At 68.8% G+C, this 41,974-nt stretch carries 44 protein-coding genes and 2 pseudogenes; 21 read left to right on the top strand and 25 right to left on the bottom strand.

All coding sequences use genetic code 11. The features are described 5' to 3' along the window. The 4 genes from ON23_RS33190 to ON23_RS33205 all read right to left on the bottom strand — a co-directional run. On the bottom strand, nucleotides 1-838 hold an 838-nt coding region (locus ON23_RS33190), incomplete at its 3' end, for a zinc-binding dehydrogenase (RefSeq protein ID WP_039783470.1). A 5-nt stretch (nucleotides 839-843) separates the two neighbouring features. Further along, the gene (locus ON23_RS33195; protein ID WP_051043701.1) at nucleotides 844-1,662 is read right to left on the bottom strand and encodes an enoyl-CoA hydratase-related protein; all 819 of its coding nucleotides are present in this window, start codon (nucleotides 1,660-1,662) and stop codon (nucleotides 844-846) included. Continuing rightward, nucleotides 1,659-2,645, bottom strand: coding sequence for a phosphotransferase family protein (locus ON23_RS33200; RefSeq protein ID WP_051043704.1), 987 nt, complete (start codon nucleotides 2,643-2,645; stop codon nucleotides 1,659-1,661). Before ON23_RS33200 ends, ON23_RS33195 begins: the two co-directional genes overlap by 4 nt. Before the next feature lie 26 nt (nucleotides 2,646-2,671). Beyond that, nucleotides 2,672-3,973 (bottom strand): acyl-CoA dehydrogenase family protein, encoded by a 1,302-nt coding sequence (locus ON23_RS33205; RefSeq protein ID WP_039783413.1) that lies wholly within the window; start codon nucleotides 3,971-3,973, stop codon nucleotides 2,672-2,674. 106 nt (nucleotides 3,974-4,079) lie between these two features. Between ON23_RS33205 and ON23_RS33210 the strand changes: the two genes are divergently transcribed. Genes ON23_RS33210 through ON23_RS33220 form a run of 3 tightly spaced genes read left to right on the top strand, consistent with a single transcriptional unit; the run spans nucleotide 4,080 to nucleotide 6,003 of the window. Beyond that, nucleotides 4,080-4,556 (top strand): VOC family protein, encoded by a 477-nt coding sequence (locus ON23_RS33210; RefSeq protein ID WP_039783416.1) that lies wholly within the window; start codon nucleotides 4,080-4,082, stop codon nucleotides 4,554-4,556. After that, entirely contained in the window at nucleotides 4,553-5,386 is an 834-nt protein-coding gene (locus tag ON23_RS33215) for an SDR family oxidoreductase (protein ID WP_039783418.1), read from the top strand. Before ON23_RS33210 ends, ON23_RS33215 begins: the two co-directional genes overlap by 4 nt. Beyond that, entirely contained in the window at nucleotides 5,383-6,003 is a 621-nt protein-coding gene (locus ON23_RS33220; RefSeq protein WP_039783420.1) for a TetR/AcrR family transcriptional regulator, read from the top strand. Before ON23_RS33215 ends, ON23_RS33220 begins: the two co-directional genes overlap by 4 nt. Nucleotides 6,004-6,020: 17 nt before the next feature. Here the strand turns inward: ON23_RS33220 and ON23_RS33225 are convergent, their stop codons facing one another. After that, a complete protein-coding gene (locus ON23_RS33225) occupies nucleotides 6,021-6,812 on the bottom strand; it encodes an acyl-CoA thioesterase domain-containing protein (RefSeq protein WP_244969565.1) in 792 nt (263 codons plus the stop codon). Between the two features lie 136 nt (nucleotides 6,813-6,948). Between ON23_RS33225 and ON23_RS33230 the strand changes: the two genes are divergently transcribed. Together ON23_RS33230 and ON23_RS36590 are read left to right on the top strand one after the other, a co-directional pair. Continuing rightward, nucleotides 6,949-7,533 carry a TetR family transcriptional regulator gene (locus ON23_RS33230; protein WP_039783425.1) on the top strand — a complete coding sequence of 195 codons (585 nt, stop codon included), beginning with the start codon at nucleotides 6,949-6,951 and terminating at the stop codon, nucleotides 7,531-7,533. A 78-nt stretch (nucleotides 7,534-7,611) separates the two neighbouring features. Continuing rightward, a complete protein-coding gene (locus ON23_RS36590) occupies nucleotides 7,612-7,758 on the top strand; it encodes a DUF1059 domain-containing protein (protein ID WP_063820473.1) in 147 nt (48 codons plus the stop codon). Here ON23_RS36590 and ON23_RS33235 read toward each other — a convergent pair. Continuing rightward, nucleotides 7,752-8,615 carry an SDR family NAD(P)-dependent oxidoreductase gene (locus tag ON23_RS33235; RefSeq protein ID WP_051043702.1) on the bottom strand — a complete coding sequence of 288 codons (864 nt, stop codon included), beginning with the start codon at nucleotides 8,613-8,615 and terminating at the stop codon, nucleotides 7,752-7,754. The genes ON23_RS36590 and ON23_RS33235 overlap by 7 nt on opposite strands. A gap of 2 nt (nucleotides 8,616-8,617) precedes the next feature. Continuing rightward, a complete protein-coding gene (locus tag ON23_RS33240) occupies nucleotides 8,618-9,523 on the bottom strand; it encodes an LLM class F420-dependent oxidoreductase (RefSeq protein WP_218001142.1) in 906 nt (301 codons plus the stop codon). Between the two features lie 73 nt (nucleotides 9,524-9,596). On the opposite strand from ON23_RS33240, the gene ON23_RS33245 reads away from it, so the two are divergent. Then, the gene (locus tag ON23_RS33245; RefSeq protein WP_083904398.1) at nucleotides 9,597-11,153 is read left to right on the top strand and encodes an acyl-CoA synthetase; all 1,557 of its coding nucleotides are present in this window, start codon (nucleotides 9,597-9,599) and stop codon (nucleotides 11,151-11,153) included. On the opposite strand, the gene ON23_RS33250 is transcribed toward ON23_RS33245, so the two are convergent. Further along, entirely contained in the window at nucleotides 11,146-11,943 is a 798-nt protein-coding gene (locus ON23_RS33250) for an enoyl-CoA hydratase (protein ID WP_039783428.1), read from the bottom strand. The genes ON23_RS33245 and ON23_RS33250 overlap by 8 nt on opposite strands. A gap of 37 nt (nucleotides 11,944-11,980) precedes the next feature. On the opposite strand from ON23_RS33250, the gene ON23_RS33255 reads away from it, so the two are divergent. Further along, on the top strand, nucleotides 11,981-13,018 hold the full coding sequence (locus ON23_RS33255) for a TIGR03617 family F420-dependent LLM class oxidoreductase (protein WP_210743201.1): 1,038 nt from the start codon (nucleotides 11,981-11,983) through the stop codon (nucleotides 13,016-13,018). 4 nt (nucleotides 13,019-13,022) lie between these two features. Here ON23_RS33255 and ON23_RS33260 read toward each other — a convergent pair whose 3' ends face one another. Beyond that, nucleotides 13,023-13,466: a MarR family winged helix-turn-helix transcriptional regulator gene (locus ON23_RS33260; RefSeq protein WP_039783430.1), complete on the bottom strand. Its 444-nt coding sequence runs from the start codon at nucleotides 13,464-13,466 to the stop codon at nucleotides 13,023-13,025. 127 nt (nucleotides 13,467-13,593) lie between these two features. Here ON23_RS33260 and ON23_RS33265 point away from each other — a divergent pair, with 127 nt between their 5' ends. Next, nucleotides 13,594-15,033, top strand: a complete 1,440-nt coding sequence (locus ON23_RS33265; protein ID WP_086007044.1) for an MFS transporter — start codon at nucleotides 13,594-13,596, stop codon at nucleotides 15,031-15,033. Between the two features lie 18 nt (nucleotides 15,034-15,051). On the opposite strand, the gene ON23_RS33270 is transcribed toward ON23_RS33265, so the two are convergent. After that, the gene (locus ON23_RS33270; RefSeq protein WP_082857473.1) at nucleotides 15,052-15,810 is read right to left on the bottom strand and encodes an SDR family NAD(P)-dependent oxidoreductase; all 759 of its coding nucleotides are present in this window, start codon (nucleotides 15,808-15,810) and stop codon (nucleotides 15,052-15,054) included. Between the two features lie 94 nt (nucleotides 15,811-15,904). Here ON23_RS33270 and ON23_RS33275 point away from each other — a divergent pair, with 94 nt between their 5' ends. Beyond that, on the top strand, nucleotides 15,905-16,459 hold the full coding sequence (locus tag ON23_RS33275) for a TetR family transcriptional regulator (protein WP_039783433.1): 555 nt from the start codon (nucleotides 15,905-15,907) through the stop codon (nucleotides 16,457-16,459). Nucleotides 16,460-16,547: 88 nt separating this feature from the next. Here the strand turns inward: ON23_RS33275 and ON23_RS33280 are convergent, their stop codons facing one another. The 10 genes from ON23_RS33280 to ON23_RS33325 are packed head-to-tail and all read right to left on the bottom strand — an operon-like array spanning nucleotide 16,548 to nucleotide 25,487. Continuing rightward, complete coding sequence (locus tag ON23_RS33280; protein ID WP_051043703.1) at nucleotides 16,548-17,381, bottom strand: NAD(P)-dependent oxidoreductase; 834 nt, start codon at nucleotides 17,379-17,381, stop codon at nucleotides 16,548-16,550. 5 nt (nucleotides 17,382-17,386) lie between these two features. Then, entirely contained in the window at nucleotides 17,387-18,205 is an 819-nt protein-coding gene (locus ON23_RS33285; RefSeq protein ID WP_039783435.1) for an NAD(P)-dependent oxidoreductase, read from the bottom strand. A gap of 29 nt (nucleotides 18,206-18,234) precedes the next feature. After that, a complete protein-coding gene (locus tag ON23_RS33290; protein WP_039783437.1) occupies nucleotides 18,235-18,756 on the bottom strand; it encodes a DoxX family protein in 522 nt (173 codons plus the stop codon). Nucleotides 18,757-18,764: 8 nt separating this feature from the next. Beyond that, on the bottom strand, nucleotides 18,765-19,778 hold the full coding sequence (locus ON23_RS33295; protein ID WP_083904399.1) for an alpha/beta hydrolase: 1,014 nt from the start codon (nucleotides 19,776-19,778) through the stop codon (nucleotides 18,765-18,767). Then, nucleotides 19,775-21,436 (bottom strand): thiolase C-terminal domain-containing protein, encoded by a 1,662-nt coding sequence (locus ON23_RS33300; protein WP_039783440.1) that lies wholly within the window; start codon nucleotides 21,434-21,436, stop codon nucleotides 19,775-19,777. The genes ON23_RS33295 and ON23_RS33300 overlap by 4 nt, the downstream gene beginning before the upstream one ends. A gap of 46 nt (nucleotides 21,437-21,482) precedes the next feature. Continuing rightward, entirely contained in the window at nucleotides 21,483-22,859 is a 1,377-nt protein-coding gene (locus ON23_RS33305; protein ID WP_039783443.1) for a cytochrome P450, read from the bottom strand. 10 nt (nucleotides 22,860-22,869) lie between these two features. After that, nucleotides 22,870-23,061: a ferredoxin gene (locus tag ON23_RS33310; protein ID WP_030517538.1), complete on the bottom strand. Its 192-nt coding sequence runs from the start codon at nucleotides 23,059-23,061 to the stop codon at nucleotides 22,870-22,872. 11 nt (nucleotides 23,062-23,072) lie between these two features. Further along, on the bottom strand, nucleotides 23,073-23,933 hold the full coding sequence (locus ON23_RS33315; protein ID WP_039783446.1) for a mycofactocin-coupled SDR family oxidoreductase: 861 nt from the start codon (nucleotides 23,931-23,933) through the stop codon (nucleotides 23,073-23,075). Nucleotides 23,934-23,979: 46 nt separating this feature from the next. Beyond that, nucleotides 23,980-24,684, bottom strand: a complete 705-nt coding sequence (locus ON23_RS33320; protein ID WP_039783487.1) for an SDR family NAD(P)-dependent oxidoreductase — start codon at nucleotides 24,682-24,684, stop codon at nucleotides 23,980-23,982. After that, entirely contained in the window at nucleotides 24,681-25,487 is an 807-nt protein-coding gene (locus ON23_RS33325) for a TauD/TfdA dioxygenase family protein (RefSeq protein WP_039783448.1), read from the bottom strand. Before ON23_RS33325 ends, ON23_RS33320 begins: the two co-directional genes overlap by 4 nt. Before the next feature lie 202 nt (nucleotides 25,488-25,689). Here ON23_RS33325 and ON23_RS33330 point away from each other — a divergent pair. The 8 genes and pseudogenes from ON23_RS33330 (at nucleotide 25,690) to ON23_RS39030 (ending at nucleotide 32,989) form a co-directional block, all read left to right on the top strand. Further along, nucleotides 25,690-27,169, top strand: a pseudogene (locus tag ON23_RS33330) (aldehyde dehydrogenase family protein). Next, entirely contained in the window at nucleotides 27,169-28,383 is a 1,215-nt protein-coding gene (locus ON23_RS33335; protein WP_039783451.1) for a CaiB/BaiF CoA transferase family protein, read from the top strand. Before ON23_RS33330 ends, ON23_RS33335 begins: the two are co-directional and overlap by 1 nt. A gap of 22 nt (nucleotides 28,384-28,405) precedes the next feature. Beyond that, complete coding sequence (locus tag ON23_RS33340; protein ID WP_039783453.1) at nucleotides 28,406-29,593, top strand: Zn-ribbon domain-containing OB-fold protein; 1,188 nt, start codon at nucleotides 28,406-28,408, stop codon at nucleotides 29,591-29,593. Between the two features lie 67 nt (nucleotides 29,594-29,660). Continuing rightward, on the top strand, nucleotides 29,661-30,821 hold the full coding sequence (locus tag ON23_RS33345; RefSeq protein WP_039783454.1) for a thiolase C-terminal domain-containing protein: 1,161 nt from the start codon (nucleotides 29,661-29,663) through the stop codon (nucleotides 30,819-30,821). Nucleotide 30,822: 1 nt separating this feature from the next. After that, entirely contained in the window at nucleotides 30,823-31,206 is a 384-nt protein-coding gene (locus ON23_RS33350) for a hypothetical protein (protein WP_039783455.1), read from the top strand. An 86-nt stretch (nucleotides 31,207-31,292) separates the two neighbouring features. Further along, complete coding sequence (locus tag ON23_RS33355; RefSeq protein WP_039783456.1) at nucleotides 31,293-32,237, top strand: alpha/beta hydrolase; 945 nt, start codon at nucleotides 31,293-31,295, stop codon at nucleotides 32,235-32,237. Nucleotides 32,238-32,339: 102 nt separating this feature from the next. After that, the gene (locus ON23_RS38315; protein WP_157170363.1) at nucleotides 32,340-32,495 is read left to right on the top strand and encodes a hypothetical protein; all 156 of its coding nucleotides are present in this window, start codon (nucleotides 32,340-32,342) and stop codon (nucleotides 32,493-32,495) included. Between the two features lie 17 nt (nucleotides 32,496-32,512). After that, the gene (locus tag ON23_RS39030; RefSeq protein ID WP_063821391.1) at nucleotides 32,513-32,989 is read left to right on the top strand and encodes a hypothetical protein; all 477 of its coding nucleotides are present in this window, start codon (nucleotides 32,513-32,515) and stop codon (nucleotides 32,987-32,989) included. Between the two features lie 253 nt (nucleotides 32,990-33,242). Here ON23_RS39030 and ON23_RS33365 read toward each other — a convergent pair whose 3' ends face one another. The 3 genes and pseudogenes from ON23_RS33365 to ON23_RS33370 all read right to left on the bottom strand — a co-directional run bounded on the left by ON23_RS33365 (nucleotide 33,243) and on the right by ON23_RS33370 (nucleotide 34,970). Next, entirely contained in the window at nucleotides 33,243-34,121 is an 879-nt protein-coding gene (locus ON23_RS33365) for a hypothetical protein (RefSeq protein WP_223273377.1), read from the bottom strand. Between the two features lie 99 nt (nucleotides 34,122-34,220). Further along, nucleotides 34,221-34,400: pseudogene (locus ON23_RS39925) on the bottom strand (helix-turn-helix domain-containing protein); the annotation flags it as partial. Between the two features lie 9 nt (nucleotides 34,401-34,409). Beyond that, nucleotides 34,410-34,970 (bottom strand): CGNR zinc finger domain-containing protein, encoded by a 561-nt coding sequence (locus ON23_RS33370; protein WP_039783460.1) that lies wholly within the window; start codon nucleotides 34,968-34,970, stop codon nucleotides 34,410-34,412. A gap of 102 nt (nucleotides 34,971-35,072) precedes the next feature. Between ON23_RS33370 and ON23_RS33375 the strand changes: the two genes are divergently transcribed. From ON23_RS33375 to ON23_RS33385, 3 genes are all read left to right on the top strand, one after another. Further along, the gene (locus ON23_RS33375) at nucleotides 35,073-36,263 is read left to right on the top strand and encodes an epoxide hydrolase family protein (RefSeq protein ID WP_373282271.1); all 1,191 of its coding nucleotides are present in this window, start codon (nucleotides 35,073-35,075) and stop codon (nucleotides 36,261-36,263) included. A gap of 518 nt (nucleotides 36,264-36,781) precedes the next feature. Beyond that, entirely contained in the window at nucleotides 36,782-37,687 is a 906-nt protein-coding gene (locus tag ON23_RS33380; protein ID WP_039783461.1) for a hypothetical protein, read from the top strand. Between the two features lie 70 nt (nucleotides 37,688-37,757). After that, nucleotides 37,758-39,689 (top strand): M3 family metallopeptidase, encoded by a 1,932-nt coding sequence (locus ON23_RS33385; protein WP_039783462.1) that lies wholly within the window; start codon nucleotides 37,758-37,760, stop codon nucleotides 39,687-39,689. Between the two features lie 52 nt (nucleotides 39,690-39,741). Here the strand turns inward: ON23_RS33385 and ON23_RS33390 are convergent, their stop codons facing one another. Together ON23_RS33390 and ON23_RS33395 are read right to left on the bottom strand one after the other, a co-directional pair. After that, the gene (locus ON23_RS33390) at nucleotides 39,742-40,353 is read right to left on the bottom strand and encodes an NUDIX hydrolase (protein WP_039783464.1); all 612 of its coding nucleotides are present in this window, start codon (nucleotides 40,351-40,353) and stop codon (nucleotides 39,742-39,744) included. Between the two features lie 71 nt (nucleotides 40,354-40,424). Beyond that, a complete protein-coding gene (locus ON23_RS33395) occupies nucleotides 40,425-41,354 on the bottom strand; it encodes an NmrA/HSCARG family protein (RefSeq protein WP_039783466.1) in 930 nt (309 codons plus the stop codon). 93 nt (nucleotides 41,355-41,447) lie between these two features. Here ON23_RS33395 and ON23_RS33400 point away from each other — a divergent pair. After that, nucleotides 41,448-41,974 (top strand): TetR/AcrR family transcriptional regulator (locus ON23_RS33400; protein ID WP_039783468.1); only part of this gene is annotated, 527 nt, incomplete at its 3' end.

Raw genomic sequence — 41,974 nt, forward strand, 5'->3', positions numbered from 1 at the left:
GGGCGAGTTCACGCTCGTTGCGGTCGAATTCGGCCCGGTCGAGATCCTGGAACTGGAAGCCCAGTACGTGAATTCCCTTGACCAGCACCAGATTCAGCGGGATGCGGGGAACCGTGCCCGAGGCGTAGCCGACGGTGACGAAACGGCCGCCGCGGCGCAACGACCGCAGCGCCGGCTCGCTGAGCGCACCGCCGACCGGGTCGACCACCGCATCGGCGCCGTCGGGCAGCGCGGCACGGAGGGCATCGCGCAGACCGCCGTCGCGGTGGTCGATCAGACGCGTGGCCCCCAGGGCGGCCGCGACCTCGAGTTTGGCGGGGGAGGAGGCCACCGCGGTCACCGACAGCCCGAGCCGCGCACCGAGTGCCACCGCCGCCGACCCGACGCCGCCCCCGGCGCCGAGCACGAGCAACTCGGCGCCCGCCGACACCCGCGCCACCGACCGAATGCAGTGGTACGCAGTGCGATACGTGACACCGAAGGCCGCCGCGGCGGCCGCGTCGACGCCGTCCGGAATCGGCGCCAGCTTGGTGGCGGGGACCACGACCTGTTCGGCGAACGCGCCGTAGAGGCCGGTGCCGCGGACCCGGTCACCGATCGCGACCTCCCCGCAGCCGGGCCCGAGCGCGACGACCTCGCCGGCGAATTCGCTCCCGGGCACGAACGGCGGGGGCACGCTGATCTGATACTCGTTCGCGACGAGCAGCACATCGGGATAGTTGACCGCCGCGGCCCGCACCCGCACCCGGACCTGGCCCGCCCCCGGTTCCGGGACGGGCCGGTTCTCGACGCGCACCACCTCCGGCGGACCGTAGCGTGGGCACACTGCGACCCGCATCGCGGTCACCGGCCCTGCCATCGAGGTGTGCGCCGTTCCAGGAACGCCTGCGCCCCCTCGGCGGCATCGGCGCTGCGGAAAACCTCACGCTGCCACTGCTTCAGCCGGCGCGTGGCCTCGGCGTCGTCGGTGACGGCCAGGCGGGCCAACTCCTTCGAGGCGGCCAGGCCCAAGGGGGCGTTGGCGGCGACGGTGGTGGCGAGGGCGACGGCGGTGTCGAGCACCCGATCCGGTTCGGCCACCACATTGACCAGCCCGATCCGGTGAGCGCGGTAGGCGTCGACCAGGCCACCGGTGAGCAGCATCTCCAGGGCGATGCCCAGCGGGATCCGGGTGCCGACCGCGGTGCCGCCGCCCGCGGCGAACAGCCCGCGCTTGACCTCGGGGAACCCGAACGAGGCCGCGGCCGAGGCCACGATGATGTCGCACGCGAGCAGCAGTTCCAGTCCGCCGCCGACGGCGGTGGCATTGGCCGCGCCGATGATCGGCATCGCGGTCCGCCCGGCGGACAGTCGCGCGTAGGCGTCCAGGGCCGCGCGCTGTTCGTCCGAATCCGGTTGCGCGCCCGCGTTGTCGGCGAATTCGCGCAGATCCATCCCGGCGCAGAAGGCACGCTCACCGGTCCCGGTGAGTACCAGGGCGCGGATGTCCGGATCGGCCTCGGCCGCCAGCAGCGCCTCGCCGATCCCGCGAAGTACCCTGCCGTTGAGCGCGTTTCGCGCCTGCGGGCGATTGATCCGCACGACCAGGACCGCGTGGCGGCGTTCGACGACCACCTGGCCGGTCTCGGGGGCGGTGGTCTCGGATGTAGTACTCGTACTCATCGGTACTCCGTGCTCTCGGCGAGGTCGGCCGCCTCGCGCATCAACTTCGGCACGATCGGGCCGAAGGACTGCAATTTGACATCGTCTCCGGCGCGCTGGAATCCGCGTTCCAGCACGATGGCCAGCTTCCATTTCGCCAGGATCAGGTAGTAGTCCAGGTCGTCGACCTGCCGGCCGGACACGGCCGCGTAATGCGCGACCAGCCGGTCCCGCGACGGCATGCCGCGCAGATCCACATAACTCACCCCGGCGGCCTCCGGGGCGGAGGTGTCGTCCGGCCAGCTCTGCACCATCCAGGCGAGATCCAGTTTCGGGTCGCCGACCGTTCCCATCTCCCAGTCGACCAGCGCCGCCAGCCGGGCGGGCGCGCCGTGTTCGAACATGACGTTGGCGAACTGGTAGTCACCGTGCATGAGGCCGGGGATGTAGTCGAGGGGCCGGTGCGCGCGCAGCCATGCGGTGGCCTCGGCCATCCCGTCGAGGTCGCGGCCGCGGTGGCGGGCGAAGAAATCGGTCCAGCGCTGGACCTGCCGTTCGTGGAATCCGCCGGGCCGGCCCAGATCCTGTAACCCCTTGGCGCGCCAGTCGACTCGCGACAGCAGCGCGATACCTTCGGCGAGCTGGTAGGCCAGGCCGGCCCGGGCGTCGAGATCGGTGTCGAACGGCGCCGGCCAGCGTTTGCTGTCCATCGGCGACCAGCCGTCCACATAGCCCATCAGATAGAAGGTGCGGCCCAGGACGGAATGGTCGGTGCAGACCGCGACGGCGGGCGTATGCGGGACATCGGTGCCCTCCAGAGCCGCGGTGATCCGCCACTCCCGCGCGATCCCGGCGTCGCGCTCGGGAGGCGCGCCGGCCGGCGGAATACGCAGGACACAGCGGTATTCGCCGCGGCTGATCAGATAGATCTCGTTCTGGGTGCCGCCGGAGAGGAACCGGGCCTGCGCCGGTTCGCCGCGGCCGGGCAGGTCGCGGGCGTCCATCCACTCCGCGAGGCGGGCGGTGTCGATCACTGGTTACCTACTTCGTGTTCGAGATGATCGGCGAATTTCGCCCGGGCGGCGTCGAGTTTCTTCGGGATCCACTGGCTGGGCCACAGATCCTCGCTCGGGCGGTGGTCGCGCAGGACCTGTTTGGCGACGGTGCCCTTGTGCACCTCGGTCGGCCCGTCGGCCAGGCCCAGCACGCCGGCGCCGTGGATCATCGTGAAGAAGGGCATCTCGTTGGTGACCCCGAGCGCACCGTGCACCTGCATGGCGCGCCAGGCGATGTCGTGCAGCACGGTCGGCATCACGACCTTCACCGCGGCGATGTCCTTGCGCACCTTGCGATAGTCGTTGTATTTGTCGATCTCCCAGGCGGTGTAGAGCACGAACAGCCGGAACTGCTGCAGCTGGGCGTAGGAATCGGCGATATAGCCCTGCACGAACTGCTTGTCCGACAACCGGCTGCCCGCGGTTTCGCGGCTCAGCGCCCGCTCGCACATCATGTCCAGCGCGCTGCGAGCCAGTCCGATGGTGCGCATGGCGTGATGGATGCGGCCACCGCCGAGCCGGGTCTGCGCGATGGCGAAGGCCTGTCCGGCGCCGCCGAGCAGCGCCGAATCCGGAACGCGCACATTGTCGTAGTGGATCAGCGCGTGCGCGCCGCCGTCGAGGGGTTCACCGTAGAGTCCGACAGTGCGTTCGATGTGCACGCCGGGGGTGTCGGTCGGCACCAGGAACATCGACATGCCTTGATAGGCACTGACATTCGGATCGGTCACCACCATGACGATGAGGAAGGCCGCGGTGGCCGCGTTGGAGGAGAAGAATTTCCAGCCGTTGATGATCCAGTCGTCGCCGTCGCGCACCGCGGAGGTGGTGAACCGGGTCGGGTCGGCGCCGGCCTGCGGTTCGGTCATCGAATAGCTGGAGAACAGCTCTCCCGCGAGCAGCGGCCGCAGATAGCGCCGTTTCTGCTCCTCGGTACCGAAATGCGCGATGATCTCGGCGTTGCCGGTATCGGGCGCCTGGCATCCGAAGATCACCGGCGCCCACGACGATCGCCCCAGGATCTCGTTCAGCAGCGCCAGTTTCAGCTGTCCGTAGCCCTGTCCGCCGAGCTCGGGGCCCAGATGCGTGGCCCACAACCCCTGGTCGCGCACCTGCTGTTTGAGCGGATCGAGCACGGCGCGGCGGGCCGGGTCCGGTGGCACGAACTGCTCGTGCGGCCAGATCAGGTCGAGCGGTTCGACCTCCTCGCGGACGAACGCATCGGCCCAGTCCAGCTTGCGCTGGAACTGTGGATCGGTCTCGAAGTCCCACGCCATTGCGCCTCCTCGCCTTCGGTGGAAATATAATTCTCATGACGAAGAATAGCATTCTTGATCGAGCGGATGGGATTCCGGCTGCGGGGGTTCCGGCGAGGGGCGGCGCATGAGGGCCACCGACCAGTTCCACATCGGTATCGTCGCCGCGGATATGGCGGCCACGACCGCGGCGCTGTCGCGGGTGCTGGGCTACGAGTGGGGAATCGAGACGGGCGGACCGCTCACGGTGGCGTCGCCGTCCGGCGAGCAGGCCGTCGACATCCGCTGTGTCTACTCCACGACCGTCCCGCGGGTGGAGGTGATCCGGGCGGTGGCGGGCACGCTGTGGGAACCGGTGTCCGGCAGCGGCATTCACCACCTCGGCTACTGGTCCGACGACGTGGCCGCCGATATCGCGGAACTCGAGGACGCCGGGTACGTGGTGGAGGCGGTGCGGCCGGGGCCCGGCGGTGTGCCGCTGTTCGCCTTCCTGAACGGACCGACGGGATTCCGCATCGAATTGCTGAGTCGCGCAGCCGAATCCGCTCTCGCCCGCTGCTGGGCGCCGGGCAACCAACGACGCGACGAAGGTGATCGCCGATGACCACGGTAGGACTGGTGACCGGCGCGGGACGCGGGATGGGATCCGAATGCGCCCGCGCCCTGGCCGATCGAGTCGATGTACTGGTGCTCGCCGATCGCGACGAGGCCGGGGCGACCGCGGCCGCCGAGCAGCTGAGGTCCGAGGGCGCCCGGGCCGAGTCCTTCGTGGTCGACGTCGCCGATCGCGAACGTGTTTCGGAACTGGCGACATACCTCGCCGAACAGGGCGAATTGCGGGCGGTCGCACATGCGGCGGGGATCTCGCCCACGATGGCGGACTGGCGTCGCATCTTCGTCGTCGACCTGATCGGAACCGCCCACCTGCTCGACGCGGTGCGGCCACTGGCCGTCGCGGGCACCGCGACGGTGGTGTTCGCGTCGATGGCGCCGCTGCTGGACCCGAATCCACCGGATCCCGCCGCCCTCGCCGTGCTCGATGATCCATTGCACGAGGATTTCCTCGACCGTATCCGCGACGCCGTGGGCCCGGCGCTGGAGCATCCGGGCATCGCCTACGGGTGGGCCAAACGCGGTGTGCAGCGCCTGGTCTGGCGGGAGGCGGTGCGGTTGGGCCCTGCGGGAGCGCGGATCTGCTCGGTTTCGCCCGGCATCATCGACACCCCGCAGGGCCGCCAGGAAGCGGCCGAGCACGCCACCATGCGCCGGCTGGTCGAGCGCACGCCGCTGCGCCGCGAAGGGCGTCCGGCAGAGGTCGCGGCCGTGGTGGCGTTCGCGCTCTCCGACGCGGCGAGCTTCCTCAACGGCACCGATCTGGTCGTCGACGGCGGCGTGACGGCGGCGCTGCGGGCCGGGCCGGACAGCCGGCGATGAACGACGACGTCGCGGCCCGGATCGCGCAGCGGGCCCTGGCCGAACGCGGCGCCGCCTACACCGTGGAGGTCCGGCGGCTGCTGGATGCCGGGCTGGCGGTGATGCGGCGCTGCGGAACCGAGTCGCGTCCGCGCGTCGCCGATATCGTCGCCGTCGCCGGGCTGTCCAACGATGCCTTCTACCGGCATTTCGCCTCCAAGGACGCGCTCGTCGCCGCCCTCCTCGAAGACGGAACCGCCCGGCTGCTGGACTATCTGGAGCATCGGATGGGTAAGCGGTCCACACCCGGGGAGGCGGTGCGCGAATGGGTGGACGGCGTGCTGTCCCAGGGGGTCGGTGAGGTCGCCGCGACCACCCGGGCGGTGATGTGGAATGCCGGCGGTCTGGCGCAGGGATTGGTGACCGGACCGCCGGAGGCCAGTACCCGGCTCGCCGAGCTGTTGCGCGCGCCGTTCGCCGAATTGGGGTGCGAGCAACCGGATGTCGATGCCGCGCTGGCCGCGCACGCGGTGGTCGGGCGGCTCGCCGAACTGCTGTGGCGGCGAGCCGAACCGACCGCGGCGGACGTGCAGCGCGTGACCGAGTTCTGTCTTCGCGCGGCCCGGCCCGGTCGCTGAGGTCGCGAGCGCGGCGCTCAGACCCTCGTCTCGGCCATATCCACCTGGCGGGCGGCGTCGGCCAGGGCGGTGACGACGCAGGTGCCGATCCGGCCGGTCCGGTCGTAGAGGGTGGCGGTGCCGACCGCGATGCCGTCGGCCGAAATATGGTCCTGCGCATGCAAACCCAGCTCCCGTCCCGCGGGGAGCCTGGTCAGGGTGAGGGTCACGTCGCTGTTGATATAGCCGACGCCCTCGGTGCCCCAGTGGCAGACCAGATTCGTGGTGTCGGCCAGGAACGCCGCGCGCTGGAACGGCGTGATCGGCTCGCCCTCGACCAGCGGCGGCAGGTTCTGCCAGACCGATTTGCGTTCCTCGTTCTGTGCGGCGGCGAAGTCACCGGACCAGTCACCGTCACCGCATTTGAACAGCGGTGGCTGACCGGTGGGCGCGTCCAGCCGCCGGTCGGGCACCGGCAAACTCTGCTCGGCCTGCCAGATCCGGCCCGGAGGTTGTTGTGCGACGGCCAGATACATCACCGACGCCCGCACCCGCACCTCGTCCTGCTGGGTGATCCACGCATCGGCGACCCGCACCCGGGTGCCGGAGCGCACCACCGCACTGTGCACCGTGATCGGTTCGTTCCGCACCGGGCGGAACAGATCGGCGGTGAGGCGGGCGGGAACGAAACCCGATCCTGGGCAATGGGTTTCCAATTCTCGCGCCAGCAGACCGCAGATCGCGGGTCCGGCTACGTGATCGGGTGACCATTTGCTCACCGCGAAATCGCCCGCGACGAATCCCCGTTCGTCGCGGCTGAAGAATGCCATCATCACCTCGGCCCTTCCGTTCCCGGCCCACCCGAATTAGAACACGTTATAGGACGTTGTCCGGAGGGTGGTCACCGGTTCGGATGTTGCCGCCGGTAGCCGAATGTCAGCAACTGTCGTCACCTAGGATCGGATCATGAGTCGATGGGAACCCAATGCGCGTGGCCGGCTGTCGGCCGCGGCCCTCGAGCTGTACACCGAGCGTGGGTTCGACGAGACCACGGTGGCCGAGATCGCGGAACGGGCGGGCCTCACCGAACGCACCTTCTTCCGGCATTTCGCCGATAAACGGGAGGTGCTCTTCGGCGGGCAGGACCTGCTGAGCAGCGCGATCGCGGACGCGGTGGCCGCCGCTCCCGCCGATGCTGACCCGATGGCGACGGCGATCGCGGCGATGCAGGCGGCCGGTGCGCGAATTCCGGATCTGCCGGTGTGGCAACGGCAGCGGCGCGCGGTGATCGCGGCCAATCCCGGACTTCAGGAGCGTGAACTCCGGAAAATGGCCGTCCTGGGTGGCGAGCTCGTCGACGCGCTGCGGGCCGCGGGCGCTTCGGAGGCCGTCGCGACCCTGTGCGCCCGGCTCGCCGTGACCGTCTTCGGCATCGCCTTCGACCGGTGGCTCGACGGTTCCTCCACGCGCGAATTGTCACACGTTATAGCCGAGGTATACGCAGAGCTCAGGGACGCCGTCGGCGCCGGAGGAGCGGTCTCGGGCGGGTGACCCGGGGTGACGGGCGGCACAGAATGTGCATAAGGTGACGGGGAACGACACGTCCAGCCCGACCGATGGAGAACGACGTTGAAGACCAGACTGGGCTGCCCCTGCGGTGAACAGATCGTCGGCACCGACGAAGACGACCTCGTCGAGAAGACGCAGAAGCATCTGGCCGAGAACCACCCCGGCCACGACTACTCGCGCGACGAAATCCTCTTCCTCGCCTACTGATCGTCCGTATCGGCGGCCAGGTAGCGCATCGGCGCGTAGTTCGCCCAGCCGGACTCCGGCCAGTTGAACCAGCCCGCCGAGGCGCCGGTCCCGCCGTCGGGATGCAGGGTCGTTCCCGTCAGATAGGCCGACAACGCCGAGGCGAGGAACACCACGCACCCCGAGACGTCGCCGACCTCACCGGCTCGGCCCAGTGGAATGGCCACCCGCACGCCGCGCGGATCGGTCATCGCGGCGTCGCCGTGCGGCATCCGGCGCAGATTCGGGGTCGGCACATAGTCCGGCGCCACATTGTTGACGCGAATGCCGTCGGGGGCGAGCTCGATCGCGAGCGTACGGGCGAACTGTTCGACCGCGGCCTTCGCCGCCGAGTACACCGCGAAACCCGGTGCCGCCCGGTGTGCCTCGATCGTGGTGATGTTGACGATGCTGCCGCCGCGGCCACCCGCCCGGATCCGCGGCACGGCCAGCGCGCACGCGTGCAGCACGTGGGTGAGATTGCTGCGCAGCAGCGCGTCCCAGCCCTTGGGCCGAGTGTCGGTGAACGCGGCACGGAAGGTGCCGCCGACGACGTTGACGAGAATGTCGAGCCGGCCCCACCGCGCCTCGGCCGCGTCGAACACCTCGGCCAGCCGGTCGGGATCACGAACGTCGCCGTGGACGACGACGGCGTCGCATCCCTGCGCGGCCAGGGCCGACCGCATGTGCTCGACGGCGTCGGCATCGATGTCGATGATCGCCGGGTGCACCCCGTTGGCGGCCAGGTCGGTGGCGATCGCCCGCCCGAGACCGCCTGCGCCGCCGGTGATCACGGCGACCGTGCCGGCCAGTCCCGCGCGTTGTTCGAACCAGCCCATGGTCACCGCAGATAGGTGGCGCCGAAGGCGTCGAGGAAGTCGGTGGTCGCCGCGTGATCGGCGGTGCGGCTGGACACCACGATCCACGTGACGCCCGCCTTCTCCAGTCCGGCGAAGGACTCGAGATGACGGTCGGCCGCCGCCGGATCGAGCAGATCCGAGTCGTGGTAGGAGTACAGCACGTCGAGATCGCCACTGCGCCCGGCGGATTCGGCACGCGTGCGCACCTCGGCGATCTGTGCGGCCAGCTCGGTGTGTGATCCGAGCGCGGGTGTCCGGGCCGTCGTGCTGAGTGCGGCGCCGCCGGACATCGGCATCCAGCCCTGGGCGCGGTTCGCGGCGCGACGGCGGCTGGCGGCGGAATTGCCGCCGATCCAGATCGGGATCGGATCCTGCACCGGTCGCGGCCGGGCGATCACCTCCCGGGCATCGAAATGCCGCCCGCGGTAGCTGAACGGTTCGCCGCGCCAATGCAGCGGCAGCACCTCGAGCGCCTCGTCGAACAGGGCGTTGCGTTCCTCGAAATCGACTCCCAGCGCGTGGAATTCGCTCTTCTGATAGCCCGCGCCCAGACCGAGGACGAGCCGGCCGCCGGAGAGCTTGTCGACCGTCGCGGCGGCCTTCGCCAGCAGCAGCGGATTGCGATAGGGCGCGACCGCCAGATAGGTGAGAAGCCGCAGCCGTTCGGTCGCGGCCGCCACGTAGCCGAGCGCAACCAGCGAATCCAGCGTCTGATGTCCACCGTTGTTCAGCCATCGCGCTCCGGGGATCGGGTGTTCGCTCAGGGACAGGCCGTCGAACCCGCACCGCTCGGCGGTGATCGCGACCTCGCGCAGCGGGCCGGCGTCGAGGACGTCGCCATCGGGTCCGCCGGTCTCCGGATAGTGGAAGATGAAACGCAGGCTCACCTACTGAGAGTATCATTCTCGCGAATAAGAAATTCAATTCTCCGCCCGCTGTGGACGGTACGGGAGACTGCCGATGAACGCCGCGCCGATGACCCCGGGCCGCTACGCCGAACGCTGTCCCGATCGGCCCGCGATCGTGATGGGCGAGAGCGGGGAGACGGTGACCTACGCGCAGCTGGAACAGCGGTCGCGCGCCGGCGCGCAGGCTTTGCGACGGCGCGGTCTCGCGGTCGGCGGCCATCTCGCGATTCTGGCCGAGAACACCCGCTCCTTTCTCGAAATCGCCTGGGCCGCACAGCGTTGCGGGCTGTACTACACGGCGATCAACCGGCATCTGCGGGCGAGTGAGGTGCAGTACATCCTCGACGACTGCGGCGCGACCGCGCTGGTGACCACGGCGGCGCAGGCCGAGGTGGTGGCCGGGCTGGATCTGCGCCGGATCGCGGTGAAGATCTGCGCGGCAGGCGATCTGGACGGTTTCGAACGCTACGCCGACCTGCTCGCCGCCGAATCCGGCGCCCGGCTGCCGGACGAATGCGAGGGCCGGGAGATGCTGTATTCCGGCGGCACCACCGGACGTCCGAAGGGAGTGCGCAAACCGCTGCCCGCGACGCCGCTGGGCGATCCGCAGGCTCCACCCGTGCAGATCGCGCGCGGTCTGCTCACCGCGGGTGCTCGCGAGGACGCGGTCTACCTCTCGCCCGCCCCGCTGTATCACGCCGCGCCGCTGGTGTTCGCGATGTCGTGGCAGCGACTCGGCGCCACCGTGGTGGTGATGGAACGGTTCGATCCGCGCCGCTGCCTGGAACTGATCGAACGCCACCGGGTGACCCACACCCAGATGGTGCCGACGATGTTCGTGCGGATGTTGCGGCTACCCGAAGCCGAGCGGCGCCGATACGACGTGTCGAGCCTGGTGGATGTGGTGCATTCCGCGGCGCCCTGCCCCGTGCCGGTCAAGCGGCAGATGATCGACTGGCTGGGCCCGATCGTCAACGAGTACTACTCGGGCACCGAGGATATCGGCAACACCTACATCGGAGCGCGGGACTGGCTGACGCATCCCGGATCGGTCGGCCGCCCGGCGCAGCCCTGTCATATCGTCGGCCTGGACGGGCAACCGGTGGCGGTGGGTGAGACCGGGGTCGTGTATTTCGAGGGCGGGCGGCCGTTCGACTATCACAACGATCCCGAGCGCACGGCCGCCGCGACCGGACCGAACGGATGGCGCACCCTCGGCGATATCGGCCGCCTCGACGAGGACGGCTTCCTGTATCTGACCGACCGGCTCTCGCACATGATCGTGTCCGGCGGTGTGAACATCTACCCGCAGGAGGCCGAGAACGTGCTCGCTGCCCATCCCGCGGTGCTCGACGTCGCGGTCATCGGCGTGCCCGACCCGGAGATGGGGGAGGCGGTGAAAGCCGTGGTGCAGCCGGTGGATTCGGCCTCCGCGGGCCCGGCGCTGGCTGCCGAACTGATCGCCCGGTGCCACGCCGAACTCGCCGGGTACAAATGCCCGCGCAACGTGGACTTCACCACCGAGCTGCCCCGGGACCCGAACGGCAAACTGTACAAACGACCACTGCGGCAACAGTATTGGGACGGCCACGCCGGCCGGGTCATCTGAGCCGCTCGCGCATCTGCTCTCGGCCTCGCTCGATCACCCGCGCCCCGTACTCGGCCATGCGGGCGGTGCCGGGAGACCAGGTTTCGGCCATGACACCTTCGAGCAGCTGTGCGCGACGCCCGTCCTCCTCGGCCAGAGCACGGTAGTGCCGCAACAGCCGGGTCCGGGCCTCGCTGTCACCCGCCAGCAGGTCGGCCGCGAGGGTCCGTGTGAACGGAAGCAAGTCCTCATGGGGCACAACATGATTGACCAGCCCGTAGGCGAGTGCGTACTCGGCGGTGAGGAAATTGCCCGTCAGCGACAGTTCGACCGCCCGGCGCCAGCCGACCGTCCGGGTAAGTCCGACCGTGACCCCGCCACCGGGCATCATGCCCATCCGGGCGTGCGTGTCGGCGAACCGGGCTCGTTCGGAGGCGACGAGGAAGGTGCACTGCAGCGCCAGTTCCAGCCCGCCCGCGACACATGCGCCGTTGATCGCGCCGATGACCGGTACGTCGATCACCGGCAGGAAGCGGAACAGGCCGTCGGGTCCGCGCCCGGGACCCGATCCGGGGGAACGGACGGGTGCGGGCCCGGACGCGGCCGCGCCGATATCGATCCCCGCGCAGAAGGCGGGATCGGCGCCGGTGAGAACGACCGCGCCGACATCGGAATTCGCGCCCGCGGCGGCGACCGCATCCCATACCGCGTCCATCAGCGCGCGGTTGAGCGCGTTGCGGACCGCCGGGCGGTGCAGTGTCACCGTCGCGACGCCGTCCGCATGCTCCACCGTGACCACGGGTTCGGTCATCGCCCGCTCCGTTCGAATAGAAACATCACTATCTTCAATGAAGAATAATCTTCTCATCTCGAAGGGCGGCGAACCTGTGCGAATCGACACCACGATCGGTGCGTTGGACGACGCCGCGGCGCGGGTTCGCGCACTCGAACATCTCGGCTTCGACGGAATCTGGGCGGGCGAGATGAACGGCGACCCGTTCCTGTCCTTGGCCGTCGCAGCCCAGTGCAGTGAACGCATCGGCCTGGGCACTTCCGTCGCCGTGGCGCTCGCTCGTTCACCGATGACCGTCGCCTATGCCGCCGACGATCTGCAACGCTTCTCCGGCGGCCGCCTGCGCCTGGGCCTCGGTTCGCAGGTGCGCGCGCATATCGAGCGCCGCTTCGCGATGCCGGCCGATCGTCCGGCCGCGCGGATGCGCGAATACGTACTGGCGCTGCGGGCGGTCTGGGCGCACTGGCACCAGGGAGCGGAGCTGGCATTCGAGGGCGAATTCACCCGCCACACCCTGATGCCGCGCGACTTCGTCCCGCCCGCACACGAATTCGGCCCGCCGCCGATTCTGCTCGCGGGTGTCGGCCCGGCCATGACTCGGGTCGCGGCCGAGGTCGCCGACGGATTCATCTGTCACGGTTTCACCACCGCACGCTGGATCCGCGAACGCACGCTGCCCGCGCTCGGCGCCGCCGCGAAACGCGACGACTTCGAGGTCGTCGCCACACCTTTCGTCGTCACGGGCACCGACGAGCAGATCGAACGCGGTATCGCCACGCTGCGGCGCCGGCTGGCCTTCTACGCCTCCACGCCGGCCTATCGTCCGCTGCTCGATCTGCACGGCTGGGGCGAGGTGAATGCGGAACTGACCGCACTGTCGAAAGCCGGGCGCTGGGATCGGAGGGCGGAGTTGATCACCGACGATATGGTCGACGCCTTCGCCGTCGTCGCCGCGGTGCGCGAGCTGCCGGAGCGGCTCGCGGCGCGTTTCGGTGGCCTGCTCACCCGGCTCTCGTTCGCGCCGCCGCGCGATATGCCGGCCGACGAGGTCGCCGATCTGGTCCGGCGAGTCCGCCGGGCCTGCGACGCCTGACGGATCAGTCCGGGCGCGGCCATGGCCGGCCGTCGAGACGTTCGATATCGGTGTTGAGCCGGCGCAGATAGGTCGCGAATTCCGCGACATCGGCGGCGGGCCAGGTGTGCAGCACACGGTCCAGGCTCGTGACCGTGGCGGACACGGTCTCCTCCAGCCGGCGGGCGCCGGCCTCGGTGACCCGGAATTTGCGGGCCAGACCGCCGTCCGGATCGGCGATGCGGTCCACCAGCCCGGCGCGTACCAGGGCCGCTGTCTGCCGGTTGAGTGTGGAGGTGTCGAGGCCGAAGGCGGCGCTGAGCTGTCCGATCGACATCGGCCCCTGTATTGTCAGCCGGCTCAGCAGGACGTAGGCGCTGCGCTCGAGACCGCACCGATCGCGCCGTGTCATCTGATAGCGGCTGAGCAGCATGGTTTCGAATTCGACCGCGGCGACGGGTCGTTCCATATCGCCCTCCTCTCGTGCGCGACCGAGACGGGTATCACAGGCCGCGCGGGTAACCGGGTCCCCGATATGCATGATACATTGCGTGTGCATAATACATATCGCAGGAGTGGGTAAGGGAGATGTGGACATGACCAAGCCGGACGCCGACCGGTCGAGCTCGATCGTCGGGGTGCTGGCATTCGCCGGAATCATCGCCTCGGTCATGCAGACCCTCGTGATTCCGTTGATCGCGCAGTTCCCGCAATTACTGCATACGACACCGTCGAATGCCTCGTGGATCGTGACCGCGACGCTGCTGGTCGCGGCGGTGACCACCCCGGTTGCCGGCCGCCTCGGCGATCTCTACGGCAAGCGCCGCATCCTGCTGCTGTCCACGATTCCGCTGATCGCGGGGTCGATCGTGTGCGCGCTGTCGGCCTCGGTGCTGCCGATGATCATCGGGCGCGGCCTGCAGGGGATGGGTGTGGGCATCATCCCGCTCGGCATCAGCGTGATGCGTGACGTGCTGCCCGCCGAAAAGCTGGGCTCGGCGGTGGCGTTGCTGAGCGCCTCGCTGGGAATCGGTGGCGCACTGGGTCTTCCGATCTCGGCGGCGGTCGCCGAACATTCGAACTGGCGGGTGCTGTTCTGGGGCGCCGCGGTGCTGAGCGCGCTGATCGCCGCCGCGGTGTGGATCGCGGTTCCGGAGTCCGCGGTGCGCGGCAGCGGTGGGTTCGACTACGCCGGAGCGGTCGGCCTCGGCGCCGGGCTGGTGGCGTTGCTGCTCGCGGTGTCCAAGGGCGGGACCTGGGGCTGGGGCAGCGCCACCACCGTCGGACTGTTCGCCGCCGCCGCGGTGGTGCTGCTGATCTGGGGCTGGTGGGAGCTGCGGATCGGCGATCCGCTGGTCGATCTGCGGGTCACGGCCCGGCCGCCGGTGCTGCTCACCAATGCCGCCTCGGTGGTGATCGGTATCGCGATGTACTCGTCGTCGCTGATCGTGCCGCAGTTGCTGCAGTTGCCGACCGAAACCGGGTACGGGCTGGGGCAATCCATGATGGCGATGGGTCTGTGGATGGCCCCCTCGGGCCTGATGATGATGGCGATCTCGCCGCTGGGCGCCCGGCTCTCGGCGGCCCGCGGGCCCAAGGTCACGCTCACGGCCGGTGCGCTGGTGATCGCGGCCGGGTACGGCCTCACCACGGCACTGATGGGCTCGACCTGGGGCTTGCTGGTGGCGATCTGCGTAATCAACGGCGGCGTCGGGCTGGCCTACGGTGCGATGCCCGCGCTGATAATGTCGTCGGTGCCGCTGTCGGAAACCGCGTCCGCCAACAGCTTCAACACCCTCATGCGGTCGATCGGCACCTCGGTGTCGGCCGCGGTGATCGGTGTGGTGCTGGCCCAGATGAGCATGGACTTCCACGGCCACAGCGTGCCGACGGAGGGCGGTTTCCGGACCGGCCTGTTCATCGGCTGCGGGGTCGCCCTGCTGGCCGCGGCGCTGGCCTCGGTCATCCCGGTGCGGCGCCCGAACGCGCCCGCCACCACCGCCGAGGTCGCCGAACCGGTCGCGGCCCGGGCCTGAGGCGGGCGGTCGGCCGGGTCAGCCGGCCGACCATCCGCCGTCCACCGGGACCACCGCGCCGTTGATGAACGAGGCGGCGTCGGAGGCGAGGAAGACGGCGACCTCGGCCATCTGTTCGGGTTCGGCGATACCGCGCATCAGCGACATCACCGGCTGTAGCCGGGTCACCCCGTCGAGATCCCACTCCGGGGTCGGCCCGGCGATACCGGTCATCGTCGGACCGGGCAGGATCGCATTACATCGGATGCCGTCCCCGGCATGGATCCAGGCCACATTGCGGGTCAGCCCCACCACTCCGTGTTTGGCGGCGGTGTAGGCGATTCCCGCTGCGCCACCGCGGATTCCGGCCTCCGAGGCGGTGTTGACGATCGAACCGATGCCCTGGTCGAGCATATGAGGCAGGACCGCCCGGGTCATGAGGAAGGTGCCGGTGAGGTTGACCGCGACCGTGCGTTCCCAGGTGGTCACCGGGGTGTCGGCCGGCAGTGCCATCTTGTCCATGATCCCGGCGTTGTTGCACAGCACGTCGATCCGGCCGAAGGTGTCCATCGCGGTGCGGGTGGCGCGGGCGACGTCGATTTCGTCGGAGATGTCCACGACTACCGGAATCGCGGCCGCGCCGATCTCCGCGGCGGTACCCTGGGCGCCGTCGGAACTGATATCGGCGGCCACGACCATGGCGCCGCATTTGGCGAATGCGATGGCCATGGCCCGCCCGATTCCGGAGCCGGCACCCGTGACGATGGCCACCCGGTTGTGAAAGTTGCTGGTGCTCAACGGTGTTCCCTCCTCGGTGCGCTGCGGGCCCGCCGGCACGTGTCGACGTCGCCGTTTCAACCGGACATCACTGTCCGGTTGGTAGTGTAGGCCGGTGACCGAGCAGCGTCGAGTAAATCGTGGACCCGGTGCGGCCGCCGCCAATCGAGCGGCTCTGATCGCCGCCGCCCGCGAGGTGTTCGCCGAATCGGGTTTCGAGGCTCCGCTGAATCTGATCGCCCGCCGCGCGGGCGTCGGGCAGGGGAGTTTGTACCGGCACTTCGCCGACCGGGAATCGCTCGCGCTGGCGGTCTTCGAGGACAATGTGGTGGGCCTGGAAGCCTATGCGGCACAGTCGGATACCGGACTGGATCAGCTCCTGGAGCGCATCGTGGACCAGGTGGTGACCTCGATCGCGTTCGTCGAACTGATCGATCCGTCGCTGACCGACGGGCGGCTGGTGCGGATGAGCAGCCGGGTGGCGGCACTGCTGGGCGATCATCTCGACGCCGCCCGCGCGTGCGGCCGGGTTCGCGCCGATCTGACGTGTCAAGACCTCATGCTCGCGCTGGCGATGCTGGCGGCGCTGCTGGCGCGGGCCGGGGCGCAGGAGCGCCGGGGGCTGGCCGCCCGCGGGTGGTCGCTGATCCAGCAGGGGTTGCGAGCATGATCGGCACCCGCCGGGCCGGAGGTGAGGCGCAGGCGGGCCGTGGGAAGGATGCCGCGTCCGCGTGACAGGTCGCGGAGCTGGGTTGCGATCAGCGGGTGGTGCCTTGCGGGGCGGCGTTGTCGTCTCGTCCGAAGGGCGCGGCGGAGATGGCGGCGTCGAGTACGCCGAGGGTGCCGCCGAGTTCGGTGGTGAGGGTACGGACCACCGCGACGTCCTTGCGCAGGAATTCGCCGACCGCACCGCCGAATTCGGCCACCGATCTCTTCGCGGCGATGCTGGTCACCACGCGTCCGGAGGAACTGGCGTGGGGGAGTGCCGACAGCAGTGCCGCCTCCGTGACGCCCAACTGGCCGGCCAGCCGCACCGCCGCGGCGACCAGTCCCGCCTGTGCCGCGAACAGGGCGTTGTTGACGAGCTTCACCCGCTGTCCCGCGCCGAGCGCGCCGACGCGCAGGATCGGGTCGGCATAGCACGACAGCACCGGCCGCAGATCGGCGGCCGTGTCCTCGTCGGCGCCGACGAAGACCGTCAGCGCACCCGCGGCGATATCATGTGGGCCGCCGCTGACGGGCGCGTCGGCCACCCGCACCGCATGCGGAACCGCCTGTGCCGCAACGGCGACCGCGGTGCGTGGATCGCCGGTGGTGTGCAGGGCCAGGATCGATCCGGGTGCCATGGCCGCGGGCAGGTCACCGTCGAGACAGACCTCGCGCACCTGATCGTCGGAGAACACGCACACCAGTACGGCGTAGGCGCCCTCGGCGGCCGCGGCGGCGGTGTCCACCGCGCGAGCGCCCGCCTCTGTCACCGCAGTACGAACATCGTTGCGCCGCACCGCGACCCGGACGTCGTGCCCGGCTGCGGCGAGCCGCCGCACCATCGGCAGGCCCATCCGCCCGGCGCCGACGAATCCGATCCGCATCCCGGTCACCGCTGGTGATTCATCAGCGCCAGGGTGGCGTCCGCGGCGGTGAGGACGACGCCGGGCTCGGCCCCCGCCGCATCGGCCAGGCTCGCGACCAGGGAGACGTCCTTGCGCAGCAGCGCACCCGCGTACTGGGCGAGCCGGTCGAGACTCACTCCGGCATCGACGATGCGCCCCAGCGCGAAACTGTTGGCGGTGCCGTGCGCGATCACCTCGCCCAGCCGGGCCGGGTCCACACCCAGGCCGGCGCCCAGCGTGAAGGTGCTCATCGCGGTCGCGAGGTTGGCGGTGAACAGCAGATTGTTGAGCAGTTTGGTGACCTGACCGGAGCCGACGTCGCCGAGATGCACCACCGGGTCGGCGTAGCTGTCGAATACGGGGCGGCAGCGTTGCACCACCTCGGCGTCACCACCGGCCATCACGAGCAGCCGCCCGGCCTCCGCGGCCGGTCCGCCGCCGCTGACCGGCGCGTCGATCAGCGAAACACCGTGCACAGCGGCGGTTTTCGCCAGGTCGCGGCAGGTGTCGGGATGTACGGTGCTGTGCACGGCCACCACACCGCCCGCGGACATGCCCGCCAGCACGCCGTGTTCGCCGGTGAGGACCTCGCGCACGTCGTCGTCGCCGACCACGCAGACACAGACCAGATCGCTGCCGGCGCCCAGTGTCGCCGGAGTTTCGGCGGTCGCCGCGCCGGTATCCGCGAACGCCTCCAGGGTGGCGGCCCGGCGGGCCCACAGCGTGGTCGGATGCCCGGCCGCGATGATGCGCCGCGCCATGGGGCCGCCCTGGCTGCCCAATCCGATGAATCCGACTCGCATATCCGCACCTCTTCCGTCGAATGCCGCTGTCACGCTGTGGGTTCCGGTTGCTGCGCGGGAGCCGGCGCCGGACGCCAGAAGGTCGCCAGCAGCCCGGCCGTCGCGATCACCGCCACCCCGGCCGCGATCGCACCACCGGCCCAGCCGACGACCTCGATATCGGTGGCGTGGTCGAGCGAGAACCGTCCCGGGCCGAGCATGGCCGTCGCCAACGCGGTGACCGCGAGCACGAGGACGTACTCGTAGCCCTCCTTGAATACGAAGAATCCGTTCGGGCGATGCGCCAGCAGCCCCGCGACCAGCATCACCGAGATGATCGCCGCACACGCCAGCGGCGTGAACAGGCCCACGATCAGCAGTGCGCCCGCGCCGATTTCGGTGACCACACTCAGCCAGGCCTGCAGAATGCCGTTGCGCAAGCCCAGTCCGGCGAACCAGCGGGCTGTTCCGTCGATGCGGCCGCCGCCGCGCCAATGGTTGTAGCCGTGCGCGATCATCGTCGCGCCGATCACCAGGCGCACCAGGAACAGCGCCGTGTCGGATGCGTGCACGCCTCACCTCACCTTCCGGGCCGGAACGGTTCGGGCCCATCGAATTGATCCGGGAGACAGTCGAAACCATCTTTCGCGGCCAGCAGGCATTCCTCCGCGAAACCCAGCACTCCCAGGTGGTATGCGCGAGCGGAACGTCCGACGCTGAGGTTGTGGCCACTGCCGGGCTGGCGGTTGAGTACCACTCGCGACGCCGCGGTGAACGTGGCGCCGACCTGTGTCATCGCGTCGGAATCGTTGCGCCACACCCGCTCGTGATCGCCGAGGGTGAAGCGAACCGGAATGCGTATCCGGGCGGCCAGGGCCGGAAATTCGGTATCGGCCCAATCCGTGACCGCGGCGGCCTCGAGCCGCGGGCCGACGGCGGCGAGCGCCGCACCGCCGACCACATCCGGCGGATACAGCGAAGCGGGCCGCCACAGCAGGTCGGCGAGTCCGCGCGGTCGCTCGACCGGCCCCCGCGGCCCCATCAATACCTGCCGGGCAGCCGCAGCGAATTCCCGTCCGGTACCGGCCAATTCGATACCCAGCAACGCGCCGCCCCGAGAGTCGGCGGCCATCCGCAATGCCAGTTCACACCCGGCGGAATGGGCGATCACGAAGGTGCCCGCGCCCCGGCCGGCATCCGGAACCAGCTGCGTGACAGCGGAATACATCAGGTCGACACGACGCTGCGGATCCCAGAGCCGGTCCGTGAACGGTGCCGACGCGCCGTAACCGGGCCGGTCCAGAGCCAGTACGGTGAAGCCGAGCTCCGCCGCGACGCGCAGCAGCGACAACTCGGGGTGGCCCGGACAGTCGAAATAGGCGGCGGTCGTCGCGCCCCCGTGCAACGCGATCAGCACCGCACGGGGCTCGCGCGCCCGCAGCAACAGTCCCGACACGGCGATCCCGTCCGCCTCGGTCACCACCTGCTCGGGGACGCCCGGCGGTTCGAGCCCGCCTGCCCGGTGGCCGGCGATTCCCCGCTCGGACGATGCCGCCGGTACGAGGGCTGCGGATCGCGGCGCTTCCACGGTCATCGCTCGCTCCGCAGCAACAGCACGCCACTGGGCGTGAGCCCGCCGCTGCTGGTGACCGCCACCCGGGCGCCGGCGACCTGACGCGGCCCGCATTCACCGCGCAGCTGGGCCACCGCCTCGTGGATCAGGCCCATACCGTGGGTGCGTCCGTGCGAGAGCTGCCCGCCGTGCGTGTTGAGCGGCAGAATGCCGTCGCGCGCGATGTTTTTCCCGCCGTCGAGGAAGTCCTTGGCCTCGCCGATCTTGCAGAATCCCAGCGCTTCGATCCAGGACAGGCAGTTGAAGCTGAAGCCGTCGTAGAGTTCGGCGACGTCGACGTCCTCGGGGCGCAGTTCGGTGCGCGACCACAGATGTGCCGACTGACCGAGCACCTGCGGCTCGTGGGTGAGGGTACTCTGATCCCATTCCACCCGCTCCAGGATCTGGGTGCCCACGGCCTCCACGTAGACGGGCGGTTCGGCCAGGTCGGCGGCGGTCTCGACGGCCGAGACGATCACCGCCACCGCGCCGTCACAGGGCACGTCGCAGTCGTAGAGGCCGAACGGACTGGTCACCGGCCGCGCCGACAGATAGTCCTCCATCGTGAGCGGATCCCGGTACACCGCAGTGGGATTCAGTGCGGCATTGGCGCGCTGGTTCAGCGCGATCCAGCCCAGCGTCTCCTTGGTCGTGCCGTAGCGGTGGAAGTGCCGTTGCGCGTTCTGGGCGAGGGTGTGCGCCGCCGAGGTCGCGCCGAACGGCAACTGCCAGCTGGTGGTGCGGCTGCCGCCCAGCGGTGCCGTCGAGCCGGTGCGGATCAATTCGTTGTAGGTGGCCTCCCACACCGTCCGGAAGCACAGTACGTGCCGTGCCAGCCCGCCCGCGACGGCCAGCATCGCCGCGATCACGGAGCCACCGGGACCGAAGGTTTCGATGCCGCCGTTGTACCAGGTCGGCCGCAGACCCAGCGCCGATTCGAGCGCGGTCACCCCGCCCTCACCGAATCCGCCCACATTCCCGCCGCCCGGATACGAGGAGAGCCCGTCGATATCGGCCATGGTGAGTCCGGCATCGGCGACGGCACGCTCGCACGCCTGCACGGTCAGCGCCAGGGGAGGCACCATCAGCCGCCGTCCGATATCGGACATCCCGATGCCGGTCAGCGCCACCCGGTCCTCGAATTTGGCGGTGGAGACGCGGGGCCGCACATGCTCGGCGAAGCGATCCGGGTCGATGTCGTCGGCAGGCAGCGGCGCCGGTTCCGGCTGCTCGGCCGTGGGCCGGAACAGTGGAAGCCACACGTCCTCGTGCTGTTCGAACACCACCTCCATCCGCATGCCCAGCACCAGATCGGTGGCCTCGCAGCCGATGACGGTGGTGGTCAGCCGAATTCGCGGATCCTCCACCAGTGCGACCTGACCGACCACGTACGGTGGCGGTAGCCCGGGCAATCCGAACCGCTGGTTGTGCGTGAAGCCGATGAGCGTCGCCGCACCGGAGACCTCCCGCACCCCCATCTCGGTGCCGTGGCAATAGCGGCACACCGGCTGCGGCGGATGGATCAGCTCGGTACAGGTCCGGCACTCCTGGATCCGCAGCCGATCGTCGGCGCCGGCGGTCCAGAAGAACTCGTTCTGCGCGGTGAGCTGCGGTAGCGGCCGCCCGGACGCGGTGGTCACCTCACGCCTCCTGCTTGTCGGTGCGATCTGCGACTGTGCGCGCGGATCAGTGGATGTCGGCCTGTGCCTTGCGTGCGGTCACCGGCGCCGCGAGCTGCTGCTCGTCGCAGATCGCCTGCAACTTCTCCAGCGTCGCGTCGAGTCCCTCGCCCAGGCGCGGGCCGGGGGTGAACGTCGCCGGCAGATGCCGCATGCCCTGGATGACGGCGATGGTGTCGTAATGCACCGTGGTTTCGGGGTCGCAGCGGTAGTCCGGCATCCGGTCCAGCACCGCCAGCAGCATCCGCTTGAACACCGTGCGGGCCACATTCGAGCCGATGCAACGATGGATGCCGAGCCCGAAGCTGTAGTGCCGGTTGCGATGCCGATCCAGGACGATCTCGTTCGGATCCTCGAAGACGGCGGGATCGCGGTTGGCCATCGCCCACGACAGCCACAGCCGGTCGCCCTCGGCGAACCGCGTGCCGACCACCTCGCAGTCCTCGGCGATGGTGCGGCCGTCACCCGGGGCGGGTGTGTAGTACCGCAGGAATTCCTCGGTCGCCGAATCGAGCAGGGTTTCGCGTTCCCGGCTGAGGGTTTCGCGCTCGTCCGGATGCTCCGACAACCATTCCAGCGAATGCGCGGTGAGCGCGGTCGTGGTGTCGAAACCGCCGCCGATGATCAACGCGAGCATGCCGAGCATCTCGAGATCGGGCAGCTGAGTGCCGTTGACCGTGGCCCGCGCCACCGCGTCGATCATGCCGGGCCGCGGGTTCTCCTTGATCTCGATCAGGTTGTTGAGCAGATCCAGGCCCATTTCCCGATGCATCGCGGTGATCCGCTCGATATCCGGGGAATCGGGCGGGGTGTAGACCGCGGCATGGACCGGTTCGTTGTAGACCGTCCACTTCTTCAGCGGAATGCCGAGCATCGCCAAGGTGAGTACGGCGGGAACGATATTGGCCAGATCGTCGACGAAATCGATGCGGCCGGATTCGATCTTCTCGTCGATCGCCGCCCGCACGACCTCGTCGATGAACGGAATCCAGCGATTGACCGCCGCCGGGGACAGATACGGATTGAGCGCCGACCGCAATTCGCGATGTTCGGGCTCGTCCATCTCTAGGATCCCGCCCCGGATGGCGGCGGCGCGGGGCGGCTTCGGAATCGAAATCCCCTGGTAGCCACGGCGTTCCCCGGCGGGGTCGTGATCGTTGGACACATGGGGGCAGCGGGCGAGCTCGAAGACCTCGCGATTACCGGCGGCGACCCAGTGGCCGCCGTGGGTATCCGACCAGGCGATCGGGCAGTTCTGCTGCATGTCCTGGGTGATGGACAGGAAATTGTCGCGATATTCGGGGGCGTACCGGTCGAACGAGTACTGCGGTTGTTTCCGCTCCTCGTCCGCCGGTCCGGCCTCGCTGATGTTCTCGGCGGTCACGGCGTTCCTCTCAGGTGATGGTGATCGCTCGTTCCGGGCACGACTGGGCGGCCTCGCGGACCTGTTCCTCCTGATCGGGAGGAACGTCCTCGCTGACCGCCGAGGAGTGGCCGTCGATTTCACTGAGTACGAACGACTTCGGAGCGACCATGGCGCACAGGGTGTGTCCCTGGCAGCGCTCCGGATCTACGCGCACCTTCACGGTTTCTCCCCTTAGATGTGATAGTCGTACCACTTGAGGTATCCGCCGGCGTCCACTCGCATCTGCATGCCGGTGACGTAGCGGGATTCGTCCGAGGCCAGGAACAGCACCATGTTGCTGGTGTCCTCCGGTTCGATCCACGGCACCGGCATGGCCTGCTGCACATGGAACGCGGGCTGCGCGTCCTGCAGGGTCGGCTTCTCGAGGTCGGGCCGGAAGGAGCGATACATCGGCTCGCTCCGCAACATGTCGGTATTGCAGTTGGTCGGGTGGATGACATTGGCGCGGATGTTGCGCGCGGCGATATGAGTCGCCAGCTCGTGCATGTACATCGACAGTCCGCGCTTGGCGACCATATAGGCGATGCCGCCGGGATCCTTACCGGGCTGGTCGACCTTGGCCACATCCATCAGCGCCGCGGTCGAGCCGGTGGCGATGATCGAGGCGCCGGTGTCCAGATACGGCAGTGCGGCGTGCACGGTGTTGATCACGCCGATCAGGTTGGTGTCGATGACGTCGGTCCAGGCCTGCCACTGCGGTTCGCCCTTCATCCCGGCGATACCGGCCTGGGCCACCACGACATCCAGATGCCCCAGTTCGTCGACGCCGCGTTTCACCGCGTCCCGCAGAGCGGCGATATCGCGGACGTCGGCCTGGACGGCGACGATCCGGCGGCCGGTCTTCTCCACCAGTCGTTCGGTTTCCTCGAGGTCTTCCGGCCGCGCCATCGCATAGCCGATGGTCTCGATGTCCCGGCAGATGTCGACGGCGATGATGTCGGCGCCCTCGGACGCCAGTTTCACCGCATGACTGCGGCCCTGTCCTCGTGCGGCACCGGTGACGAGGGCGACTTTGCCTTCCACGCGTCCCACTGGTGGTCCTTTCGGTTGTGTTGTGCCTCAGCGCGTTTCGCGCCGGTTACGTGTTGCGGCCGCCGTTGACGCCGAGGATCTGGCCGGTGATGTAGCCGGCCTCCTCGGAGACGAGGAACGCGCAGGCGGCGGCGATGTCCTCGGGCCGGCCGACCCGGCGGACCGGGGTGCGGGCGATGTGGTCGTCGATCGTTCCGCCGAGCAGCTGTGCCTGTTCGGTCTTGCGCAGCATCGGGGTATCGATGAATCCGGGTGGGACCGCGTTCACGGTGATGCCTTCGGGGCCGAGTTCCAGTGCCAGCGATTTCGTGAGCCCGTTGACCGCCGACTTCGCCGAGACGTAGTGCGACATGAACGGTTGCCCGGAATGGGTGCTGGAGGAGGAGATGTTGACGATCCGGCCCCACTGCGCGGCGCGCATATCGGGCAGGACGGCCTGGATGGTGTGGAAGACGCCGTGCAGGTTCACCGCGATGGTGCGCTCCCACTGTTCGAAGCTCAGATTCGCGAACCGGCGATAGCCCTCCGCGCCGGCGGAGTTCACCAGTACCGTCACCGGGCCCAGCTGCTCGCGGATCGCGGTGAGCGCGGCGTCGATCTGGGCGCGGTCGGTGACGTCGGCGGTGTGGTCGAATTCGGAGTCGCCGGGCTTGATGTCGAGGGTGGCGACCCGAAAACCGTCGGCGCGCAACCGGTTCGCCACCGCCAGGCCGATCCCGGATCCTCCGCCGGTCACCACCGCTGTTCTCACGCCCACGGTTCGGCTCCGGCGATCGTGGTGCGGTGCAGTTCGCGTTCGGAGGTCGCGTCGTAGGGCAGGGCGCGGTGCAGGATGCCGGTGTTGTCCCACACCACCAGATCACCGACCGACCAGTCGTGGGTGTAGGCGAAGCGCGGCTGGGTCGACCATTCCAGCAGTTCGTCGAGGAGCTTGCGGCTCTCGACCGGATCCATGCCCACGATGTGGTCGGCGGTGGCGCCGATGACCAGGGACCGGCGGCCGTCGCGGCGCTGCCACACCAATGATGTTTCGTGCGTGGGCAATTGGCGCCAGTCGGCGACCTGCTCGGGGGTCGGGTCGGGGTGTACGAGCCGCTGGGAGGCCTCGAAGCTGTGCACCACGCGCAGACTGTCGTAGCGCTTGCGTTCGGCTTCCGACAGTCCTTCGTAGGCGGCGTAGGTGCTGGCGAACTGGGTGCCGCCGCCTTCCATCGCCACATGCCGCGCGGTCAGTACCGTCGCCTTGGCCGGCACGTCGTTGGTGGTGTCGTCGATATGCCAGAAGAAGGTGCCCTCGAGATATTTCGCGGCTCGATTCTTCTCGGGATTCAGTGTGATGGTGAAGATTTCGCGGCCGCCGGGGGCGAGTACGGTGCCCAGCCGGCGGCAGAACGCCAGCTGGGCCTCGTCGTCGAGATGCAGTCCGCGGACCACCAGGACGCCACGCCACTTCAGGGCCTCGGTGCACCGGCTGATCACCGTGTCGTCGTGCAGATCCTCGACCCCGGTGACCTCCACTCCGATGGTGGGGTTCAGCGCCGTCGTCTCAACCACAAGAATCTCCCTTCCAATTGTGAGAACCGTACTCTCGCTCGACGTTTCTCCGCAAGGTTTCCCTGGATTCGGGCTCGTTCCGGATGCTGTGAGGCAGTCGAGGTGATCGGTGGGACGTGTTCGGCCATTGCTGGGGCCGAGCCGCTCGGATACATTATTCTCCATTGTTGAGAATGGAATTTCCATAGAACGAGGAGACGGGATGCCACAGGGCAACGCGACGGCCGGCGACGGGCGCGCCGTCACCAGACGAATGCTGATCGACGGTGAACTCGTCGCGGGGGAGCGCAGTTTCGCCTCACTCAACCCGGCCACCGGAGAGGTCTACGGTTACGCGCCCGAGGCGAGCATCGCCGATACCGAGGCGGCGATCGCGGCCGCGCGCCGGGCCTTCGACACCACCGACTGGTCCACCGACACCGAATTTCGCGCGCACTGCCTCGAGCAGTTCTACGCGGCACTGCGCGCCAACGTCGAAGACCTGCGCGAGCTGACCATCGCCGAGGTCGGCGCGACCCGGATGATGACGCACGCCAATCAGCTCGAGACGCCGTTCGAAATCGTGAACTACTTCGCCGGCCTCACCCGCACCTACCCCCGCACCGAGGATCTGGGCGAGGTGGAGGACCGCGGCCGGACGCACCGCCGCTGGGTGGAGCGCGAGGCCTCCGGTGTGGTCGCGGCCATCGCGGCCTACAACTACCCGCATCAGCTGGCGCTGGCGAAACTGGCCCCGGCGCTGGCGGCCGGCTGCACCGTGGTGCTCAAGGGCGCGCCCGACACGCCACTGGCCACACTCGCGCTCGGCGAGGTGATCGCTCAGCACACCGACATCCCCGCGGGCGTGGTGAACGTGCTGTCCGGATCGGATATCGAGGTCGGCAAAACCCTGACCACCCATCGCGATGTCGACGTCGTCAGCTTCACCGGGTCCACCGCGGTCGGGCGCCAGATCATGTCGGCGGCAGGCGATTCGCTCAAACGGGTCTTCCTGGAACTGGGCGGTAAATCCGCGATGGTCGTGCTCGACGACGCCGATTTCGGCACCGCCGCGATGTTCGGCGCCTTCAGCATCTGCAGCCACGCCGGGCAGGGCTGTGCCATCACCACGCGCATGTTGGTGCCGCGCGAGCGCCACGACGAGGTGGCCGAGATGGTCGCCGGATTCATGTCCAAGGTCAGCTACGGCGATCCGGGCGATCCGAAAAACTATATGGGCCCGCTGATTTCGGAACGCCAGCGCGACAAGGTGCACGGCCTCGTGCAGCGCGCGGTGGAGGCCGGCGCGAAACTGGTGTACGGCGGGGAGAAGGTCGACCCCGGCTACTTCTACACCCCCACCCTGCTCGCGGGAGTCGACCCGGACAGCGAGATCGCCCAGGAAGAGGTCTTCGGGCCGGTGCTGGCCCTGATCCCGTTCGACGACGACGAGGACGCGGTCCGCATCGCCAACAACTCCGTCTACGGGCTCTCGGGCGGCGTGTTCTCCGCCGACGAGGACCGGGCGCTGGCGGTGGCGCGGCGCATCCGCACCGGAACGATGAGTATCAACGGCGGCAACTACTTTCACCCCGATGTCCCCCTTCGGCGGCTACAAACAGTCGGGCATCGGCCGTGAGATGGGCGTGGCCGGCATCGAGGAGTTCCTCGAACAGAAGTCCTTCGCCGCGGTGGTGGCCTGATGAGCGGCGGCAAACCCCTGGACGGCATCCGCGTCCTCGAGGTCGCGATGTACGGGTTCGTTCCCTCGGCCGGCGCGGTACTGGCCGAATGGGGTGCGGACGTGGTGAAGGTGGAGCACGCCCGCACCGGTGATCCGCAGCGCGGGTTGCGCCAGATCGGCCGGTTGAAGGTCGAGGGCGATCCGAACCCCAATATCGAGCACGCCAATCGCGGCAAACGCAGTGTCGGACTGGATATGTCGGTCCCCGCGGGGCGCGAGGTGATCTACGAGCTGGCGAAGACGGCCGATGTGTTCCTCACCAGTTTCCTGCCGCAGGCGCGCGCCAAATTCGGTATCGATGTCGACGACATCCGCGCGGTGAAGCCGGATATCGTCTACGCGCGCGGCAGCGCGCTGGGACCGCGCGGCGAGGAATCGACCAAGGGCGGCTTCGATATGACCGCCTTCTGGTGCCGGGGGTCGGTCGCCGCGACCATCACCCCGGAGGGGATGGACGGCCTGATCTCCCCGCCCGGTCCGGCCTTCGGCGACACCATCTCCGGAACGAATCTCGCCGGCGGCATCGCGGCGGCGCTGCTGAAACGTGAACGGACCGGCGAACCGTCGGTGGTCGACGTCTCGCTGCTGGGCAGTGGTCTGTGGTCCATGGGCCACACCATCGCGCTGTCGGCACATCTGCGGCAGCCGTTGATCGCGCCCGCGCCCGGATCGCACGGGGCGCCGACCAATCCGCTGTCGGGGCTCTACGAAACCGCCGACGGCCGCTATCTCTCGCTGGTCATGTTGCAGCCCACCAAGTTCTGGGCCGACGTCATGCGCCATATCGATCGCCCGGAGCTGGCCGACGATCCGCGCTTCGCCACCGCGGAGTCGATCGCCGCCAACACCGAAGCGGGCGTGGCGATTCTGCGCGAGGCGATCCGGCAGCGCACCCTCGCCGAATGGACCGAGAAGCTGGCGACCCTGGCCGGGCCGTGGGCGCCGGTGCAGGACAGCCTGCAGGTCGGCTCCGATCCGCAGATCCGCGCCAACGACTACCTGGTGCAGGTCGGCAGCCTCGAAATGGTCGCCAACCCGGTGCAATTCGATCTCACCGCACCCGATACCGGACCCGGGCCGGAATTCGCGGCGCACACCGAGGAAGTGCTGCTGGAGCTGGGATTGGACTGGGATCGCATCATCGCGCTCAAAACCGCCGGCGCCATCACGTAGTTCCCGCAGGAAGGCTGACGGTATGCCCTGTGTCGCATCGATCGGAACCTATCTGCCCTGCTGGGGCGGACCTCGCGGCCGCGTGCCCGGCGCGGACGAGGATGCGGTGACGCTGGCGGTGGAGGCCGGGCGCGCCGCCCTGTCGGGCGCCCCGCGCGCGACCGCCTACGTCGAGCGCGTCATCGTGGTGAGCCGCGATCTGCCGCTGCTGGAGAGCAGCAATGCCGCGGTGCTGCTGGCCGGTCTGGGTCTGGATCCCGAACTCGAGGTGATCGAACGGCTCGGCGGCGCGCCCGCGACACTCGACGCGCTCAGCTCCGCCCGCCCGCGAACGCTGATCCTCGGCGTCGACCTGGATCCGGCCGGGGCGGCGGCGGCCCTGGTCGCCGAGCGCGGACTGGCGGTGCGGACCGCGGCCCGGGTGGCGCGCAGTCTGCCGGTACGCACCCGCAACGCCACCGGTGACGTCCACGACTACGGCGATCCGCGGCTGCTGCACGAGCGGGGCCTGCTGGCCTCACTGGCCGCGGCGTGGGTGGATACGCCGGTGATCGTGGCGGGCGTCGACCACGCGCAGGCGGCGCACCTGTGCGTCGGTGATCCGCCGCGACTGCCGACGACGGGGGCCGGGTCGAGCCTGTTCGCCCTTGCGGCACTGGCCGACTGGGGACAGACGGGTCTGCTGGTCGGGGTCGAGCAGGCCAGTCTGTCGGGGGTCACGGTGTCGGCGGGGCCGGTGCGGGTGTATCGGCGGGAACCGGCGGTGCGAGCCGAGCCGGAGGCGGTCGCGGTGCCGGGTGCCGATATCCCGATCTCGCTGGCCGCCTACGAGCGCGCCTTCGAGGCCAAGGTGCGCTGGGAGGCCGGTCGCCACCCGGGCCGCGACGAGCTGGATTTTCCGCCGCGCTACCGCCTCGGCGAGGACGGCCGGCTCAGCACCGATTACACGCTGGTTCCCCTGCCGCGCACCGGAACCGTGTACACCGGGGTGACGGTCCACGTGCCGGTGCCCGGGCTGCGGACACCGTATTCGCTGGTGATCGTCGAACTCGACGAGGTGGACGTGCGGGCACTGGTGAAGGTCACCGGAACCGACCCCGGCACGGTCCGCATCGGCGATCGCGGGCGCATGGTGCTGCGCCGGGTCGCGGTGCGCTCGGGAGTGCCAGACTACGGGTACGCGTTCGAGCCGGATATGGAGGCGGCATGAGACACAATCGCGCAGCGCTCGTGGCGCCGACGGGGGTGCGGGTGCTCCCGCAGGATACGGAGGCGGCATGAGACGGGTGGCATTGGTCGGTGCCGGGATGACGCCGTTCGCCGAGCATTTCGCGCTCGGTATCAAGGATCTGCTGCCGATGGCCTTCGCCGAATGCGCGGCGTCGGTGGACAAGGGCATCGCGAAAGCCGACCTGCAGGCGGCGTGGTTCGGCGCGATGGGCACCCCGGACGGATTCCCCTCGGGCATCCTCGCCGACGTCCTCGGCGTGCCGGACCTCCCGGTGACGCGGATCGAAAACTCCTGTGCCACCGGCAATGACGCGGTGCGCAACGCGCTGTTCGGCATCGCCTCCGGTGCCTACGATGTGGCGCTGGTGATCGGCGCGGACAAACTCCGCGAAACCGCCTCCAAGGACATGCTGTGGGAGTGGGAGGCGATGACCCGCGATATGGCGTGGGACTACCCCCTGGGGCTGATCGCGCCGGCCGGCTTCGCTCTGCACGTCGCCCGCTACCTGCACGAATCTCCGGCCGGCCGGGAACATCTGGGCATGATCGCGGTGAAGAACCACCGTCACGGCGTGTCGAATCCCAAGGCGCGCTTGCGTTTCGAGATCTCGCTGGAACAAGCCCTCGCGGCCCCGGCGGTGGTGGATCCGTTCGGCGTGTACGACTGCGCCCCGCAGAGCGACGGTGCCGCCGCGCTGATCCTCGCCGCCGAGGACGCGGTCGACCGCTACACCGATCGGCCGGTCTGGATCAGGGGAGTGGGCCTGGGCCTGGATTCGGTGATGCACCAGCACAAACGGGATATGACCACATTCCCGGCGACGGTGCGCGCCGCGAAACAGGCCTTCGCGATGGCGGGGCTGACCCCGGCCGATATCGATGTCGCGGAGGTGCACGACTTCTTCACCGGCATCGAGCTGATCAGCTACGAGGACCTCGGTTTCGCCGACCGCTTCGAGGCCTGCAAACTGGTCGACACGGGCGCGACCAGCGTAGGCGGGGCGCTGCCGGTGAATCCGAGCGGCGGGTTGAAATCCAAGGGCCATCCACCGGGTGCGACCGGTGTGGCGCAGTGCGTGGAGTTGTTCGAGCAGTTGCGCGGCCACGCCGTCAACCAGGTCGACGGGGCGCGAATCGGGTTGGCGCACAACCTCGGCGGTCCCACGGCCGTGTCGGCGGTGACGATTCTGGAGGGTCCCCACGGCTGAGATGTCCGCGCGCTGCGAATCCGAGGTGGTCGCGCTCGTCACCGGGCGCGTGGCCCGGCGGCGTGTCGTATTGGATTGGGCCGCACACTATGTCGGCCGCGACGGGACCGTGCACGTCGTCTGTGACGGGACGCTGGCTCCGGCGCTGGTGAGTTCGATCATGGTCGGCATGTTCGTCGACGCCGAACAGGTCGAACATGCCGATTTCGCGCAGACCGCGATGCTGCTGTCGCCGCACGGCTGCAACTGGACGTGGCAGCATCTGCCCTTCGGCGCCGTCGGGCACGCGGTGGCCCTCGCACGGCGCAAGAACCTGCTCGCGGTGGTGCCCGCGCGGTCGCAGCTCCTCCGGCCGCCCTCGGTCCGGATCGTCTGCCCCCGGTGAATGTTAGCTGCGCTACCCGGCAATCGGCCGCTGTGAGACACCTGTCCGGACTATAGTTTCGTTTCGGGTGTGAGAAGGAGATCGCGATGGACTTGTCTCTCGTAGCGCCGGAACTGCGCGGACCCGCGCGCTGGTTGCCGCCGCTGGCGATCGGCCGCCGCTGGGCATTACGCCTCGTGCGCCTGGCCGCCGCCCACCGGCCCGCCCGGCGAGTGGCGGGCGTGCGGATCGAGCATCTCGCGGCCGGCCGCGTACCGCTGCGGATCTATCGCCCCACCGCTGCACCTTCGCCGGTCGCGGTGTTGTGGATTCACGGCGGTGGCTACGTCCTCGGCAGCCCGGTTCAGGACGACACCTTCTGCTCGATCACCGCCCGCGACCTCGGTGTCACGATCGTCTCGGTCGACTACCGCCTCGCGCCCGAACATCCCTTCCCGGCTCCCCTGCAGGACTGTTGGATCGCTTGGATGTGGTTGCAGCGCAATGCCTTCCGATTCGGAATCGAGCCGGCCCGGGTGGTGCTCGGCGGACAGAGCGCCGGCGGCGGACTGGCCGCCTGCCTGTGCCAGCGCCTCGTCGCCGACGGCGGCTCCCGCCCCGCCGCCCTCTGGCTGAACGCACCGATGCTCGACGACCGCACCGCCGCCCGCCGCGACCTGGACGCCCTGCGGCACCTCGGCTGGACCAACGACAACAACCGCTACGGCTGGAGCAGCTACCTCGCCACTTCACCCGGCGCCACCGACGTGCCCGAATTCGCCGTAGCCGCCCGCCGCGACGACCTCACCGGCACCCCGCCCACCTGGATCGGCGTCGGCACCATCGACCTGTTCCACGACGAGGACGTGGCCTATGCGGAGCGTCTTCGCGCGGCGGGCGTGGAGGTGGAGCTCGACATCGTGCCGGGCGCGCCGCACGGTTTCGACAGTTGGGCGCCGGGGGCGGGCCTCGCGCGGGAATTCCACGCACGGGCGCGCCGGTGGCTGGCTACGACGATGGGGATGAGGGTTCACGAGCGCGCGCATCCCTGATCGTCGTCTCTGCGACCACGGTGCGTGACGATGCTCGTGCCGGGTGAAGAAATCGTGCAAACCTCCCCGATTTTTGCGGGATTTCGGCCTGTGTGCGGAGGTTTGCACGATCAGTTCAGCCGCCGGGACCACGGCGGTGCGCGACAGCAGCGTGCCTCCTGGGACAGCGATGCTCGCACCGCGACCGGCCGCGACCTGCCGATCAGCATCGACGCCGCCGTCATCGATTACGTTCCGGCGCAGCGGTTGTCGTGGTGAGGGTGTAGAAAGTGGCGATGGCGGAGGACGACTGGGACGAAGACGAGTACGTCGAACTGCTGGCGCAGGAACGTCGGCGCTATGCCTGGGTCATGGAACGATACGGTGGCCGCACGGCGGCGGAAGCCGGCGCCGAAGCCTCGAGGTTCTACTTCTACGAGGAGCCCGACCGTCCAAGTCGAGGATTGGTCTTCCACGACGAGGCGTGGCATTGGGCGATGCGGCACCTGTACGACCTGTACTGGATTTCCCACCCCGAGTTGACCGATCCGCCCGCCGCTGCTGTGAAGATCGTCTGCGGAGACGAGATCGAGCCGAAGGTACCCGTATGCGAGTGGTGGAGGGCAGTGAATCGGTGGCCTGTCTTCGCTTCCGAGCAGGCCCGCGACGACCCGGTACACCAGATCAGCGGGCGGCGGTCGGAGTGGGCCGTTCCGATCGGGAAAGAAGTGGGTGCATGCGCCCGGGACCCGTTCGGGCAATTCGGCCGATAGCTGCTCGTCCGCTGTGCGAAAAGTTGAACCTGTTGTCCGCCATAGGGTGCCGAACGGCCTGGCCGAGCCTGTGGCGTCCGAGTCGCGCATGATTGCTTCCCCTCTCCGGTGTTGGCCCTGGTAGGCACCCACCGCCGAGGCGTCTTCACCCGGCGGCGAGGCCGCATCGAGCTTCACATCGTCCGAAAGGGGTCGACAATGGCACTTTGCCGGGGTGGTCTCCGGAAGTGACACTGCGAAGACGTTGCACTGCTTAGTATTCCAGCTTCAGAAGTCCGGCCAGGCCGCGCATCTCCATGGTCAGAGTGCGTCGCTTAGCGATGATCCGACTGAGTAAGTCACGCGCCATTCTTTGCTCGACGAGCCAGGGCTGGGCCTCGCGCGACAGCGTCGTCAAGACCTCGAATGCCGCGTCGTAGTGCCGCAACTCCAGATGCGCCGAGGCGACATCGAGCAGATGGCGATTGCGGTTGTCCGAAGTGGGTCGTGGGTCGGGAGCGATATCGCGGGCGAGGCGCAGAGCGAGGTCCGGCCGGTCGGCGACGACGGCGTTCTCGACGCGCTTCATGGCGACGGTCGGTGGATCGAATGTCGTCCAGTATTGGTGATAGGGGGCTCTCTCAGGCCTGACGGCCACGGCGCCCGCGGCGGCCAGGCGCATCATGTCATCGGCCTCATCCGGGCGATTGTCGCGGATCGCGGCGGCGGATCCGCGCAGCAAAAGCCATCCCCAGGTGGATATCTCGCGGGTGGTCGCGACCGAGAGGCGCGGCTCGACGCGGTCGGCCCATTCGGTAGCGAGCCGGCGGACGGCATCGAATTGTCGTTCGACGATCAGCAACCAGCACAGAGTAATTACCGCCGAGGCGGCGTCGAGGACGTTCCCGGTCGACTCGGCATCTGCCAGCGACCGATCCAATGCTATGCGCGCGGCGGACAGTTGGCGGGTCTGCACCAACGCCGAGCCCGCGAGTTGCAACACCCGTGACCGCACCAACGGCGACGCCACCTGGGCATCCTCGATCAGTCGCGGCAGCACGTGAGCCAGCGCCTCGTAACGGTTGTCGTGATAGAGGCGCGTCCCGTCGGCAAGAGCGGCTTCCACGCCTCCGACAGGCATCGACTCCTCCACGGTCGAGTCCCGCATGGCCGCGAGTGCGTCTCGCGTCGGTTCCCACAGTGCGGAGTCGCCCCCGGATTCCGGTGCGCTGGGTGCGGGGCCGAGAAGTGCTGTCAGAGAACAACCGAGGGTGACGGCGAACCGCCGGAGTGTGTCGATGCGGGCGTCAGTACGCTCACCCTGCTCGATCTTCCGGATATACGACAACGAGACACCGGACAGCTCCGCGAGCTCCCGTTGCGTGAGCCCGCGCCGTTTGCGCAGGGATTGGAGCCGCTCCCCGAGGTCCATGTTTCAAGGCTAGCGGCGGCGGTGGGTGGCGTTGAAGCGCGCTTTCTTCTGGCGGTTACCGCAGGTGTTCATATCGCACCATTTCCGGGTGCGGCTCTGGCTGGTGTCGAAGAAGGCGGCGCGGCAGGTCGGCGAACCGCACAGGGCCAGTTTTCCGTCTCGTTCGCCTGAGATGATGTCGATCGCGTCGGCGGCGATGACGCCCAGTGCGTCTTCTACACAGGAGGGCGAACTGAGCCGCCATCGGCGATGGCCCTCGGACGTCAGGACAGCTGCGGCGCGGCCCTGAATACTGCGGTCGTTGATGATTCGGACAGCCGACGTGGGGAGCGCGTCGCCGATCGCGGCGGCTGTCGCGGCGGCGTGAATCGCTTCTCTCAGTTCCCGGGCGAGGTCGAGTTGGGCGGGGGTGCAGGAGTCCACGGCCAGGCCTGTCACCTCCAGCCAATCGACGAGTCGCTGCGGTGTGGGAATGCGTTCCACCGGATCGCCGTGACGCTCCGACAGGGTCCCCGTGAAGCTGGTCGCCAGCACGGTACCGAGGCGGAAATCGGGAAATCCAGCAGGCATGGAACCACCTTAGCTGGTTGCGGGCTGTCGCACCGCCATGTTAGAACCGTCTTAGCCGGTTCACGAACGCGGTAGCCGGTTCCGCGATGACCAGGAGGTCTCATGTCCGCACTCGGCCACCTCGATCCGATGTCCACGCCCGATGCCGTCGACGTACAACCTTTCGAAGCTCACGCCACCGATGCCGACCTCGACGACCTGCGAGCACGGCTGGCCGCCGCTCGGCTACCGGAGGCCGAGACGGTCTCCGGATCGCGTCGATGGGCGCAGGGAGTTCCTCTCGCCGACCTGGTCGATGTCGTGAACTACTGGGGAACCGAGTACGACTGGCGGACGTTCGAAGAACGCCTCGATCGAATCGGCCAGTACCGCACCACAATCGACGGTCTGGGAATCCACTTCCTGCACCGGCGATCCGCACGCGGGGATGCCACTCCTCTGATCCTGACCCACGGCTGGCCGGGCAGCATCGCCGAATTCATCGATGTCGTAGACGAATTGGCGGATCCGGAAGACGCCGCCGCGCCGGCGTTCCACGTCGTGGTCCCGTCACTTCCGGGCTTCGGGTACAGCGATAGACCCGCCACCACCGGGTGGGGCACCGAGAAGATCGCGGCCGCATGGGTGGAACTGATGGAAAGGCTCGGCTACCGGAAGTTCCTGGCCCACGGCGGCGACTGGGGAGGCAATATCACCACGGTGCTCGGCGGCAGGTTCCCGGAACACGTACTCGGCATCCACTCCCTGTTCGCGGAAGCGCCGCCCGGGATGACAACGGACGGCTTGACCGCCACCGAACGCCGGTGGGCCGAGGAAACCCGTCATTTCTGGCGCCACCGCGCCGCATACGCGAAACAGCAGGCCACCCGGCCGCAGACCATCGGCTACTCGCTCGTCGACTCACCGGTCGGGCTCCTCGCCTGGATCCTCGACAAATTCGCCGAATGGAGCGACACCGAAGACAGTCCGTTCGAAACGATCTCGAAAGACCGCATTCTCGACGACGTCACCCTGTATTGGCTGACACGCACCGGCGCCTCCGCCGCCCGCATCTACTACGAAAGCCACAATTCGCTCGACCCCGACCTTCGAGTCGACGTCCCCTCGGCAATCACCATGTACCCCCACGACATCGAGAAGTCCCCGCGCCCTTGGGCGGAAAAGCGATACCGCCGAATCGTCCGATGGAACGCACCCGAATCCGGGGGGCATTTCCCCTCCCTGGAAGTTCCCGACTATTTCGTCAACGATCTGCGAGAAGGTCTCGCCGCGGTACTGGCCGCCCAGCGGTGAACCCGGCTGGTCGGTCCGGGATCCATGCCGACGATCTGGTGGTCGTGACCCACCGTCCGCTGTCCGAGGGGGCGCCGATGCCCGGGTACCTCTTCGTCGAGACCAGGCGTCATGTACCGACTTTGGCCGATTCGACCGACGATGAAGGTGCCGCTGTCGGGTGGGCCGTCCGTCGGTCTGTGCGAACGTCTTTCCGCACACTTCGTGCAGGGTGACGCGCTCCGGGCGGCTGGATCATCGGCATGACGTGCGGGGTATGTGGTTGTCATCATCCTGGCGGGCCCCGCACTCCAGCCCTGCTGACCGTAGCTCTCGCCGCTCGGAGGGATCCGGCATGTCGGCAATCTGCCAGCGTTCGAATAGGGGCGCTGCTGTTCTCGCTGGTCGCCGATGAGCCGCCTGGTCGCAGACGAGTCGTGGCCGCCCGGCCGCCGGGCCCTTGACACGGCGTCGGGCGTGGCGTTTGACTGGTGCATTACCTTCTGCTACCTCGCACGATGATTCGGAGAGGTTGACGTATGCAGCGCATCGGGTTGGCGGGTCTCGGTCGTCGGCGGGGAGCGAACTGCCGCGGAATGGGCATGGTGGCGGCACTGGTCGGGCTCTGCATCGTCTCGTTGGGGGTGGCTCAGACGGCGACGGGCGAACCGGGGGCAAACGCTGCCGACACCGGGTTCGCTGTTCCCTTCTCCGGTGCGCCGGGATATGAGCAGGTGGCGCCGACGCAGATGGTGCGCCCGGATCAGTTGAATCAGCCGCTCGGGGAGGCGGCGGCGGATCGGGTCGCCGCGCAGATCGGGCTGGATCGCGCGGATGCGTTGAGCGATCAGCAGTATCAGGATCTGAGCTCCGGTGGGGGTGTCGGCGGTGACCGTGACGCGGCGAATGTGATCAATGCGTGCGTCGACATCCTCGCCAATACGGTCGGTCGCCCGATCTATTCCGATGTCGCCGGGCAACGCACGCCCTCGACTCTGGGCAGCTACGGGCTGTATGTGAATCCGGGCGGCATGTTGGAGAGCCCGGCCAACGCGGATGCGCCGACACGGCAGGTGAACACTCTGATCGCGCCCGGCGGATATATCGGTAACTGGTTGCGGGACAACGGTGCGACTCGGAGTCTGGTCGCGCTGTACCGATCGGCCTATACGGTGCAGGCGGCCTACGGATTTGTGGCGCAACAGATTTCGGGTGCGGCCCAGCTGGTCACCAATACCAAGGGAAATGTGAGCACCGTGGTCGGCATGTCGATGGCGCCGCCGCTGTGGATCGTGAACTTCGCCCTGATCTACATTTTGAAGCCCTCGCTGGCGGCCGCGATGCCCGCCTACTGGGCACCCATCCCAGGGCCCGTGGTCGACGCCGTCAAGGCGAGTCCGACCGGACAGGTCCCGTTCGCGGAGTACGCCTCCTATTTCCGGTGATGCGCGAAGGCGGTCGGCACGTGGTGATTCCCCGCGGCCCGGCAATCCCGGCCGCGGTTAGAGTCGGGGCATGAGTAGCGAACCGCTTGCACTGCCCGCGGCCGGGTGGCCGGACTGGCTCGGCGATTACGTCCGCGACCGGCTGCGGACGGCGGCGGACACGCTCGAGCAGTTGAAGGCCGCTACCCCGGACGGCACCGCGGATGTGCTCGCACTGTGGAACGACGCCGATATCGCACTTCGCGGGGCCGATTCGGCCGCGCACCTGTTCGCCGAAGTCCACCCCGATCCCGAGGTACGCCGGCTGGCCGAGGACCTGGTGCAAGACATCGACCGAGCCAGGACCGAGCGAGATCTCGACCGCGCCCTCTACGACATCGTCGCCGCCACCGACTCCTCGAACCTCGACGAGGTGTCGGCGCGCATGCGCGAGCACGTCCTGCGCGATTTCCGGCGCAGCGGTGTGGACCGCGACGAGGGAACCCGGGATCGGCTGCGGGAGATCTCCGAGCGGCTCACCGTGCTCGAACAGCAATTCGGCCGGGCCATCCGTGAAGACGTCCGTTCGATCCGGGTATCACCCGCCACACTCGAGGGACTGCCCGCGGATTTCGTCACCGCGCATCCGCCCGCGGCGGACGGACTGGTCACGATCACCACCGACTACCCGGACTATCTGCCGGTCCGTACCTACGCCCGGGATGCCGATGCCCGCCGCGCCCTCACCGTGGAGTTCGAAAGCCGCGGCTGGCCCGCCAACGACGCTGTGCTGCACGAGATTCTGGATCTTCGGGCCGAGAAGGCCCGGCTGCTCGGCTTCGACAGCTGGCCCGATTACGACGCCGACGTGAAGATGATCGGCAGCGGCCACGCCATCGCCGATTTCATCGAACGCATCGCGAGCGCCGCCGACGCCGCGGGCCGGCGCGACCTCGAGACGCTGCTCGCTCGCCGCCGCGAGGACGAGCCCACCGCCACCGGCATCGACCGATCCGAAGTCGGCTACTACACCGAACTCGTGCGCCGCGAACAGTACGACGTCGACGCCCGGGAGGTGCGCCGCTACTTCGATTTCCCGCGTGTGCGGGCGGGTCTGCTCGAGGTTACCGGCCGCCTGTTCGGACTGGAGTACCGGCCCGTCGACGTCCCGCGCTGGCACGAGGACGTCGCCGTCTACGACGTCTACGCCGACGGTGAGCGACGCGGGCGGATCTATCTGGATCTGCATCCCCGCGAGGGCAAATACAAGCACGCCGCGCAATTCGACCTCGTCGGCGGTGTCGCCGGGAAGCTGCTGCCCGAGGGCGTGCTGGTGTGCAACTTCTCTCGCGGACTGATGGAACACCAGCATGTCGTCACGCTGTTCCACGAATTCGGGCACCTGATCCACCATGTCGTGGGCGGGCATCAGCACTGGGCACGCTTCTCCGGTGTCGCCACCGAATGGGATTTCGTCGAGGCCCCGTCGCAGATGCTGGAGGAATGGGCCTGGGACGCAACGATTCTCGCCACCTTCGCCGTCGACGAGACCGGTGCGCCCATCCCGGCCGAACTGGTGGAGCGCATGCGGGCCGCGAAGGATTTCGGTAAGGGCATCTCGGTCCTCACGCAGGTCGGCTACACCGAGATCTCCTATCTGCTGCACCAGGACCGACCGGCCGACCACGACCCGGTCGTCATCGACGCCGTGACGCGGCACAGTGGAATAGCCGAGGTGCCGCAGACCCATTTCCAGGCGTCGTTCGGGCATCTGGCCGGCTATACCTCGGCGTATTACACCTACCTGTGGAGTCTGGTGATCGCGAAGGATCTGTTCTCCGCGTTCGACGCCGGCGATCTGTTCGATCCCGTTGTGGCGCAACGGTATCGCGACAGCATCCTCGCGCCGGGTGGTTCCCGCGACGCGGCCGATTCGGTGGCGGACTTCCTCGGCCGCCCGTTCACCTTCGACGCCTTCGCGGCCTGGCTGGACCGTGCGCCCACGCCTCATACGCCGGCGTAACCGGGAAGCGGTCCCGCAAGTCCCCGGCGCAGCCCGGCGGCGACGGTCCGCCCTATTTGTGCGTCCAATCGGGTTGCAGCAGATCCGCCACCCGGCTTTCGCGGCCGAGAAGTACGACATCGCGGAATTGCAGCAGAATGGCGCCGGTCGGTGCGTGGATCGTCATCGAGTCGCCGATCCTGAGCTGCAGCAGCCGGGAGCCGTCCGGCCGGTCGACCCAGTGCGGCACGTCGTCGGCCGCGAGCCGGTCGAGCGGCACGAAATGCACGGCATGCACCTCGTCGTCGTTGGGGTAGAGGGCGCCGGGATCGTCGAGCGCGACGACGATCGGGGTGATCGCGAAACCGGACGCGGCCGGAAAGTCGTCGAGCCGGCCCAGGACATCGGTGGGCGGGGCGACCAGGCCGATTTCCTCGTGCAATTCGCGCAATCCCGCCGCGACCGCGGTCTCGTCGCCGTCGACCCGGCCCCCGGGCAACGCCCACTGCCCCGCGTTGCGTCCGCGATAGGCGCGTTTGATCACGACCACGCACGGCTGACCGTCGTGTTCCAGTACACACAGCACAACGCTCGCGCGTCGCATTCCGGGCACGTCCGCGACCGTTCGATACTCGAACTCGCGCAAGCGGGCCGCGGCGAGTTCCCGGAAATCCTGCACACTCATACCTCGATGGTGGCAGTACCGGCCCCGGCCGGATCCGCCCGCCCCGCACCGACGGCGACCGATGCGCGCGGCTACCCGCTCGCCGACTCGGTGCGCAGGTGCGTGCGTGCCCATTGCTCGAAGCTGGTGAGGGGGATGCCGAGGGCGGTGGCGTAGTCGGGGCGACCGGGCTGGCCGGCCACATTCAGCCATTCGAGTGCGGCGCCCATGGGCGGCATACCGGCCGCGACAGCCTGCGCCACGGTCATATTCGGAGCCTGCAACGGAATGCCGAGCGCGCGGGACAGGGTCGCGGCGATCTCGGTCATCGGCAGGTAGTCGCCGGCCAATTCGAGTTCGACCCGGTCGAATCGTTCCGGGTCGGTGAGCGCCGCCGCGGCCGCACGGCCGATGTCGTCGACCGCGACCAGCGACAGCCGGGTCTGCGGCGCCAGCACACTCACCAGACCGCCGTCGACTCCGCGCGGAAACATGTACCGCATGGACGGCAGGAAATTCTCCATGAATGTGCCCGGCTTCACCAAGGTCCAGCGCGCGAATCCGGCCGCGCGCACCGCATCCTGAACTGCGGCCTTGGCCGTCAGGGAGTCCTCGACGGCCCACCGGCCGGGGGCCCAGCCGGGAACATCGGTGTGCTGACCGGCTCCGGTCACCGAGGTGTGCACGAACTGATCGACCCCCGCGATCCGTGCGCCGTCGACGAGAGTGACGCCCTGGGCGACCTCACCGTCGAAATCGAAGCCCGCATCGGTGAGCGCGGGCATCTGCACGGAGAACACCGCGCGGGCGCCGTCGGCCGCGCGGATCACCGACTCGCGGTCGTGCAGATCGCCGGTGACCAGCTCGGCTCCCAGCGATTCGATGTCCTTGGCGCGGTCGGTGTTCCGGTCGCGCACCAGGGCGCGAACGCGGACTCCCGCCGCGAGTAGCGCGCGGGCGGTGGCGCCGCCTTGGCGGCCGGTGGCGCCGGTGACCAGGACGGGTGCGGAATCTGTGGACATGATGCACCTCTCGCTAAACGGCGGGGCCCGCCGTTTCTGTTTTCGGCTACGATATGGCGGGGCCCGCCGTTTAGCAACCCGGGAGGTGACGCGATGCCCGAACGCCGACGTGCCGATGCGCGGCGCAACTACGCGCTGGTGCTGGCCGTAGCCGAGAAGGAAGTCGCGGCGCACGGCGCCGGGGCGTCGCTCGAGCAGATCGCGCGCGTGGCGGGAGTCGGGTCGGCGACGGTGCGACGGCACTTTCCGACTCGCCGCGCGCTGCTGGAAGCAGTGTCGCGCACCCGGATCGACGCGCTGTGTGCCCGCGCGCACGAACTCGCCGACGCCGAGGACAGCCGCGGCGCACTGCTGGAATGGTTGCGCGACGTCGTCGCCTACTGTGTCGGCGCCCGCGGGCTGGCGGTCGCGTTGTCCTACGACAGCGCCGGAGCGGATCCGGTGCACGACAACAGCTGTGGGGCCGCGCTGGAGGAGGCGGGCGAGCCGTTGTTGCGCCGCGCCGCGCGGGAGGGCGTGGTCGCGACCACGTTCACGGTGGCGGACCTGATCACCCTGATCGTGGGGATCGCGCTGGCGACCGAACACGGCGCCGACCCCGGTGCCCAGGCGGACCGGCT

Origin of the sequence: Nocardia cerradoensis NBRC 101014 (assembly GCF_000308535.1) — a bacterium.
Taxonomy (GTDB): domain Bacteria; phylum Actinomycetota; class Actinomycetes; order Mycobacteriales; family Mycobacteriaceae; genus Nocardia; species Nocardia cerradoensis.

What these genes read in the sequence shown, in the direction of transcription:
- ON23_RS33195 (WP_051043701.1), bottom strand. Translation starts at nt 1,662, where the DNA reads ATGAGTACGAGTACTACATCCGAGACCACCGCCCCCGAGACCGGCCAG.
- ON23_RS33200 (WP_051043704.1), bottom strand. Translation starts at nt 2,645, where the DNA reads ATGGACGCCCGCGACCTGCCCGGCCGCGGCGAACCGGCGCAGGCCCGG.
- ON23_RS33205 (WP_039783413.1), bottom strand. Translation starts at nt 3,973, where the DNA reads ATGGCGTGGGACTTCGAGACCGATCCACAGTTCCAGCGCAAGCTGGAC.
- ON23_RS33210 (WP_039783416.1), top strand. Translation starts at nt 4,080, where the DNA reads ATGAGGGCCACCGACCAGTTCCACATCGGTATCGTCGCCGCGGATATG.
- ON23_RS33215 (WP_039783418.1), top strand. Translation starts at nt 4,553, where the DNA reads ATGACCACGGTAGGACTGGTGACCGGCGCGGGACGCGGGATGGGATCC.
- ON23_RS33220 (WP_039783420.1), top strand. Translation starts at nt 5,383, where the DNA reads ATGAACGACGACGTCGCGGCCCGGATCGCGCAGCGGGCCCTGGCCGAA.
- ON23_RS33225 (WP_244969565.1), bottom strand. Translation starts at nt 6,812, where the DNA reads ATGGCATTCTTCAGCCGCGACGAACGGGGATTCGTCGCGGGCGATTTC.
- ON23_RS33230 (WP_039783425.1), top strand. Translation starts at nt 6,949, where the DNA reads ATGAGTCGATGGGAACCCAATGCGCGTGGCCGGCTGTCGGCCGCGGCC.
- ON23_RS33235 (WP_051043702.1), bottom strand. Translation starts at nt 8,615, where the DNA reads ATGGGCTGGTTCGAACAACGCGCGGGACTGGCCGGCACGGTCGCCGTG.
- ON23_RS33245 (WP_083904398.1), top strand. Translation starts at nt 9,597, where the DNA reads ATGAACGCCGCGCCGATGACCCCGGGCCGCTACGCCGAACGCTGTCCC.
- ON23_RS33250 (WP_039783428.1), bottom strand. Translation starts at nt 11,943, where the DNA reads ATGACCGAACCCGTGGTCACGGTGGAGCATGCGGACGGCGTCGCGACG.
- ON23_RS33255 (WP_210743201.1), top strand. Translation starts at nt 11,981, where the DNA reads ATGAAGAATAATCTTCTCATCTCGAAGGGCGGCGAACCTGTGCGAATC.
- ON23_RS33260 (WP_039783430.1), bottom strand. Translation starts at nt 13,466, where the DNA reads ATGGAACGACCCGTCGCCGCGGTCGAATTCGAAACCATGCTGCTCAGC.
- ON23_RS33265 (WP_086007044.1), top strand. Translation starts at nt 13,594, where the DNA reads ATGACCAAGCCGGACGCCGACCGGTCGAGCTCGATCGTCGGGGTGCTG.
- ON23_RS33280 (WP_051043703.1), bottom strand. Translation starts at nt 17,381, where the DNA reads ATGCGGATCGGATTCGTCGGCGCCGGGCGGATGGGCCTGCCGATGGTG.
- ON23_RS33285 (WP_039783435.1), bottom strand. Translation starts at nt 18,205, where the DNA reads ATGCGAGTCGGATTCATCGGATTGGGCAGCCAGGGCGGCCCCATGGCG.
- ON23_RS33295 (WP_083904399.1), bottom strand. Translation starts at nt 19,778, where the DNA reads ATGACCGTGGAAGCGCCGCGATCCGCAGCCCTCGTACCGGCGGCATCG.
- ON23_RS33335 (WP_039783451.1), top strand. Translation starts at nt 27,169, where the DNA reads ATGAGCGGCGGCAAACCCCTGGACGGCATCCGCGTCCTCGAGGTCGCG.
- ON23_RS33340 (WP_039783453.1), top strand. Translation starts at nt 28,406, where the DNA reads ATGCCCTGTGTCGCATCGATCGGAACCTATCTGCCCTGCTGGGGCGGA.
- ON23_RS33345 (WP_039783454.1), top strand. Translation starts at nt 29,661, where the DNA reads ATGAGACGGGTGGCATTGGTCGGTGCCGGGATGACGCCGTTCGCCGAG.
- ON23_RS33350 (WP_039783455.1), top strand. Translation starts at nt 30,823, where the DNA reads ATGTCCGCGCGCTGCGAATCCGAGGTGGTCGCGCTCGTCACCGGGCGC.
- ON23_RS33355 (WP_039783456.1), top strand. Translation starts at nt 31,293, where the DNA reads ATGGACTTGTCTCTCGTAGCGCCGGAACTGCGCGGACCCGCGCGCTGG.
- ON23_RS39030 (WP_063821391.1), top strand. Translation starts at nt 32,513, where the DNA reads ATGGCGGAGGACGACTGGGACGAAGACGAGTACGTCGAACTGCTGGCG.
- ON23_RS33370 (WP_039783460.1), bottom strand. Translation starts at nt 34,970, where the DNA reads ATGCCTGCTGGATTTCCCGATTTCCGCCTCGGTACCGTGCTGGCGACC.
- ON23_RS33375 (WP_373282271.1), top strand. Translation starts at nt 35,073, where the DNA reads ATGTCCGCACTCGGCCACCTCGATCCGATGTCCACGCCCGATGCCGTC.
- ON23_RS33380 (WP_039783461.1), top strand. Translation starts at nt 36,782, where the DNA reads ATGCAGCGCATCGGGTTGGCGGGTCTCGGTCGTCGGCGGGGAGCGAAC.
- ON23_RS33385 (WP_039783462.1), top strand. Translation starts at nt 37,758, where the DNA reads ATGAGTAGCGAACCGCTTGCACTGCCCGCGGCCGGGTGGCCGGACTGG.
- ON23_RS33390 (WP_039783464.1), bottom strand. Translation starts at nt 40,353, where the DNA reads ATGAGTGTGCAGGATTTCCGGGAACTCGCCGCGGCCCGCTTGCGCGAG.
- ON23_RS33395 (WP_039783466.1), bottom strand. Translation starts at nt 41,354, where the DNA reads ATGTCCACAGATTCCGCACCCGTCCTGGTCACCGGCGCCACCGGCCGC.